47 protein-coding genes and 3 pseudogenes (2 of these 50 running past the window's edge) are annotated in these 57,671 nt (G+C 52.9%); 24 read left to right on the top strand and 26 right to left on the bottom strand.

Annotation, left to right across the window (positions count from 1 at the left end):
* Positions 1 to 502, top strand: the 3' portion of a protein-coding gene (gene ghrB / locus AB1E22_RS08435; protein ID WP_367594924.1) for a glyoxylate/hydroxypyruvate reductase GhrB. 473 nt of this gene lie to the left of the window's left edge; only the last 502 of its 975 coding nucleotides appear in the window; the start codon falls outside the window, past its left edge; it ends in the stop codon at positions 500 to 502.
* A gap of 77 nt (positions 503 to 579) precedes the next feature.
* Here the strand turns inward: ghrB and AB1E22_RS08440 are convergent, their stop codons facing one another.
* The 6 genes and pseudogenes from AB1E22_RS08440 to AB1E22_RS08465 form a co-directional block, all read right to left on the bottom strand.
* Positions 580 to 888 (bottom strand): type II toxin-antitoxin system RelE/ParE family toxin, encoded by a 309-nt coding sequence (locus AB1E22_RS08440; RefSeq protein ID WP_367594925.1) that lies wholly within the window; start codon positions 886 to 888, stop codon positions 580 to 582.
* Complete coding sequence (locus AB1E22_RS08445) at positions 888 to 1,142, bottom strand: type II toxin-antitoxin system Phd/YefM family antitoxin (RefSeq protein ID WP_367594926.1); 255 nt, start codon at positions 1,140 to 1,142, stop codon at positions 888 to 890. The genes AB1E22_RS08440 and AB1E22_RS08445 overlap by 1 nt, the downstream gene beginning before the upstream one ends.
* Before the next feature lie 223 nt (positions 1,143 to 1,365).
* Positions 1,366 to 1,728, bottom strand: a complete 363-nt coding sequence (locus tag AB1E22_RS08450; protein ID WP_367594927.1) for a YibL family ribosome-associated protein — start codon at positions 1,726 to 1,728, stop codon at positions 1,366 to 1,368.
* Positions 1,729 to 1,812: 84 nt separating this feature from the next.
* Positions 1,813 to 2,401: pseudogene (gene mtlR, locus AB1E22_RS08455) on the bottom strand (mannitol operon repressor MtlR).
* Complete coding sequence (gene mtlD / locus AB1E22_RS08460) at positions 2,401 to 3,546, bottom strand: mannitol-1-phosphate 5-dehydrogenase (protein ID WP_367594928.1); 1,146 nt, start codon at positions 3,544 to 3,546, stop codon at positions 2,401 to 2,403. The pseudogene mtlR and the gene mtlD overlap by 1 nt, the downstream one beginning before the upstream one ends.
* A 181-nt stretch (positions 3,547 to 3,727) precedes the next feature.
* Complete coding sequence (locus AB1E22_RS08465; protein ID WP_367594929.1) at positions 3,728 to 5,647, bottom strand: PTS mannitol transporter subunit IICBA; 1,920 nt, start codon at positions 5,645 to 5,647, stop codon at positions 3,728 to 3,730.
* Between the two features lie 491 nt (positions 5,648 to 6,138).
* Here AB1E22_RS08465 and AB1E22_RS08470 point away from each other — a divergent pair, with 491 nt between their 5' ends.
* From AB1E22_RS08470 to selB, 3 genes are all read left to right on the top strand, one after another.
* Positions 6,139 to 6,747 (top strand): glutathione S-transferase, encoded by a 609-nt coding sequence (locus AB1E22_RS08470; protein WP_367594930.1) that lies wholly within the window; start codon positions 6,139 to 6,141, stop codon positions 6,745 to 6,747.
* Positions 6,748 to 6,938: 191 nt separating this feature from the next.
* Positions 6,939 to 8,327 carry an L-seryl-tRNA(Sec) selenium transferase gene (gene selA, locus AB1E22_RS08475; RefSeq protein WP_367594931.1) on the top strand — a complete coding sequence of 463 codons (1,389 nt, stop codon included), beginning with the start codon at positions 6,939 to 6,941 and terminating at the stop codon, positions 8,325 to 8,327.
* The gene (gene selB / locus AB1E22_RS08480; RefSeq protein WP_367594932.1) at positions 8,324 to 10,165 is read left to right on the top strand and encodes a selenocysteine-specific translation elongation factor; all 1,842 of its coding nucleotides are present in this window, start codon (positions 8,324 to 8,326) and stop codon (positions 10,163 to 10,165) included. The genes selA and selB overlap by 4 nt, the downstream gene beginning before the upstream one ends.
* Positions 10,166 to 10,267: 102 nt before the next feature.
* Here selB and AB1E22_RS08485 read toward each other — a convergent pair whose 3' ends face one another.
* Positions 10,268 to 11,137 (bottom strand): ROK family protein, encoded by an 870-nt coding sequence (locus AB1E22_RS08485; RefSeq protein ID WP_367594933.1) that lies wholly within the window; start codon positions 11,135 to 11,137, stop codon positions 10,268 to 10,270.
* A gap of 189 nt (positions 11,138 to 11,326) precedes the next feature.
* Between AB1E22_RS08485 and exaC the strand changes: the two genes are divergently transcribed.
* The gene (exaC, locus tag AB1E22_RS08490; RefSeq protein WP_367594934.1) at positions 11,327 to 12,865 is read left to right on the top strand and encodes an acetaldehyde dehydrogenase ExaC; all 1,539 of its coding nucleotides are present in this window, start codon (positions 11,327 to 11,329) and stop codon (positions 12,863 to 12,865) included.
* Between the two features lie 338 nt (positions 12,866 to 13,203).
* On the opposite strand, the gene AB1E22_RS08495 is transcribed toward exaC, so the two are convergent.
* The gene (locus tag AB1E22_RS08495; RefSeq protein WP_367594935.1) at positions 13,204 to 14,157 is read right to left on the bottom strand and encodes a LysR family transcriptional regulator; all 954 of its coding nucleotides are present in this window, start codon (positions 14,155 to 14,157) and stop codon (positions 13,204 to 13,206) included.
* A gap of 160 nt (positions 14,158 to 14,317) precedes the next feature.
* Between AB1E22_RS08495 and AB1E22_RS08500 the strand changes: the two genes are divergently transcribed.
* Positions 14,318 to 15,013 carry a MipA/OmpV family protein gene (locus tag AB1E22_RS08500; protein WP_367594936.1) on the top strand — a complete coding sequence of 232 codons (696 nt, stop codon included), beginning with the start codon at positions 14,318 to 14,320 and terminating at the stop codon, positions 15,011 to 15,013.
* Positions 15,014 to 15,046: 33 nt separating this feature from the next.
* Here AB1E22_RS08500 and AB1E22_RS08505 read toward each other — a convergent pair whose 3' ends face one another.
* Together AB1E22_RS08505 and AB1E22_RS08510 are read right to left on the bottom strand one after the other, a co-directional pair.
* Positions 15,047 to 17,014: a glycoside hydrolase family 127 protein gene (locus AB1E22_RS08505; protein WP_367594937.1), complete on the bottom strand. Its 1,968-nt coding sequence runs from the start codon at positions 17,012 to 17,014 to the stop codon at positions 15,047 to 15,049.
* A 9-nt stretch (positions 17,015 to 17,023) separates the two neighbouring features.
* Entirely contained in the window at positions 17,024 to 18,427 is a 1,404-nt protein-coding gene (locus tag AB1E22_RS08510) for an MFS transporter (RefSeq protein ID WP_367594938.1), read from the bottom strand.
* A 238-nt stretch (positions 18,428 to 18,665) separates the two neighbouring features.
* On the opposite strand from AB1E22_RS08510, the gene AB1E22_RS08515 reads away from it, so the two are divergent.
* Positions 18,666 to 19,490: a helix-turn-helix domain-containing protein gene (locus AB1E22_RS08515; RefSeq protein WP_367594939.1), complete on the top strand. Its 825-nt coding sequence runs from the start codon at positions 18,666 to 18,668 to the stop codon at positions 19,488 to 19,490.
* Between the two features lie 56 nt (positions 19,491 to 19,546).
* On the opposite strand, the gene yajD is transcribed toward AB1E22_RS08515, so the two are convergent.
* From yajD to hypA, 7 genes are all read right to left on the bottom strand, one after another.
* A complete protein-coding gene (gene yajD, locus AB1E22_RS08520; protein WP_367594940.1) occupies positions 19,547 to 19,894 on the bottom strand; it encodes an HNH nuclease YajD in 348 nt (115 codons plus the stop codon).
* A gap of 38 nt (positions 19,895 to 19,932) precedes the next feature.
* Positions 19,933 to 22,017: a formate hydrogenlyase transcriptional activator FlhA gene (flhA, locus tag AB1E22_RS08525; RefSeq protein ID WP_367594941.1), complete on the bottom strand. Its 2,085-nt coding sequence runs from the start codon at positions 22,015 to 22,017 to the stop codon at positions 19,933 to 19,935.
* Positions 22,018 to 22,272: 255 nt separating this feature from the next.
* Positions 22,273 to 23,283: a hydrogenase expression/formation protein HypE gene (gene hypE / locus AB1E22_RS08530; protein ID WP_367594942.1), complete on the bottom strand. Its 1,011-nt coding sequence runs from the start codon at positions 23,281 to 23,283 to the stop codon at positions 22,273 to 22,275.
* An 87-nt stretch (positions 23,284 to 23,370) separates the two neighbouring features.
* Positions 23,371 to 24,492: a hydrogenase formation protein HypD gene (gene hypD / locus AB1E22_RS08535; RefSeq protein WP_367594943.1), complete on the bottom strand. Its 1,122-nt coding sequence runs from the start codon at positions 24,490 to 24,492 to the stop codon at positions 23,371 to 23,373.
* Complete coding sequence (locus tag AB1E22_RS08540; protein ID WP_367597347.1) at positions 24,492 to 24,752, bottom strand: HypC/HybG/HupF family hydrogenase formation chaperone; 261 nt, start codon at positions 24,750 to 24,752, stop codon at positions 24,492 to 24,494. Before AB1E22_RS08540 ends, hypD begins: the two co-directional genes overlap by 1 nt.
* Positions 24,743 to 25,606: a hydrogenase nickel incorporation protein HypB gene (hypB, locus tag AB1E22_RS08545; protein ID WP_367594944.1), complete on the bottom strand. Its 864-nt coding sequence runs from the start codon at positions 25,604 to 25,606 to the stop codon at positions 24,743 to 24,745. The genes AB1E22_RS08540 and hypB overlap by 10 nt, the downstream gene beginning before the upstream one ends.
* Positions 25,599 to 25,958, bottom strand: a complete 360-nt coding sequence (gene hypA / locus AB1E22_RS08550; RefSeq protein WP_367594945.1) for a hydrogenase maturation nickel metallochaperone HypA — start codon at positions 25,956 to 25,958, stop codon at positions 25,599 to 25,601. Before hypA ends, hypB begins: the two co-directional genes overlap by 8 nt.
* Before the next feature lie 321 nt (positions 25,959 to 26,279).
* Between hypA and hycA the strand changes: the two genes are divergently transcribed.
* The 14 genes and pseudogenes from hycA (at position 26,280) to gbpA (ending at position 42,390) form a co-directional block, all read left to right on the top strand.
* Positions 26,280 to 26,735 (top strand): formate hydrogenlyase regulator HycA, encoded by a 456-nt coding sequence (gene hycA, locus AB1E22_RS08555; protein ID WP_367594946.1) that lies wholly within the window; start codon positions 26,280 to 26,282, stop codon positions 26,733 to 26,735.
* 84 nt (positions 26,736 to 26,819) lie between these two features.
* The gene (locus AB1E22_RS08560) at positions 26,820 to 27,425 is read left to right on the top strand and encodes a 4Fe-4S dicluster domain-containing protein (protein ID WP_367594947.1); all 606 of its coding nucleotides are present in this window, start codon (positions 26,820 to 26,822) and stop codon (positions 27,423 to 27,425) included.
* Positions 27,422 to 29,230 carry a formate hydrogenlyase subunit 3 gene (gene hycC / locus AB1E22_RS08565; RefSeq protein ID WP_367594948.1) on the top strand — a complete coding sequence of 603 codons (1,809 nt, stop codon included), beginning with the start codon at positions 27,422 to 27,424 and terminating at the stop codon, positions 29,228 to 29,230. Before AB1E22_RS08560 ends, hycC begins: the two co-directional genes overlap by 4 nt.
* A gap of 10 nt (positions 29,231 to 29,240) precedes the next feature.
* Positions 29,241 to 30,167, top strand: coding sequence for a respiratory chain complex I subunit 1 family protein (locus AB1E22_RS08570; protein ID WP_367594949.1), 927 nt, complete (start codon positions 29,241 to 29,243; stop codon positions 30,165 to 30,167).
* A gap of 17 nt (positions 30,168 to 30,184) precedes the next feature.
* Positions 30,185 to 31,894, top strand: coding sequence for a hydrogenase large subunit (locus AB1E22_RS08575; RefSeq protein ID WP_367594950.1), 1,710 nt, complete (start codon positions 30,185 to 30,187; stop codon positions 31,892 to 31,894).
* 132 nt (positions 31,895 to 32,026) lie between these two features.
* The gene (locus AB1E22_RS08580; protein ID WP_367594951.1) at positions 32,027 to 32,569 is read left to right on the top strand and encodes a formate hydrogenlyase complex iron-sulfur subunit; all 543 of its coding nucleotides are present in this window, start codon (positions 32,027 to 32,029) and stop codon (positions 32,567 to 32,569) included.
* Positions 32,569 to 33,333 (top strand): NADH-quinone oxidoreductase subunit B family protein, encoded by a 765-nt coding sequence (locus tag AB1E22_RS08585; protein WP_367594952.1) that lies wholly within the window; start codon positions 32,569 to 32,571, stop codon positions 33,331 to 33,333. The genes AB1E22_RS08580 and AB1E22_RS08585 overlap by 1 nt, the downstream gene beginning before the upstream one ends.
* Positions 33,333 to 33,722: pseudogene (locus AB1E22_RS08590) on the top strand (formate hydrogenlyase maturation HycH family protein); the annotation flags it as partial. The gene AB1E22_RS08585 and the pseudogene AB1E22_RS08590, both read left to right, overlap by 1 nt.
* A gap of 144 nt (positions 33,723 to 33,866) precedes the next feature.
* Positions 33,867 to 34,334: pseudogene (hycI, locus tag AB1E22_RS08595) on the top strand (hydrogenase maturation peptidase HycI); the annotation flags it as partial.
* Positions 34,335 to 34,593: 259 nt separating this feature from the next.
* Positions 34,594 to 35,139, top strand: a complete 546-nt coding sequence (gene hydN, locus AB1E22_RS08600; protein WP_367594953.1) for an electron transport protein HydN — start codon at positions 34,594 to 34,596, stop codon at positions 35,137 to 35,139.
* A gap of 37 nt (positions 35,140 to 35,176) precedes the next feature.
* Positions 35,177 to 37,327 (top strand): formate dehydrogenase subunit alpha, encoded by a 2,151-nt coding sequence (fdhF, locus tag AB1E22_RS08605; RefSeq protein ID WP_367594954.1) that lies wholly within the window; start codon positions 35,177 to 35,179, stop codon positions 37,325 to 37,327.
* Positions 37,328 to 37,480: 153 nt separating this feature from the next.
* A complete protein-coding gene (gene hypF / locus AB1E22_RS08610; RefSeq protein ID WP_437178409.1) occupies positions 37,481 to 39,721 on the top strand; it encodes a carbamoyltransferase HypF in 2,241 nt (746 codons plus the stop codon).
* 4 nt (positions 39,722 to 39,725) lie between these two features.
* Entirely contained in the window at positions 39,726 to 40,751 is a 1,026-nt protein-coding gene (locus tag AB1E22_RS08615) for a HoxN/HupN/NixA family nickel/cobalt transporter (protein ID WP_367597348.1), read from the top strand.
* Between the two features lie 220 nt (positions 40,752 to 40,971).
* Positions 40,972 to 42,390, top strand: coding sequence for an N-acetylglucosamine-binding protein GbpA (gene gbpA, locus AB1E22_RS08620; RefSeq protein WP_367594956.1), 1,419 nt, complete (start codon positions 40,972 to 40,974; stop codon positions 42,388 to 42,390).
* Between the two features lie 142 nt (positions 42,391 to 42,532).
* Here gbpA and avtA read toward each other — a convergent pair whose 3' ends face one another.
* Together avtA and AB1E22_RS08630 are read right to left on the bottom strand one after the other, a co-directional pair.
* Positions 42,533 to 43,786 carry a valine--pyruvate transaminase gene (gene avtA / locus AB1E22_RS08625; protein ID WP_367594957.1) on the bottom strand — a complete coding sequence of 418 codons (1,254 nt, stop codon included), beginning with the start codon at positions 43,784 to 43,786 and terminating at the stop codon, positions 42,533 to 42,535.
* Positions 43,787 to 43,969: 183 nt separating this feature from the next.
* Positions 43,970 to 45,988, bottom strand: a complete 2,019-nt coding sequence (locus tag AB1E22_RS08630; RefSeq protein ID WP_367594958.1) for an alpha-amylase — start codon at positions 45,986 to 45,988, stop codon at positions 43,970 to 43,972.
* Between the two features lie 315 nt (positions 45,989 to 46,303).
* Here AB1E22_RS08630 and AB1E22_RS08635 point away from each other — a divergent pair, with 315 nt between their 5' ends.
* On the top strand, positions 46,304 to 47,167 hold the full coding sequence (locus AB1E22_RS08635; protein WP_367594959.1) for a protein bax: 864 nt from the start codon (positions 46,304 to 46,306) through the stop codon (positions 47,165 to 47,167).
* A gap of 80 nt (positions 47,168 to 47,247) precedes the next feature.
* Here the strand turns inward: AB1E22_RS08635 and xylR are convergent, their stop codons facing one another.
* The 4 genes from xylR to xylF form a co-directional block, all read right to left on the bottom strand.
* Positions 47,248 to 48,426 carry a D-xylose utilization transcriptional activator XylR gene (gene xylR, locus AB1E22_RS08640; RefSeq protein WP_367594960.1) on the bottom strand — a complete coding sequence of 393 codons (1,179 nt, stop codon included), beginning with the start codon at positions 48,424 to 48,426 and terminating at the stop codon, positions 47,248 to 47,250.
* A gap of 95 nt (positions 48,427 to 48,521) precedes the next feature.
* Entirely contained in the window at positions 48,522 to 49,703 is a 1,182-nt protein-coding gene (gene xylH / locus AB1E22_RS08645) for a xylose ABC transporter permease XylH (protein ID WP_367594961.1), read from the bottom strand.
* Positions 49,681 to 51,222: a xylose ABC transporter ATP-binding protein gene (locus AB1E22_RS08650; protein ID WP_367594962.1), complete on the bottom strand. Its 1,542-nt coding sequence runs from the start codon at positions 51,220 to 51,222 to the stop codon at positions 49,681 to 49,683. The genes xylH and AB1E22_RS08650 overlap by 23 nt, the downstream gene beginning before the upstream one ends.
* A 64-nt stretch (positions 51,223 to 51,286) precedes the next feature.
* Positions 51,287 to 52,279 carry a D-xylose ABC transporter substrate-binding protein gene (xylF, locus tag AB1E22_RS08655; protein ID WP_367597349.1) on the bottom strand — a complete coding sequence of 331 codons (993 nt, stop codon included), beginning with the start codon at positions 52,277 to 52,279 and terminating at the stop codon, positions 51,287 to 51,289.
* 377 nt (positions 52,280 to 52,656) lie between these two features.
* On the opposite strand from xylF, the gene xylA reads away from it, so the two are divergent.
* A complete protein-coding gene (gene xylA, locus AB1E22_RS08660; protein ID WP_367594963.1) occupies positions 52,657 to 53,979 on the top strand; it encodes a xylose isomerase in 1,323 nt (440 codons plus the stop codon).
* Between the two features lie 89 nt (positions 53,980 to 54,068).
* Complete coding sequence (gene xylB / locus AB1E22_RS08665) at positions 54,069 to 55,523, top strand: xylulokinase (protein WP_367594964.1); 1,455 nt, start codon at positions 54,069 to 54,071, stop codon at positions 55,521 to 55,523.
* Between the two features lie 45 nt (positions 55,524 to 55,568).
* On the opposite strand, the gene gntU is transcribed toward xylB, so the two are convergent.
* From gntU to gntR, 3 genes are all read right to left on the bottom strand, one after another.
* Entirely contained in the window at positions 55,569 to 56,909 is a 1,341-nt protein-coding gene (gene gntU / locus AB1E22_RS08670; protein ID WP_367594965.1) for a gluconate transporter, read from the bottom strand.
* Positions 56,906 to 57,439 (bottom strand): gluconokinase, encoded by a 534-nt coding sequence (gene gntK, locus AB1E22_RS08675; protein ID WP_367594966.1) that lies wholly within the window; start codon positions 57,437 to 57,439, stop codon positions 56,906 to 56,908. Before gntK ends, gntU begins: the two co-directional genes overlap by 4 nt.
* A 147-nt stretch (positions 57,440 to 57,586) precedes the next feature.
* A protein-coding gene (gene gntR, locus AB1E22_RS08680) for a gluconate operon transcriptional repressor GntR (protein WP_367594967.1) crosses the window boundary here: on the bottom strand, positions 57,587 to 57,671 show its end. 911 nt of this gene lie beyond the right edge of the window; only the last 85 of its 996 coding nucleotides appear in the window; its start codon lies off the right edge, out of view; the stop codon is at positions 57,587 to 57,589.

Below are 57,671 nucleotides of genomic sequence, written 5' to 3' on the forward strand. Positions count from 1 at the left end.
GGCGCTGGCGCAACGGGCGCATTTCGGCTTCAGCATGACGATTCTGTATAACGCTCGCCGTCATCATCAGGAAGCAGAAGAGCGTTTTAACGCCCGCTATTGCGACCTGGATACCCTGCTGGCCGAATCCGATTTCGTCTGTATTTCTCTGCCATTGACCGACGAAACGTATCATCTGATTGGCGCGGAGCAGCTTGCAAAAATGAAGTCTTCCGCCATTCTGATCAACGCCGGACGTGGTCCGGTAGTCGACGAAAAAGCGTTAATTCAGGCGCTGGTAGACGGCAAAATTCACGCTGCAGGCCTGGACGTATTCGAACAAGAACCTTTGCCGGTGGATTCCCCGCTGCTCAGCCTGCCGAATGTGGTCGCACTGCCGCATATCGGTTCCGCAACGCATGAAACGCGCTACAACATGGCCGCCTGCGCGGTGGATAATTTGATTGCTGCTCTGAGCGGGAATGTGAAAGAGAATTGCGTGAATCCGCAGGTATTGAAGTAATTTATTGCGAGTTTGCGGCGGATGGCGCTTCGCTTATCAGCCCTACGAAGATCGTTGTAGGGCTGATATCCAACAATTTATACCGTTACACGGCTCCGTAAGACTCTCGGCAATCTACTCTGATGGATGATACCAATGACGGTGATGCCATCAGTTGCAAGCTGATAGTAAATCGTGTGGCTGATGTAAGGAAAACTCCATACGCCAGGAAATAAATCAGCGGTTTCATCGGTTCCCATGCCCGGCATAGTGGCCAGATGTTGGAGGATAACTCGCATACCTGCCAGATAATCCCGAGCGACAATGGCACCAAACTGCTTCTGAGAAAATCCCTTTATTTCGCGCAAATCCTCGTGCGCATCTTCCGTCAGTTTGTAGCAAGCCATTAAAGATCCTTCATTAGCTCATCAAAAACATCTTCACCATTTTGCAATTGGCCTGCTTTAGCCTGAGCGATGGAGTGAGCCAGCTTATCTCGCAAACTCTGCAATTTTAATTCTTCGAGTTCGTTGTAGTCATCAATGGACATCACTACAACGGAGGGTTTGCCGTTTTTGGTGATGCTCACTGGCTCACGCTGGGCTTTAGCAATCATTTCCCCGAACTGGGTTTTGGCCTGGTTTGCCGTGAAACTTAACATGATCGTTTCCTCACATCGTTCAAATAGGTATAAATCGTTCGATTTGTACTTATTTTGAACCATGCAACCTGAGTGGGCAAGCTAAGACTATCGCTAATCAACAGGACAAGAAAATGGAGATGAAAAGTTCTCGAGAAGCTTCGCAAAAGAGGAATTTTAAGCAAAATAAAAGGATGAACCTGAACAGTTCATCCTTTTAATCAATGATTGAAAATGGCGAAGATTAAAAATCAGTCTTAGAAAAACCGGTCATTTCTTCAAGATCCATTTCACGGCCTAACGCCGTCATGGGATGCACAATAACCAGGCCGCGCACCGCTTTTTTCAGCTTGCCCATGTCAGCCTGTTCTTTCTTGGTGATTGGGCGTTTGTACGGCAGCGCCATCAGCTTCTGCGCTTCTTTGCTCAGCTTCTGGTTACGCACCGCTTGCAGACGCACGATCTCAATTTCCAGCTTCGCTTTCTCTTTTTCCAGCTCAGCGTACTTTTCTGCTTCGTTGATCAAATGCAGCTCGGGCATTTCGTGGCGGATGGCGTCGAGGCGATCGCTAAGACGTTTGATTTCTGCTTTTTCGATTTCTTTCATTTTTGATTAACCGTGAATAACTTTTTATTGCTGGCAAGGATACACCATTCGGCGTAAGAGGGCGAAAAGGGACTTTACCCGGAATTACTTCTGGAAGGCTTTTTTTAAGCTGATCCGAGAGATCAGCTCGGTTAAAGAGAGAACCATCGTGGAACGGACAATTTGCTGGTAACGCTGTTTTTGCATGGCAAACAGTTCAGGATCGCTACCGTCTACAAACTTTGGCGTCGGGGGCATCGCTGAAACACAATGCAGTTCACCAAACGGGCCGAGCATCTCATCGTCGGTAAAATTATATTCATTACCGTCGTAATTTAGCTCTTCGCGCATCGCCATAAGCAACTCGCAATCTTCGTACTCCGCGCGGTTAAGCACGCCAAGTCCGTAGATAAGTTTGAGACGCACGGAAAGATCCCCTAACGGGCCATCGCCATCCAGCAACGGTTCAACCGCATATTTCACCGCGTAGTCGTCTTTACGGAAGACCTGAAGCACCAGGATATTCACCGCCTCAGTGAGAAGTTCAACAGCGGCGATCAGCAGGCTTCGTACGGTTTTACCGGCATTAAGACGCTCAAGCACACGGTTTTCAAAGGCCTGGGTTTCTTCCATCTTTGCCTACATCACTAAAAGTATTGTTGGGTGCAGCGTCTACTGCACCCGCTTCTATCACTATTTGCCGTTATAGGCGTTCACCGCTTCTGCCACGACATCGCTGTTTGCATCAAGGCCAGAAATTTCCGCAAGTGTTGCCTGCGGGCCTTTTTCTGCCAACATTTTTTCCAGCTCTTGCGCCTGCGGATCTTGCTCGCTGCGGTAGTGCATCGCGGCGGCAATACCTTCGATAAGGTTCAGGTGCGGCAAACCGTATTCAATGGTGCCCAGCAGCGGTTTAATCAGACGGTCACCCGCACTTAATTTACGCAGCGGCTGGCGGCCTACGCGTTCCACATCATCTTTGAGATACGGGTTTTCGAAACGACCAAGGATTTTCTGGATGTAGGCTGCGTGCTTATCTGCATCAAAGCCATAACGCTTGATCAGCACCGCGCCGCTTTCGTCCATCGCCCCTTTCACCACGGCGCGGATTCGTTCATCCAGAATCGCATCGCGAATGGTCTGATGACCGGCCAGTTGACCAAGGTATGCGGTTATAGCATGCCCGGTATTCAGGGTGAAGAGTTTGCGCTCAACAAATGCCATCAGGTTATCAGTCAGTTCCATGCCCGCAATGTTCGGCAGCTCGCCTTTAAATTGGGTTTTATCGACAATCCATTCGCTGAAGGTTTCAACGGTCACTTCTAGCGGGTCGTTGGTTGCAGATTCGGACGGCGGAACAATACGGTCAACGGCGGAATCAACAAAACCAACGTGCTGCTCAACCCAGGCTTGATCATCTTCGGAGAGCGCCTTCATAACGTGGCCTTTGAGCTGGCTGGTGCCACGCACCATATTCTCACAGGCGATGATATTGAGCGGCTTTTCATTACCGTTTGTGCGACGCAACACTAAACCTTTCGCCACCGCAGGTGCGATACGCTCCAGCACCACTGGCCCGACGGCTGTCGTCACCAGATCAACGTCGGCAATCAACGTCACCACATCGTCACCGATGCTGCTGACGGCATTCACATTTGAAACCGTATCGATTTGCTTTTGCTCGCCAACCACGTGAACCTGGTAGCTATGGCGCTCATTTAACGCATCCAGCACGGTTTGGTTAACGTCGGCGAAGGTCAGTTGAATACCCGCGTCGGCCAGCAGTTTGCCGATAAAGCCACGTCCGATATTCCCTGCGCCAAAATGTAATGCTTTCATGTTGTTCACCTTCTTAAATTTGAATCACCCGAGAGGGCTGGGGTGAGGAGGTTTGTGGTGTTGACCTCCCTCACCCTAGCCCTCTCCCTTGAGGGAGAGGGGGAAAACAGGTGGATGGCGCTTCGCTTATCCACCCTACGTAGGGCGGGTAAGCGGGAGCGCCACCCGCCGGTCCGTAGACTTACTTCTTACCCGCCAGCAGGTCGAGAACTTCCTGAACGCTGGTCGTATTCGCCAGTCTGTCAATCACGGATTCATCATCCAGCGCGTTGGTCAGGCTGGTGATAACCTGGATGTGTTCGTTATTGCGAGCGGCAATACCGATAACCAGGCGGGCAATATCATCTGTTTCTTCACCGAAGTGAACACCGTGTGGGTACTGGCAGAACACAACGCCGGTTTTCAGCACGCGGTCTTTCGCTTCAACGGTACCGTGTGGAACCGCGATACCTTCACCCAGGTAAGTTGGGGTCAGCTTTTCACGTTCAAACATCGCGTCAACATACTCAGGCTGGACGTAGCCCCCGTTCACCAGTTGCTCACCGGCAAAGCGAATCGCTTCTTCTTTGGTGGCAGCCGTCAGGCCGAGGAACACGTTACCTGCACCCAGACGGAACAGCCCTTCTTCGCTTGGCACGAAGCTGTCTTCCAGGCTGGTCATCACCTTCACTTCTTTCTCGCTCAGGTTATGAGAAGCCACCAGACGCTCGGTCAGATTGGCGTACAAGCTGCTGTCGAGGAAGTTAGTCAGGGAGATATGCTGTGCCTGCGGAACCTGGCGCATAGCGCGCTCGGTCAGGTCACGGTGTGTAATAACCAGGTCAACGTCATCCGGTAAGCTGTTGATTGCGCAGTTAGTGACGGAGATATTTTTCAGGCCCGCGTCGCTCACTTTCTTACGCAGAACACCTGCACCCATCGCACTTGAGCCCATACCAGCATCGCAAGCAACAATGATTTTACGTACGTGGCTCAGGTCGTTAGACAGGCCCGCACCCACCGCCAGCGGCGCAGTCGCCCCTTTGGATTCCGCTTTCATCTCAGCCATACGGCGAGCCGCTGCTTCGATGTCATCTTCTTCTTTAACTTTGCTGGTTTTCAGCAGAATCGCAGAGACGACGAAGGATACCGCTGTCGCCGCAACGATTGCCGCAATGTTCGCGAAGTAAGCACCTTTTGGCGTCATCGCCAGAACCGCCAGGATAGAACCCGGAGATGCCGGGGAAACCAGGCCGCCGTTCAGCACAGTCAGAGTGAACACGCCAGTCATACCGCCAAGGATAACGGCCAGAATCAGACGTGGGTTCATCAGCACATACGGGAAGTAAATTTCGTGGATACCACCCAGGAAGTGGATGATTGCCGCGCCGCCCGCAGACTGTTTAGCGTTACCGCGACCGAAGAACATATATGCCATCAGCACGCCCATACCCGGACCTGGGTTGGCTTCAATCAGGAAGAAGATTGATTTGCCCAGTTCGTGGGACTGCTGAATACCCAGCGGCGAGAAGATACCGTGGTTGATGGCGTTGTTCAGGAAGAGGATTTTCGCCGGTTCGACGAAGATAGAAGCCAGCGGCAGCATGTCATGGACAACCATGAAGTTAACGCCTGCTGCCAATACTTTGGAGAGCACTTCAACTGCCGGGCCGATACCCATAAACGCCAGAATCGCCAGGATCATACCGATGATGCCAGCGGAGAAGTTGTTCACCAGCATTTCAAAGCCGGATTTGATCTTGCCATCAACCCATGCGTCAAAATGTTTAATCGCCCAGCCGCCCAGCGGGCCTGCAATCATCGCGCCAAGGAACATTGGCATATCCGCACCGACGATAACACCCATCGTCGTGATGGCACCTACTACACCACCACGATCGCCACCGATTAAGCGACCACCGGTATAACCGATGAGCAATGGCAGCAGGTAGGTGATCATCGGGCCTACCAGTTTCGCCAACGTCTCGTTTGGCAACCATCCGGTTGGAATAAATAAAGCTGTGATAATACCCCAGGCGATAAATGCGCCAATGTTTGGCATTACCATGTTGCTCAGGAAGCGACCAAAGCTTTGCACTCTGATCTTGATATCGGATGACATACGCACACCCCTTGTTGTGTTTACGCGCTTAAAAATTAGCCCGAGGTTTATTGTTTACGTGGCGGCAGGTTGCACTGCCAGATGCTCTAAGTGAGGCGAATCTGGCACGTGATCGTGAAGCTGTCCAGTGGACGGAATTTTATGTGACACACATCACCTATTGCAGGGTAGCACTCACCACGATCAGGAGATCTTGATCACATAATTGCGGTGTAAAAAAAACACAGCGGTCATTTTTTACGCCTAAATGAAGCCTTTATGTGACTGGCGTCACAATTTCAAATCAGAGATTTGTTGCTCGATTGTGATTTTAATCACAAAAAATTTTACGTGATTTTTTCCGAGTGTGATCCAGGGCATTTCCCACCCCGAACTTGATTTTGGATTTGTCAGAAAATTACAGCGCAGCGGCACACCTTTCACCGCTCATTTTTGATACGTTCGGCCTTTTAAACCATACTCATATTTTGTCGATTAAAATGGACGATGTAATGAAACTTATCGGTAATTACACCAGCCCGTATGTGCGCAAAATTTCCGTAATACTGCTGGAAAAAGGCATCACATTTGAGTTCGTAAACGACAACCCGTGGATCCCGGAAAGCACCACGCCGCACTTCAACCCACTGGGCAAAGTCCCGGCGCTCGTGACCGATGATGGCCAATACTGGTTCGATTCACCGATCATTGCGGAATACCTCGAATTATTGGATATCGCTCCGGCGCTGATTCCACGCGACCCGCTGGGCTCTCTGCAAATGCGCCAGATGGAAGCCTTGGCCGATGGCATTATGGACGCGGCCCTGGTTTCAGTACGCGAACGCCAACGCCCGATAGAGCAGCAATCCGAAACAGAACTCCTCCGCCAACGGGAAAAAATCACTCGTGGGCTGACCTTGCTTGAGCAGTACGCCGCAGATAAAAAACTGGATGCCGAAAACCTCAGCGTAGCGACCATCGCCGTAGCCTGCGCCGTGGGGTATATCAACTTCCGCCGGGTCTCTCCTGGCTGGTGCGTTGACCGCCCACATCTGGTGAAACTGGTTGAGAAACTTTTCGAACGGGAAAGTTTTGCTCGCACCGAACCGCCAACAGCATGATCTCCCGGCAAGACGGTATCTCCCCTTGTCAGCTCCTCCACCTGGCAAGGGGGAGGCTGGGTTGGGGTCAATGAGTTCGACTCAACATCACCAGCACTTATGCTCAAAGATGTGACGATGAGAAAGCGCCATGACAGGGGGCTAACTCCCCCTGTAAACTACCGCTAAATTTCACCACTCTGCGGCTTGCCATGACTACCCATCGCAACTTGTACAGCCAGCTTCCTGCCATCGACAAACTGTTACGCGACGCTTCATTCAGCACTTTGCTACGCGACTTCGGCCACACTCAGGTGGTTAGTACCCTACGAGAAATGCTGGAAACGGCGCGGGAACAGATTCGTCAGCAAGACACGCTTCCCGCCTGGAATGATGATTGGGCGGCACAGGCGCAGTTAACACTCGAATCAGACCAGCGCAGCGCGCTTCAGCCGGTATTTAACCTGACGGGCACCGTGCTGCATACCAATCTGGGGCGCGCATTGCAGGCAGAGGCTGCCATTGACGCCGTAACCCAGGCGATGCGCTGCCCGATTACGCTGGAATATGATTTACAGGGGGCGGAGCGCGGGCATCGTGACAAAGCCCTGGCTGATTTGCTCTGCGAGCTGACCGGCGCGGAAGATGCCTGCATCGTCAATAACAATGCAGCCGCGGTTTTGTTGATGTTAGCCGCCTGCGGCTGCGGTGAAGAGGTGGTGGTTTCGCGTGGTGAGCTAGTCGAAATCGGCGGCGCGTTCCGTATCCCGGATGTTATGCGCCAGGCAGGCTGCCAGTTAGTTGAAGTCGGTACCACCAACCGCACCCACTTGAAAGATTATCGTCAGGCTGCGGGTGAAAACACGGGGCTATTGATGAAAGTCCACACCAGCAATTATCAGGTTGCGGGCTTTACAAAAGCCGTCGATGAAGCCGAACTGGTGGCGCTTGGCAATGAGCTGAACATTCCTGTCGTGACCGACCTTGGCAGCGGCTCGCTGGTCGATCTCACCCAATGGGGATTGCCAGAAGAACCTATGCCGCAACAGTTGATTGCGGCGGGTGTGAGCCTGGTGAGCTTCTCCGGAGATAAACTCCTCGGCGGGCCGCAGGCAGGCATCATCGTCGGCAAAAAAGAGCTAATCGCCCGCATTCAAAGCCATCCGCTCAAACGCGCCCTGCGTGCCGATAAAATGACGCTCGCCGCGCTGGAAGCTACTCTGCGCTTATATCAACACCCTGAAACGCTGGTTGAAAGGTTGCCGACGTTGCGTTTATTAACCCGAAATGCCAGTGAAATCACAGAGCTTGCGCGGCGTTTACTACCTGCGATGCAGGAGAAATACGGCGAGCAATTTACCGTGTCCGTCGAACCCTGCTTATCACAAATTGGTAGCGGCTCGCTGCCCGTGGACAGGCTGCCGAGCGCCGCGCTAACGTTCACGCCAAAAGATGGGCGCGGAACAACGCTTAGCGCCCTCGCACAAAGCTGGCGCGAGATCTCTAAACCGATAATTGGCCGCATCAATGACGGGCGTTTATGGCTGGATTTACGCTGCCTTGAAGATGAAGCCGGATTTATGGAGAGTTTGCACTCGTGATTATTGCTACCGCCGGGCACGTTGACCACGGCAAAACCACCCTGCTGCAAGCCTTAACCGGCGTGAATGCCGACCGTCTGCCGGAAGAGAAAAAACGCGGCATGACTATCGACCTCGGCTACGCCTACTGGCCGCAGCCCGATGGACGCATTCCCGGTTTTATTGACGTTCCGGGGCATGAAAAATTCCTCGCCAATATGCTGGCGGGCGTTGGCGGTATCGACCACGCGCTGTTAGTGGTCGCCTGCGATGACGGCGTGATGGCGCAAACGCGCGAGCATCTCGCTATTTTGCAATTAACCGGAAAACCATCGCTCACCGTCGCACTAACCAAAGCTGACCGAGTGAGTGACGAGCGAATTAGCGAAGTCCGCGAAGCGGTGCTGGAAACGCTTAAAGAGTTTGGCTGGCAAGACGCAGTTTTGTTTGTCACCGCAGCCACCAACGGTACAGGCATCGACGAACTTCGTGAGCACTTACTTACGCTGCCAGAACGCGCCCATCCGCGTCAGCACCGCTTTCGTCTCGCCATCGACCGCGCTTTCACCGTGAAAGGTGCAGGCCTGGTGGTAACGGGAACCGCACTTAGCGGCGAAGTCAAAATTGGCGATACGCTTTGGTTAACCGGTGCTGACAAGCCGATGCGCATACGCGGTCTACACGCTCAGGATAATAAAACGGAGTGCGCATTTGCCGGGCAGCGCATTGCGCTCAATATCAGCGGCGATGCGGAAAAAATGGATATTAAACGCGGCGACTGGTTATTAGCCGAAAAGCCGCTTGAGCCGGTAGAACGCGTGATTGTTCAGTTGCAAAGCCACGCGCCGCTGCAACAGTGGCAGCCGCTTCATATTCACCATGCCGCAAGCCACGTTACCGGGCGCATCTCCCTGCTGGAGGACGACCTCGCTGAACTGGTTCTGGATACTCCGCTGTGGCTTGCAGACAACGACCGCCTGGTATTACGCGATATCAGCGCTCGCGTCACGCTTGCGGGCGCAAGGGCGATCCTGCTCCACGCCCCGCGTCGTGGAAAACGCCAACCTGCGTTTCTGGCATGGCTACAACAGCTTAAACACGCCGAAAACGACCAACAGGCGCTCAATACTCATTTGCAGCGCAGCGCCGTTACGCTGACCGACTTCGCCTGGGCGCGGCAGTTGACACCCCAGGGATTGCAGGAACTGCTTACCCGCGATTATCTGCGGGCGGGTAACAGCCTGCTCAGCGAGGAAATGGCTGCCCGCTGGAAACAGAAACTGCTCGATATACTCGAGCGTTATCACCAGCAACATGATGACCAGCCCGGCCCCGGACGCGAGCGTCTGCGCCGCATGGCCTTGCCTGGGGAGGACGAAGCGCTGGTTCTGGCGCTGATTGAAAAAATGCGTCAGGAAGGGCTGCTCGCGAGCCGCCAGGGCTGGTTGCATCTGCCCGATCACAAACCGGGATTCTCCGCAGAACAACTGGCAGTCTGGCAAAAAGTGGACGCGTTATTTGGGGATGAACCGTGGTGGGTGCGCGACCTGGCGCGGGAAACACAGCAAGATGAACAAGCTATGCGCCAGTTGCTGCGTTTTGCCGCCCAGCTTGGGCTGGTAACGGCGATCCTGAAAGATCGTTATTACCGAAACGATCGGATTCAGGCGTTTGCCGATTTGATCCGCGACCTGGATCAAACCCAGGGCGCGACCAGCGCGGCGGATTTCCGCGATCAGCTCGGCGTTGGCCGTAAGCTGGCAGTACAGATACTGGAGTATTTTGACCGCATCGGCTTTACGCGCCGCCGTGGCAATGACCATTTGTTGCGGGATAAGGCTTTGTTTCAGAGGGAGTAGTGTTTAACAAAGCGGTGGGTGGCGCTGAGCTTACCCACCCTACAACTGCGGTTCTCCATGTCGGATAAGCGTCAGCGCCATCCGACACTTGCCCGGCATCAATCACTTCTGTTTCGCCAGCCAGACAGCCCCCAGCATCCCGGCCTTGTTGCCGAGCTTGCATGGGCGAATCGGTACCTTCAGCACGTCCCAAAATTTAAACCCTTCGAGATGACGTTCAAGCATCGGGTACAACATCGGCTGGGTACTGACCCCGCCGCCGAGCAAAATAGCCTGCGGGTCAAATAGCGACACCACGCTATAAATGCCACGCGCCAAATATTTCACCCAATTATCGATAACTCCCTGAATGTGCAGATCCGTTTCGGCACGGGCAAAAATATCCTGGCCACGCACTTTTTCATCCGCCGGGATATTCATTTCACGGCGACACGCATCCATTAGCCCTTTGGCCGAAGCTAACTGGTGCATATCTTCGCCATATTTCCCCACCGGCAGCACGCCAAACTCACCCGCGCGGAAGTGCGAACCGCGCATCAGTTCGCGGTTTACAATAATCCCCCCGCCGATCCCCGTACCAATCGTCACGCAAACCAGCGAATCATATTCATTGCCTGCCCCGAGCCACATTTCACCGAGTGCCGCACAGTTGGCATCATTTTCAACGGTGATAGGGAGGTCTGTCAGTGCGCCAAAAATCTCCAGCAGATTGCAGCCATCGAGAAACGTTAGCGCCCCTGCTTTAGGGACATTCCCGGTATGAGGGTTGATGTAACCGGGAAAACTGATAGCAATTCCGGCAATTTCATTATGCTGCCGATAGCCCGCCACCACACTCTGCCAGGCATCCAGAAATAGCTGCTTATCATAGTGAGTGTCATACTCTTCGGCGATCAGCACCTCCCCCTCTTCAGTAAATAAACCATGCTTCACATGGGTACCGCCTACATCAAAACCAATAAACAGGCGCATGAGCAATCCTTGTAACGAAACGGGAAAAGGTAAACTTTAAGTATGTATCAAAACGAATGAGCTGCTGGCTGATTACTCCGAATCATTCGATTATTAATCCGTGACCTGTGTCGTAAAGCCTTCAAACATTGGCGAAGAAATCACCGCTGGCGACTACGCTTGAGAGTGCAAACCGACAAGGAGAACCTCATGACAAATAATCCTCCCGATACCCGAATTATCCCCGGCGAATATGGTTTCCCGCTCAAATTAAAACCGCGATACGATAATTTCATTGGTGGCCAATGGGTGCCGCCGGTTGACGGCAAATACTACGAAAATCTTACCCCTGTAACCGGCCAGCCGCTGTGCGAGATCGCAAGTTCCAGCAAAGGCGATATCGATTTAGCACTGGATGCGGCACACGAAGCAAAAGCAGGCTGGGGCGGCATGTCCGTGCAGGAACGCGCCAACATCTTGCTGAAAATTGCCGACCGCATGGAGCAGAATATTGAATTACTGGCGGCGGCAGAAACCTGGGACAACGGCAAACCCATTCGCGAAACCAGCGGCGCTGATGTCCCATTGGCTATCGACCATTTCCGTTATTTTGCCTCCTGTATCCGCGCACAAGAAGGGGGGATCAGCGAAGTTGACGGCGAAACCGTGGCCTATCACTTCCATGAACCGCTCGGGGTTGTCGCGCAGATTATCCCATGGAACTTCCCGCTGCTGATGGCGAGCTGGAAAATGGCTCCGGCGCTTGCGGCAGGAAACTGCATTGTCCTGAAACCCGCACGCCTTACGCCGCTGTCCGTCTTGCTGCTGATGGAACTGGTAGGTGACCTGCTGCCACCGGGCGTGATTAACGTGGTCAACGGCGCGGGCGGCGAAATCGGTGAATATCTGGCGACATCAAAACGCATCGCCAAGGTTGCCTTCACCGGTTCAACAGAAGTCGGCCAGCAAATTATGCAGTACGCCACGCAGAATATTATTCCGGTGACGCTGGAGCTGGGCGGTAAATCGCCAAACATCTTCTTTGCCGATGTGATGGACGAAGAGGACGCCTTCTTCGATAAAGCGCTGGAAGGTTTTGCCCTGTTCGCTTTCAACCAGGGCGAAGTCTGCACCTGCCCGAGCCGCGCGCTGGTGCAGGAATCCATCTACGAACGCTTTATGGAACGCGCAATTCGCCGCGTGGAATCGATCCGCAGTGGCAACCCGCTGGACGTAAACACGCAAATGGGCGCTCAGGTGTCGCAGGGGCAGATGGAAACTATCCTCAATTACATTGATATTGGTAAAAAAGAGGGGGCAGATGTATTAACCGGCGGGCGTCGTAAAGCGCTGGAAGGTGATTTGAAAGCCGGTTATTACCTGGAACCCACCATTCTGTTTGGCAAAAACAACATGCGCGTTTTCCAGGAGGAGATCTTCGGCCCGGTGCTGGCGGTGACAACGTTTAAAACCATGGAAGAAGCGTTGGAGCTGGCAAACGACACCGAGTACGGCCTGGGCGCGGGCGTCTGGAGCCGCAACGGCAATGTGGCCTACAAAATGGGACGTGGCATTCAGGCGGGACGCGTATGGACCAACTGCTACCACGCTTACCCGGCACACGCCGCGTTCGGCGGATATAAACAGTCCGGTATCGGCCGCGAAACCCATAAAATGATGCTGGAACATTACCAGCAGACCAAGTGCCTGCTGGTGAGTTATTCCGATAAACCGTTGGGGCTTTTTTAAGGGTTGTTAGTCGGAGAATAACGTCGGGTGGCGCATGCGCTTACCCGGCCTACTTTCACCCGAATATCCGGTCACACGCTGCGCTTACCCGACCTACAAATGCATCGACATGTAGGTCGGATAAGCGCAGCGCCATCCGACGTTTAAATCCGACACGCCTCGCAAATAGAGTTAAACATATATACCCAAAATAGTTCGAGTTGCAGGCAGGCGGCGCCGCAGTGAATACCCGGAAACTTACTCCAGTAAGTGACTGGGGTGAGTGAGGAAAGCCAACGCACATGCAATTTGAAGTATAACGGGCATAGCTCCTTATCCGTAAGGAGCTATATGAGTACTCACCCCGCGGTCACATATTCATTAATAATCTCTACCATCTGGTCGAGAATATATTGCACACGGTAAGGCTGATAGTCTCTCTTTTTAAAAATAACAATTAATTCAAGTGGCCACTCTTCATTATTTTTAAAGCACGGCACGAGTTTTCCTGTATCTAAATCGTGTTTAATACTCGGTTTTGGTGCAAAAACAATCCCTAACCCATGCCTGGCTAATTCAATTCCGGCATGGGTATTATCACAAATATATTTCCCGGTAACGCTATACTCTTTTACGCTGCCAATATCTTGTTGCGTGAATTTCCAGATATTAGTTTCATTAATTAACATCGACTGCATAAGAATACAGGAGTGCCCCGCCAGTTCTTCTGGGCTAGCAATGGGATTATTGGCTAAATAAGCGGGGCTTGCGTAAGCGCTGACGGAAAAAGAGGTCAATGAACAAGCAACCAGCGACTCATCTTTTGGCCTGGCATAGGTCAACATAATATCCGCGTCTGCGGGAAAGGTTAACCCATCATAAAATTCATTACGTTCAAGATTATAGGTACGCAAGGCGATATGAATATCCCCTGTGTCTTTAAATTCAGAGAGCACTTTCTGAGACAGAAAACTCACTATGCCAGTGGGCGCATAGATTGTGACCTTGCCACATTTTTCTTGTTTATAATCAGAAATAAATGTCGCGAGGTCTTCTGTCTGTTTAAGGTAATCATTCACCTTCACCAGCAACGATTCCCCAAACAGCGTAAGCGATATGCGCCGCGTACTGCGTTCGAAGACTTTCAGCCCAATGCGTGATTCGAAATCCGTGAGGGCTTTGCTGATATTCGCCTGAGCGGTACCCAGAATTGCCGTTGCCTGGCTCAGGCTCCCGCAGGAAGCGACCACCGAGATAATCCTTAGCTCATTCAATTTAAATCGAATGTTACTCATATAATCTGCATCCCTCACCCTTCGAACCCTATAAATATTTATATAGTACTATATAAATATAACTATTGTGTAACGCACCGCTGCGTCCATAGAATACTCGCCAATTTATCAGTTTGGCAAACGGAATAACTTCATGACGCTCAGGGCATCGCTTCTGCTAATACTTGCTGCAATCTCAATGAATAATGCAAGGGCTAACATTTTATCTATCGGTGCCGGTAGTCTTTATCACCTTTCACCTTATGCAGAATATAAAGATGATGTTATAGCCATTCCTTTTGCACATTATGAGAGCGATAAAATATACGTCAGAGAAACCTCTATCGGTTATATTTTTGCTAAAGATGAAAGCAATGAAATAAGCGCTATAGTTTCCTACCTGCCGTATGAATTTAAACCTGAAGACAGCGATAATAAAGCATTAAAAAATCTGGATAAGCGTGATACCACCGCACTGGCAGGTTTGGCCTTTTATCATCATGAAAAATGGGGAACGCTAAAAGCCAGTTTCTCGGGTGATATTCTTGATAAGAGCAACGGCTTTATCGGTGAACTCTCTTATTTGCGCGTCATCACTATGGGAGCCCTGAGTATTATTCCTTCTGCGGGTGTCACCTGGTATGACGATAAACTCACACAATATTATTTTGGCGTTTCCGATAAAGAAACCCATCGCAGCGGGCTATCCCGCTATCAGCCTGGGGATAGCTGGAATCCATTTGTCGGCCTCAGCGTGAGCTATAAAATTACCCCACAGCTCACTCTCCTCACCAGCGGGCGCTACACCCAGTTGGATAACCAGATTGCAAACAGCCCGATGGCGGATAAAGACCATGATGCCAGCCTGATGGGCGGCGTTTCCTGGACCTTCTAAATTGAAAACGGCCCTTCGCAGAGGGCCGTTACCTTATTCGCCGTTAACCCAAATCCGCATTTCCCCTTCCCCACGGTTGGCCCAACTAAACCAGGGAATAAAGGTCAGCTTCTGCATTTCGGCTTTTACCGGCGATTTATCGTAGTGATATAGCGCCTGGTGCCCGGCTTGCTCGCTTGCCATTCGCAGCCCGTCCGCCTGAATCAGCACCTTATGAGCAAAAATACCTTTGCCTTTAATCAGGCTAAATGCGCTCTCTTTTGGCAGCCGCAGGTTATGCAGGCTCACGCCGTTATCCGCTTCTTCCAGGCAATAAACCAGCGGCCCGCGCTGCACCGCCACTTTCCCGGCAACGTGGCGCAATAGCGGATTACCATAAACGCGACGAACCGGCATCGGCAGCGTCAGGCTAATGCGGTCCCCCTCCTGCCATTCGCGATTAAGATGCAGATAACCTTTGCGCGTCTCTCCCGCGCAGGCCACGCCATTGAGCAGCACTTGCGGATTATCACACCAGTCCGGTAAGCGTAGCGCGAGAGTGTGTTGCACCGTTTGCGGGGAAGTGACCGTGATATCTACCTGCTCGTCCCAAGGATAATTACCGCTGATTTTCAGGCGCAGTAATTTTTCGCCAACCGGCACTTCCATCTCATTACCCACATACAAATGCACATACAGCGCGCTCGGTTGCGGCGTGTAGATGTAATGCCCGAGCGAAGTCAGCACGCGTGCGATATTCGGCGGGCAGCAGGCGCAACCAAACCAGCGCTGGCGAACCGGTTTCACATGGTCATAAATATGGTTAAACGCCAGTGTTTTCGGGTGCACTTCCAGCGGATTCACATAGAAGAAGTGTTTGCCATCGAGCGCCATTCCGCCCAGCACCGTGTTATAAAGCGCACGCTCCATCACGTCAGCAAAGCGGCTGTCAGCCTCCATTTGCAGCATGCGGCGGGCGTACATCATCAGGCCGATGGAGGCGCAGCTTTCGGCGTACACCGTGTCGTTCGGCAGATCGTAATCCGAGCTAAACGCCTCGCCGCTGCTCTGCGAGCCAATCCCGCCGGTGATGTACATCTGGCGCTGGACCATGTTGTCCCACAGGCGCAGGCAGGTCTGGCGTTTTTCTTCATCTTTATGCAGCCGCGCAAGGTGCGCCACGCCCGCCATGAGATAGACAAAACGAACCGCATGGCCAATCGCCGTTTGCTGCAATGCCAGCGGTTCATGTGCCTGGCTGTAGGCTTTATCTTTCACCATCCACGCCGGGCCGTGAGTGTTCCAGTGCGAGGTACGCCCCCGTTTTTCATATTCAATGTCGTAGAAATGCGGCGCAGCTCCCCGTTCTTCAACAAAGTAATTCACCAGATCCAGATAGCGGCGGTTGTCTGTCACTTCATACAAACGCATCAGCGCCAGTTCAATTTCCGGGTGCCCAGGGTAGCCGTGGAGCTGGTTAACGCCTGTGCCAAACACGCCGTCAATATGGTCAGCCAGGCGGCAAACCACATCCAACAGGCGGCGCTTGCCGGTTGCCTGGAAGAACGCCACACCCGCTTCAATCATGTGTCCGGCGCAATAGAGCTCATGGCATTCGGCAAGATTAGTCCAGCGCTGCGTCGGCTCTTTGACGGTGAAATAAGTATTGAGGTAACCGTCTTCACACTGCGCCGCTTCGACCAGCTCAATCACTTCATCAGCGGTTCTTTCCAGTTCCGCATCCGGTTTCTGACACAGCGACCACGCCACCGCTTCCAGCCACTTCGCCACGTCACTGTCCTGGAACACCATGCCGTAGAACTCGCCGTCTTTGCGCCCTGCGGCAATCTCAAAGTTTTCGATGGCGTGGCTCGGGTCGGCCTCTGAAATACGGTCGTTTAAGGCATCCCATTGATAAGGGATCACCACATCGCGCACCAGGCGTTGGTACTGGCCTAAAAACGCATCGGTCACTTTCAGTTTGTGCAGGTCAACTTCCTGTAAAACATCGGGCTGATTCATAACAACTCCTCAGGCGGTCTGGACATGGCGCTGACGTAAGTCAGTGGAGATCTGCGCCATCATGGGGTTACTCAGGCGGCAACGGCGAATCGCCAGAGCCAGTAATAGGTGGAATGCGGCAGGCAGCAAGGTTTCCAGCGCGGTAATACCGGAGAGCGACGCTGCCGTTTGGTGCTCAGGGCCAGGCTGATAGGCCACGAAGATAAACACCAGGCTGATGATTCCGGCGCTGGCCGCCCAGGCCAATTTGATAAAGAACAGGTTGAAGGCGAAATTCATGCCAGATGAGCGCACGCCGGTTTTCCATTCACCGTAATCATCGGCGAACGCCATGATGGAAAAGTGCAGCGGCAGGGTGAATCCAAGAATAATGCCGTTCGCCAGAATCACCAGCAGCCACAAGGTCTGGAACGCCGCACCGGTCGGCAATAGCCACATCCCCGCGGCGAGCACAGCCAGCACCAGATTGGTGTAGTAATAGAGTTTTACGGTATCGAAACGCTTAGCCAGCGGGTTGACAATCACTGCACCAAGAATCGAGGCAAAAGTGACCATGGTAAAGAACAGCGAGGCAAACCCGGCGCTGCCCTGCAGCACATAGGTGATGAAATACATGTAGCCGCCGCCTCTGAGGTTAAACACGTTAATCAGCAGGAACGACATCACCAGGCTCAGTAATAGCTGGTCGTTTTTGCGCAAGCCTGCCAGGTGTTCGCGCAGGGTAAATTTTCCCATCAGCGCCAACGGCACACGCTCGCGAACCCAGAAGAAACAGCACAGGAACATCACGACCGCCACCGCGCACAGCACGCCGACGCCCATCTGGTAGCCTTTTGCCGCGTTACCCTGGCCGATGATTTCGACAAGCCACGGCAGGCCAACCGAAACTAAAAAACCCGCTACGCCACACAGAACAAACCGCCAGGACTGGCAGGAAATCACCTCGTCGTGACGCGTGGTCATGGTGTTAATCAGCGCGCAATACGGCACGTTGATGGCGGTATAACTCATGGAAAGTAAAAGATAAGTGCCAAACGCCCAAAGGATTTTCATATTGGCGCTGAGGTCAGGCACGGTGAACGTCAGCACGCCTATGATGCCAATCGGCACGGCAATCCATAGCTGCCACGGGCGAAAACGCCCAAAACGGCTTTGGGTGCGGTCAGCAAGGATCCCCATCAGCGGGTCAGAAATGGCGTCAATCACACGAAGAGCGATAAACAATGTGCCGACGATCGCGGGAGTTAAACCAAAAACATCGGTATAGAAAAAGGTCAGGAAGTTCATGATTAAGCAGGTTATTACCGTCCCGCCTGCATCACCCAGTCCGTAGCCTATTTTCTCGCGGATAGAGAGTCTGTCATTTAAAGCTGAAGTTACAATATCAGTATTATTTATAGGGGTAGAGGTCATGATTTACGCCTCGATTTATCGGGTTAGAAACCTGGATTTATTATTTTTGTGTCCGTAAGACCCGAATAATTTTGCATCCAAACTAAAAACCCACAAGGCGATAAAAAAGTATAAAAAGGTGACGATTCCGACCTAAAGATAAAACTGTGAAGGAGATCGCCAAACGCCAATAGCGATCCCACTGACCAATGGATTTTATCTACACTACGTCAGTAACATGGATGGAGGTAAATTATAATTGTTTGATTTAAAAATATCTTTACCCATAAAAGTACAAAATGGCGGCTTGTTTATTTCACGAGGCGTGGGCAGCCATCCGCAACGCGAGCTGGATTCGTGGGAATTGATTTTCGTAGAAAAAGGGACACTTACGATCCGGGAAAATGACACGCTATTTTGCGTAAAGGCGGGAGAAAGTTTATTACTTTGGCCACACAGAAAACATGTTGGAGCGGGAACCTTCCCGGCAGATTTAAAATTCTACTGGCTCCACTTTGAACTCAATTCATTATGCGATAAAAAACCGGATATTCCGGCTTCGTTAATTTCATTACCGCAGCATGGAAAAGTCTTGAATCCCCAGCAGGTTATTTCTTTATTTCGTCAGTTTTTAAGTGAACAAGAAACGCTGATTCGCAGCAGCGCGCTGGAATTAATTTTATTGCTTATTATGCAGCAGCTTTCAATGGCGGCGAACGACAATCCGCAGGCCGATAACAGCGGCGTTGCGCTGGCATACAAAGCGCAGCAATTAATCCGCACGCAATTTCACCTGCCGGTTTCCACCTCAACACTTGCCAGCCAGTTACACTGCAATGCAGATTATCTGGGCCGCGTATACCGCCAGACATTCCAGTTAACGGTCACCGAGGCGATTCACCGCCAGCGCGTAATGAGTGCGGAAAAAATGCTGATAGGCGATTCTTGCTCGCTAAGTGAAGTCGCCGAACGCTGTGGATTTCAGGATGTGGGGTATTTCAGGAAGGTGTTTCGCAAAGCGATGGGATTAACGCCCGCGGCATGGAAGCGGCGCTATTGTAAGGTGCATATCAATTCGGATTGAAGGGGTAGCGCTAATCGCTTACCCCCGCCCTACAAGCTCGTTGAGTTTTGGCTCAGTTACTTCTTCTTATTCAGCATCGACTTTAAATCCGCGAACGGATTATACGTTGCCTCGCCAACATCTTTTTGCGCATCTTCACCGGCAACGACTGTCGAGCCGTACTGTTCAGCCTCGGTGTATTTCGAGTGCTCGTGATCGTGGCAGTACAGGCACAACAGCTCCCAGTTGCTGCCGTCTTCCGGGTTGTTGGTGTGGTCGTGGTCCATGTGGTGGACAGTCAATTCACGCAGATTCGAATAGACGAATTCGCGGGAACAGCGCCCACACACCCACGGGAACAGCTTCAGCGCTTTTTCACGGTAGCCGCTTTCCAGCCGCGTGTAGTTTTTCGGGATAAGAGCCATGGTTGATACCTGGTAGAAAATAGAGGGTTATAGTTAGTTTATATCCCCTCTTTATCAATCCCCAAACGCTTCATGCGCGAAAGCAACGTCGTGCGCTTTAAGCCCAGGCGTTGTGCCGCGCCTCGCGGGCCCGCAACCACGCCGTTCGTCTCTTTTAAGACACGCAAAATGCGCTGCGCCTCATCTTCCCCTTCACGGATTTCCACGCTTGCGACCATTGGCTGCACTTTTGCTTCAGGCTGGCTGTAGTCCATTTCAGGCAAAGAAAGATGCAACACATTGCCGCGCGTGAGCAGCACGGCTCGTTCAATGACGTTTTCCAGCTCCCGCACGTTGCCCGGCCAGTCCATACGGCTGAGTGCACGCAGGGTTTCGGCAGGAATACTGTCGATATTGCGGTTCATCCGATGGGCGATTTTGAAGGTGAAGGATTTCACCAGCAGCGGAATATCTTCCGGGCGTTCGCGCAGCGGTGGCAGCATGATGGGGAACACGTTCAGGCGATAATAGAGGTCGCTTCGAAATTCACGCTCATTCACCATCTCTTTGAGATTACGGTTAGTCGCGGCAATCAGGCGCACATCAACCTGCTGCACTTTGTTACTGCCGAGGCGTTCAAACTCCTGCTCTTGCAGCACGCGCAGTAATTTAGGCTGCAGCTCAAGCGGCATATCCCCCACTTCATCGAGGAATAGCGAGCTTTTATCCGCCAGTTCGAAACGCCCGATGCGCTGGGTGTTCGCGCCGGTAAATGCGCCGCGCTCGTGGCCAAAGAGATCGCTTTCCAGCAATCCGGCAGGCATCGCCGCGCAGTTAATTTTCACCATCCGGCGGCTGTTGCGCTCGCTCAGGTTGTGAATAGCGCGGGCAATCAGCTCTTTACCGGTGCCGGTTTCGCCGAGGATTAGCACAGTACTGTCGCTTTTCGCCACCATTTCGACCTGTTTGAGCACATTCGACATCACGTCGCTGCGGCCAATAATCTCGCCAAAATCGCTGGCAACATTATTGATTTGCTCGGTCAAATAGAGGTTTTCATCCACCAGATTTTCTTTCAGGCGATGAATTTCCTGGTATGCCAGCGCGTTATCCACCGCAATGGAAATACGCTCGGCAATCTGGCGCAGCAGCTTGAGGTTTTGCGGCGTAAAGACGCCCGCCTCGCATTGCGCCAACTTCAGCACGCCGAGCATGTTATTGCCGAATGTCAGCGGCAGCAAGCACAGCGTCTGAATTTGGTTGCCCCACATTTCAAACAGCATACGTTCGTACGGCGCGAGTTGGTCGCCATGATGTAAATTTAACAGCAACATTTCACCGCTTTTCAGCACGCGTTCAGAAAGCGTGCCCGCCAGCGCCACATCGCTTTGGTCGTTAATCGGCGACTGCTCTTTCACAAAATGGGTGGAATAAACGGTGAGCCGGTCTTTGCGGTTGCCGCGCAATACGATGCTTATCGAGTCGATAGAAAAATAGTGGTGAATTTCGCTGGCGATTTCACTGATCAGTTCATCGAGATCGAGCTTTGAAAGTACCGCGTTTGTGACCGCCACCAGGATACGGAAATCGTCACGTTCCCGGCACAGTTGTTGATAATCGAGATTGGTATCAAGGCGAGTCTGAATTTGTTCTGCCGCCAGACCGACGATTTGCGCCAGGGTGTGCAGACGGTTGAGTTCTTTGTCCGTCCACGGCATATCGCCATTACGAATAAATTCACAGCCACCAAAAATTTTGCCTTCTGCTGCCAGAGGCAGTAGGCAGTAACGGCCAAAAGGGGCATACAGTTCAAGACTGGTCACCTGCGGCCAGGTATCATTGAACTCTTCCTGGGTACAAATGAGCGCTTCCGGGCGGGAAAGCACACGCCGCACCGGGCCATTTGCCAGCACCATTTCATCTTCGTAATGCAGGTCCTTGCCATGTTTATCCATGCCATAAAAGGCCACGCGCTGATGCAGCGGATGATAAAGCAGAATATTCACTCGTTCTGCCAGCGCACCTTGTTTTGCCATTTGTGTCAGGCAGTTAGCAAGCGCCGGTAGATCGGGCTGCTGCAACAGGGTGCGTGTAATATCAAATAAACCCTGCTGCCCGAGATCGCTCATCGGTGTGTATGGCATTTTGCTAATCCAAAATAGAGACCCGGCGAGTTACCAGGCAAGGAATATATGGGACGGATGACAAGCTTTTTTGTCGGTCGGATGAGCGCTGCGACATCCGACGGCATCACGTCAAGAACGGCATAAATAGTAGATATAACTGACGCTAATCCTCCCTCCAAGGCCCGTTTATCGGGCTCTGTCAGCAATCTGGTATTCATCATATAAATAGCGTCAAAGTGTAGCGCTGAGCGTGCGAAACGTTCCTGCCTCAGGTCAACAAATGCGTGGCAGTGGCTCAGAGTGAGGCAAATCCAGCGTGCGTTTCACGCCATAAAGCCCGGCTACACGGACCCCTTTACGCTCGACAACTTCACCAATAATGGCTGCATTTTGTCCGAGCGGGTGAGCTTGTAAAGCGTCGATTACGTTTTGTGCGGCGTTCCTCGCAACGGCGATAACTAACTTGCCTTCATTGGCAAAATTAAGCGCATCGAGGCCGAGCAATTCACACACGCCACGCACCGCCGGGTTCAACGGCAGTTGGCTTTCGCAGACTTCCATCCCGCAGCCGCACGTCGCTGCAAACTCATGCAGAACAGCATTCACGCCGCCGCGCGTCGCATCACGCAGGGCTTTAACGCCTGAAATGTTCAGCAATGGCGCGATCAACGGGGCCAGCACCGCACAGTCACTCACCAGCGCACCTTCCAGCCCCAGCGATTCGCGCAGGTTAAGGATAGTCGCTCCGTGGTCACCCAGCGTCCCGCTGACAATTAGCACGTCGCCAGTGCTAATCTGCTGCGCGCCCCAGTTCAGGCCCGCAGGAATCGCGCCGATACCCGCCGTATTGATAAACAGTTTATCTGCCGCGCCTTTTTGCACGACTTTGGTATCACCCGTTACCACCGCGATCCCCGCCGCTTTCGCCGTCGCCGCCATGCTGGTGACAACGCGCTCCAATGTTTCAAGCGGCAAGCCTTCTTCAAGTATAAATCCGCAAGATAACCAGCGCGGCGTCGCACCGCTGACGGCTACGTCATTCGCCGTGCCACAAACGGCTAATTTACCGATGTCACCGCCGGGGAAAAACAGCGGGTCGATAACGTAGCTGTCCGTTGAAAATGCTAAACGGTCGCCGCTGGCAGTGAGTTCAGCCAGAGGTAATCGCGCCTGGTCTTCTTGTTCGGCAAGCCAGGGATTATCAAATGCCTGCATAAACAAGTCAGCTACCAACTTTTGCATTGCCTGGCCGCCGCTGCCGTGGGCTAGTTCGATCGTTTTCATATTATTTCACCTGTGTCGGGTGGCACTTCGTTTACCCGACCTACGCATGAATCTTAGGGGGATAAGCGTTAGCGCCATCCACCATTTTTAGGCTTCGCATTCCTGGCCGCGATATTGATACCACGCCGCGCATGCGCCTTCGGATGACACCATCAGCGCGCCAAAAGCATTTTGCGGATTGCAGGTTTTGCCAAACATCGGGCACTGATGCGGTTTACAACGCCCGGTGAGCACATCGCCGCAGCGAGCGAGCGGGTCGTCATAAACTTGCTGTGGGGCAGGTTTGAAGTGATCTTCCGCATCGAACTGGCGGAACGCGTCCGTCAGTTGAACGCCGGAATCGCTAATGGTACCCAGGCCGCGCCATTCGGCGTCGCCGCGCACAGTAAACACTTCAGCAATCGCCTGCTGCGCAAGATTATTGCCCGCATCGGGTACCACGCGTTTGTACTGGTTTTCCACCGCGCTGTGCTGCTGGATTTTTTGTTCCACCAGCATCACCACGCCCTGCAATAGATCCAGCGGTTCAAAGCCCGCAACCACCAGCGGGCGTTGGTATTGAGTGGCAATAAAATCATATTCGGCAGTGCCAATCACCATGCTGACGTGACCCGGTGCCAGGAAAGCATCAATGCCGTTATCCGGCTGTTCCAGCAAACTGCGCAGCGTGGGAATTAGCGTAATGTGCTGGCAGAAAAAGTAGAAATTATTAGTGCCCTGCGCTTTCGCCTGTTTGAGCGTGATTGCGGTGGTCGGCATAGTGGTTTCAAAGCCAAGGCCGAAAAACACCACTTTGCGATCCGGATTTTGGGTCGCAAGCGCCAGCGCATCCATCGGCGAATACACCACACGCACATCTGCGCCACGCGCTTTGGCCTGCATCAGCGAGCCATTTTTCCCCGGCACGCGCATCGCATCGCCAAAGGTGCAAAAAATCACTTCGGGATGGCTGGCGATTTCAATACAGGCGTCAATGCGCCCCATCGGCAAGACGCACACCGGGCAGCCTGGGCCATGGATAAACTCAATGTTTTCCGGCAGCAGTTGGTCGAGGCCAAACTTAAAGATGGCATGAGTATGGCCGCCGCAAACTTCCATAATGCGCAGCGGGCGTTGGGTGGTGTAACCCAGCAGAGGGGCGCGCTCGCGCAGCACATCAATCAACTGCATGACTTTTTCCGGTGCGCGGTATTCGTCAACAAAACGCATTAGCCACGCTCCTCGCCGAACAGCAGGCCGCCGACATCAGGTTCCACTTCAAACATATTTTGCAGCGCGTCCAGCGTGTCGCGGGCTTCCGCTTCATCAATAATACTCATCGCAAAACCGACGTGAACCAGCACCCATTGGCCGATTTGCGCATCACCCACCAGCATGAGGTTTACATCACGCTGAATGCCGCACACATCTACTTTTGCGCTGCCGTCCGGCAGTTTCTCTACAATTTGACCGGGAATGCCTATGCACATCGTTGCGTCTCCAGCCAGTTCAGCCATTTATCCATGCCTTCGCCACTGGTGGCGGAAACCAGAATGATTTCAATGTTCGGGTTCACCTGACGGGCGTAATCGAGGCACTTTTCAACGTCGAACTGCAAATAAGGCAGCAGGTCGATTTTGTTGAGCAACATGAGTGAAGCGGCGGCGAACATATGCGGATATTTCAGCGGCTTGTCTTCGCCTTCGGTGACGGACAGCACCGCCACTTTATGGCGTTCACCGAGATCAAAGCTCGCCGGGCAAACCAGGTTGCCGACGTTTTCGATAAACAAAATGCCGTTGCGCTCAAGCGGCAGTCGCTGCATAGCGTCGCGGATCATCTGCGCATCGAGATGGCAGCCTTTACCGGTGTTCACCTGAATCGCAGGCGTGCCGGTGGCGCGAATACGGGCGGCGTCGTTCACGGTTTGCTGATCGCCTTCTATTACCGCGCAGGGCACACGCCCGTGCAGGCATTTCAGGCTTTCCGTCAGTAGCGTCGTTTTACCGGAGCCAGGGCTTGAGACGAGATTCAGCACCAGTTGCTGCTGCTTCGCAAACTGCTCACGGTTATAGACGGCCAACTGGTTGTTTTTATCCAGCACGTTGAGTTCGATTTCCAGCATACGACGCTGGGTCATGCCCGGCGCATGTGTCCCTGCGGCACCGTGACCATAATGCAGATCGCCCTGTTCATCGGCGGTTGGCGCGAATTTCACGCCGGTGATTTGCATTGTTGAACGCGCGGCTGGCGCGAAAGGTGCGCTACGAAAACCGGAATGGGGGTTGCGTTCGTCGCCTTCTATATACAAGTTGCCTTCAGCACAACCACAAGTACTACACATGATTTGTCTCCTCCACTTCCAGACGCTTAATCTGCACGCCATCGTCTGCCACTACGCGTAAATTGCTGCCTTCACAAAGCGGGCAGCGCCGCACCAGGGAAGATAAAAGCTGAACATGCTGTTGGCAGTCATGGCACCAGCATTCTGCTTCTTGCTGATGAATGTGAAGCTCGCAGCCTTCGGCGAGGGTGTCGCGGCACACTAATTCGAAACAGAACTCCAGCGCGCTTTGCTCAACGCATGAGAAAGCGCCCACTTCCAGCCATACGCCGGTAACGCGTGTCGCGCCATGTTGACGGGCTTGAGTTTCGATGAGTTCCAGTGCGCGTTGGCAGAGGGTGATTTCGTGCATATTGCCTCCGGGGTATCTGGCAGAGGTAATGCAAGGATGATGCCAAAATCACCCTGACCCCACCCCAGCCCTCCCCTTCCTAGGGGAGGGAGCAGTTAGCGCCTCCCCCTGGAAAGGGGGAGGTTGGGTGGGGGTCAATTAAACCGGACCAAAACCTTTGGTTTCGACTTATGTCACCGCGCGTCAAAGATGTCGAAATGACATGTCAATCCTGTGGCTATTCGCTCACTAATTAGAACAAAACCAACAATTTCAATTAAATACAACTTTGGCACGAAACGTGCTCTGTAGCTGCATCAGCAAAAACAGAGTGATTTAATAATGAACATTTGGGAATTGAGCGAAAAAGCCGAATACATTGCCGACAAGCACCAGCGCTTGCTCTCGCAGTGGCAACACTACTGCAATACCCTCATTCAGGGCATTACCCTTTCTAAGGCAAAACTGCATCACGCCGTGGGCTGCAATCCCGATGACTCCCTGCGCTTCTTCTTATTCGATCATTTCGTCATCCACGTGACGCTGGCTGAAGGCTTCAATAGCCACACCATCGAATACTACGTAGAGAAGCGTAACGGCGAAGATAGAGTCTTGATTGCACAAGCAATGCTTGATGACGAAGGCCGCGTAGACAACAGCATCAGCAACCGTAGCCGCGAAAACGTTCTTGAGCATTATCTCGAAAAAATTCGCCCGGTTTACGAAAACCTGTACAGCGCCGTTCACACCGATACCCCGGTATCGATGGGTCAACTGCAGCAAAACACCCAGGCCTGACACTATGTTGGGTGTCGAAAACTGTCGAAATGGCAGTCGTCGGCACAATTTCGTCAAAAATGATGACATGCCCAAGGAACAATTGTGAATCGCTTTATAATCGCCGACTCCAAACTCTGCATGGGTTGCCATACCTGTGAGGCGGCCTGCTCTGAAACGCACCGTCTACACGGCTTGCAATCGATGCCACGCCTGAAAGTGATGCGTGATGCTAATGATTCCGCGCCGCAAATGTGCCACCACTGTGAAGATGCGCCTTGCGCGGGTGTTTGCCCTGCCAACGCCATCACGCGTGTTGATGGTGCGGTGCAGCTTAATGAAAGCCTGTGCGTAAGTTGCAAACTGTGTGGCATCGCCTGCCCATTTGGTTCTATTGAATTCTCCGGCAGCCGCCCGATTCATATTCCTGCCAATGCTAACAGCCCGAAAGCCCCCGCGGCACCTCCCGCACCTGCACGCGTCAGCTCGCTGATCGACTGGGTACCGGGCGTTCGCGCCATCGCCGTGAAATGCGATCTATGCAGCTTTGATGAAAACGGCCCGGCGTGCGTGCGCACCTGCCCAACCAAAGCGCTGCGTGTGGTTGATAACAATGACATTGCTAAATCAAGCCGTCGCAAACGTGAGCTGACCCTGAGCGCAACGCTTGGCGATCTCACGATGTTTACCCAGCCTGAGGTGAAAAAATGAGTGCTTTTATCCTGATTCATTGGGCGCTGATGGGTTTTGTGCTGAGTGCAGTCCTGGCGGGCGTCACGGCATTTAATAAGCTGCTTAGCGGTTTTATTGCCGGGCTTGGCGGCGCAATCAGCTCGGTGCTGGTTCTGATTGCCGGTTTCGATGCGCTGACCGGTTTTGGCGGTATGGCACAAGTCTGGCACCTGCATTTACAGCTCAACGCGTTTAACGGCGTGTGGCTGATAACCCTGGGCCTGCCTGGCCTGTTTATCTCTCTGTTTAATATCGACTGGCATCGCCATGAAGGCGTAAAAGCCAATGGCCTGCTGGTAAACCTGGTGATGGCGGCAGCGGTGGCTGCGCTGGTGGCTGATAACCTCGGCATGCTCGTTGTGCTGGCGGAGATCGTCGCCCTGAGCGGCTACTTCCTGACAGGCTGCCAGAAATCCGGGCAACTGTGGTTCGCGCTGGGCCGTCTTGGCACCGTGCTGCTCGCCGTGGCGTGCTGGTTATTGTGGAAACAGTACGGCTCTCTGAGCTATGCCGAATTACACCTGCTGACTAACGGCGCGCCGATTAGCTCTGTCGTCTGGCTGCTGGGTTTGGTGGGTTTCGGTTTGCTGGCGGGCATTATTCCTCTGCACGGCTGGGTTCCGCAGGCACATGCCAACGCATCGGCTCCGGCTGCGGCGCTGTTCTCCGCTGTGGTGCTGAAAATTGGCCTGTACGGCATCATGAGTTTCTCCCTGATCAGCAACGCAATGCCGCTATGGTGGGGCGTTCTGGTGGTGATTCTGGGGATGATCACGGCGTTTATCGGCGGCCTTTACGCGCTGATGGAGCACAACATCAACCGCCTGCTCGCCTACCACTCTCTGGAAAACATCGGCATTATTCTGCTCGGTCTGGGCTGCGGCCTGATGGGGCTTGCGCTGAATGAACCTACTCTGATTGCGCTCGGTATGATTGGCGGCCTGTACCACCTGTTCAACCATAGCGTGTTCAAAACTACGCTGTTCCTTGGCGCGGGCGCGGTATGGTTCCGCACCGGTCATCGCGACATCGAAAAACTGGGCGGAATTGGCAAGCGTATGCCGCTGATCTCTATCGCCATGCTGGTCGGGTTAATGGCCATGGCCGCCCTGCCGCCGCTGAACGGTTTTGCAGGCGAATGGGTGATTTACCAGTCGTTCTTCCATCTCGGCACTTTGCCGCTGTTTATCGCCCGCTTCCTGGGGCCACTGCTGGCCGTGGGCCTGGCGATTACCGGTGCGCTGGCGGTGATGTGTATGGCGAAGGTTTATGGCGTCACATTCCTCGGTGCGCCTCGCACACCGGAAGCTGAAAACGCCACGTCCGCGCCATTCCTGATGAGCCTGTCTGTGGCAGCCCTTGCCGCATGCTGTGTCATTGCGGGTGTCGCCGCGCCGTGGCTCATTCCGCTTTTGCACAACGCGATTCCTATGCCGCTGCAAACCGCCAACACCACCGTTTCACAACCGATGATCACCCTGCTGCTGATTGCCAGCCCGCTGCTGCCATTCATTCTGATGGTGATTTTCCGTGGCGATCGCCTGCCAAACCGCACGCGCGGCACGGCCTGGGTCTGCGGTTACGACCACGAACAAGCGATGGTGATTACTGCGGGTGGTTTTGCTCAACCAGTAAAAGCGGCCTTCGCGCCACTGCTGAAACTGCGCAAAACCCTGAACCCGGTGAAATGGGTGCCTGGCTGGCAGTGTGATTGCCTGGCCGGGACGTTCCGTCGCCTGGCGATGATTGAACTGGCCGTGTTGCTGGTTGCGGTTTGCGCTTGAGGAGCCTGAGATGAATACCGTTTTCTTATCCCTGATTCAGGCGCTGGTGCTGTTCGCCGTTGCGCCGTTGTTATCCGGCATTACCCGCGTCACTCGCGCCCGCATGCACAATCGCCGCGGGCCTGGCGTGATGCAGGAATATCGCGATCTGTTCAAATTACTGAGCCGCCAGAGCGTGGCACCTGCCGCCTCCGGCTGGGTGTTCCGCCTGATGCCGTTTGTGATGGTTGGCGTAATGCTAACGATTGCCACCGCACTACCGGTAGTGACGCTCTGGTCACCGCTGCCGCAGCTTGGGGATTTAATCACCCTGATTTATCTGTTCGCCATCGCCCGTTTCTTCTTCGCGATTGCAGGCCTGGATACCGGCAGCCCGTTTACGGCTATCGGCGCAAGCCGTGAAGCCATGCTCGGTGTGTTAGTTGAGCCGATTTTGATTCTCGGCCTGTGGGTTGCCGCACAGGTGGCGGGCAGCACACACATCAGCAATATCGCTTCCACGATTTACCACTGGCCAACGGCACAGAGCTTAACGCTAATTCTGGCACTCGCCGCCTGCGCTTTCGCCACGTTTATCGAGATGGGCAAACTGCCCTTCGACCTCGCAGAAGCCGAGCAAGAGCTGCAGGAAGGCCCGCTGACCGAATACAGCGGCGCGGGTTTTGCGGTGCTGAAATGGGGGATTTCCCTCAAGCAACTGGTGGTGCTGCAAATGTTCGTTGGCGTGTTCCTGCCGTGGGGCCAGATGAGTGAATTTAGCTGGGGCGGCTTAGGTTTAGCGCTGGTTCTGGCGGCAGTGAAACTGGTGCTCGGCGTGCTGATCATCGCACTGTTTGAGAACAGCATGGCGCGCTTGCGGATGCTGGAAACCTCAACGGTAACCTGGGCCGGTTTTGGCTTTGCCTTTTTAGCCTTCGTCTCCTTGCTGGCGGCGTGATTTAAGAGAATTTATCTATGTCTGAAGAAAAGATTGGTCAACATTATATCGCCGCGCTGCATAAGCAATTCCCGCATGCGGTTATCGACGAAGCCTGGCAGACCAAAGACCAAATCACCGTCAATGTGAAGCTCAACATGCTGCCAGAAGTGGTGGAGTGGCTTTACTACCAGCAAGGTGGCTGGTTATCCGTATTGTTCGGGAACGATGAGCGCCAACTGTGCGGCAGCTACGCCGTTTACTACGTGCTTTCCATGGAGAGCGGCGTGAAATGCTGGATCACCGTGCGCGTAGAAGTGGACGCTGATAAACCAGAATTCCCGTCCGTGACACCGCGCGTGCCAGCCGCCGTTTGGGGCGAGCGTGAAGTGCGTGATATGTACGGCCTGCAACCTGTTGGCCTGCCGGATGAACGCCGTTTAGTACTGCCCGATGACTGGCCAGACGATCTCTATCCGCTGCGTAAAGACAGCATGGATTATCGCCAGCGTCCGGCCCCTACCAGCGACCAGGAAACGTATCAGTTCATCAACGAACTGGGCAGCAAGAAAAACAATGTGGTGCCGATTGGCCCACTGCACGTCACTTCTGACGAACCGGGCCACTTCCGCCTGTTCGTCGATGGCGAAAACATTATCGACGCCGATTACCGCCTGTTCTACGTCCACCGTGGCATGGAAAAACTGGCGGAAACCCGCATGGGCTATAACGAAGTTACCTTCCTGTCTGACCGCGTGTGTGGCATCTGTGGTTTCGCCCACAGCACCGCCTACACCACATCGGTTGAGAATGCGATGGGCATCGTGGTGCCGGAACGCGCCCAGATGATCCGCGCCATTTTGCTGGAAGTGGAACGTCTGCACAGCCACCTGCTGAACCTCGGCCTGGCCTGCCACTTTGTTGGCTTCGACTCAGGCTTCATGCAGTTCTTCCGCGTGCGTGAGATGTCCATGAAAATGGCGGAAATCCTCACCGGCGCGCGTAAAACTTACGGCCTGAACCTGATCGGCGGGATTCGTCGCGATCTGCTCAAAGACGACATGATCCAGACCCGCCAGCTTGCCCAGCAGATGCGCCGCGAAGTGAAAGATCTGGTCGATATTCTGATGAGCACGCCAAACATCGAGCAGCGTACCGTCGGCATTGGCCGCCTCGACCCACAAATCGCCCGCGATTTCAGTAACGTTGGCCCGATGGTTCGCGCCAGCGGTCACGCCCGCGACACCCGCGCCGATCACCCGTTTGTCGGTTACGGCCTGCTGCCAATGGAAGTGCATAGCGAAACCGGCTGCGACGTGCTGTCACGCCTGAAAGTGCGTATCAACGAAGTCTATACCGCGCTGAATATGATTGATTTTGGTCTGGATAACTTGCCTGGCGGCCCGCTGGCCGTTGACGGATTTACCTATATTCCAAACCGCTTCGCGCTTGGTTTCTCTGAAGCTCCGCGCGGGGATGATATTCACTGGTCAATGACCGGCGATAACCAGAAGTTGTACCGCTGGCGCTGCCGTGCGGCGACCTACGCCAACTGGCCAACGCTGCGTTACATGCTGCGCGGTAACACCGTTTCTGATGCGCCGCTGATCATCGGCAGCCTCGACCCTTGCTACTCCTGCACCGACCGCATGACGGTGGTTGATGTGCGCAAGCGCAAGACCAAAGTGGTGCCGTACAAAGAGCTTGAGCGTTACAGCATTGAACGCACTAATTCGCCGCTGAAATGATTTTGATGCCTTCCCGCCGGCTTATGTCGGGTGGCGCAGGGCTTACCCGACCTACCACTTTTGCGCGTAGGTCGGATAAGCGAAGCACCATCCGACGCGAAAACGGCCGGGAGACAAAGCAAAGGAACGACCATGTTTAATTTCATCAAAAAAGCCATTAAAGGCGGCGTGGCCACCGAGTCGTACCCGCTCCAACCGATTGCCGTGGACCCCAATTTCCGTGGCAAACCGGAACACAATCCGCAGCAGTGTATCGGCTGCGCCGCGTGCGTTAACGCCTGCCCGTCCAACGCATTAAGCGTGGAAACCGACCTGGTGGCCGGGCAACTGGCGTGGACCTTCAATCTGGGGCGCTGCATTTTCTGCGCACGCTGCGAAGAAGTCTGCCCAACGGCGGCCATCAAGCTTTCTCAGGAATATGAGCTGGCCGTCTGGAACAAAGCAGATTTCCTGCAACAGGCGCGTTTTGACCTGTGCAACTGCCGCCAGTGCAAACGGCCTTTTGCGGTGCAAAAAGAGATTGATTACGCCATTGCTCTGCTTGAGCACAACGGCGACAAACTTGCCGAAGCGCACCGCACGACTTTTGAAACCTGCCCGGAATGCAAGCGCCAGCAAAGCCTGGTCTCTTCCGACCGAATCGACCTTAGCCGCCAGATAAGAGAGGCCAGCTAATGAGTAATTTACTCGGCCCACGTGACGATAAAGGCATGCCCGTGCCAATGACGGTGGATGAATCCATCGCCGCCATGAAAACGTCGCTGCTGAAAAAAATTAAACGCTCTGCATATGTTTATCGCGTTGACTGCGGAGGCTGTAACGGCTGCGAAATTGAAATTTTCGCCACCCTTTCGCCACTTTTCGATGCAGAACGCTTCGGGATTAAAGTGGTTCCATCGCCACGCCATGCGGATATTTTACTGTTCACGGGCGCAGTGACGCGAGCCATGCGCTCCCCTGCGCTGCGTGCCTGGGAATCCGCGCCGGACCCTAAAATCTGCATCTCTTACGGCGCGTGCGGTAACAGCGGCGGCATCTTCCACGACCTGTATTGCGTCTGGGGCGGCACCGACAAAATCGTTCCTGTCGATGTCTATATTCCTGGCTGCCCGCCAACGCCTGCGGCAACGCTGTACGGTTTTGCCATGGCGCTGGGGCTGCTGGAGCAAAAAATCCACGCCCGCGAAGCCAGTGAATTGGACGCGCAACCGGCGCAAATTCTGCATCCGGATATGGTTCAACCGCTGCGTGTGCGAATCGATCGCGAAGCGCGTCGTCTGGCAGGCTACCGCTATGGCCGTCAAATTGCTGACAGCTATATGGAAAACCTCACCGCCGGTGGCGGCAGCGTTCAGCAGTGGCTGGCCCACGAGAACGATCCACGTCTGACGGAAATTGTCGGCAACCTTGAAGCACTGGTGAAGCAGGAGCGCGTGTAATGAGCGAGTCGGTGGTGTTTTGCCAGCTTAGCCGTAAGTTTGTCGATGAAAACGACAACACACCGAGTGATGCACAGCAGGTGGTCTATTACAGCCTGGCAATCGGCCATCATCTCGGCGTTATCGACTGCCTGAAAGAGAACCTGGTTTGTTCCTTTGAGCCTTACAAAGCGTGGATTGCCACGCTTGAAGAAGGCAGCGAAGCGCGACGCAAAATGGAAGGGGTGCCGCGTTACGGTGAAATTGTTATCGATCAAAGCCATGTAGTTTTGCTGGCAAAAGCGTTTGATGCCGCAAAACCAACGCAAACCGAGCAGCAGCAAAAGTGGAGTCAGGAATTGCTCGACATGCTGCAAGCGATTCAACAAGAACCCGCCATCTATTTGATGGTGCGCAGGCGCTATGACCTCGACCAAAATAATTCGAGTTGCAGTCAGGCGGCAACTGAGCAAGTCCCCGAGAGCATAGATAACTCTGCGACCGGGGCGAGCGAAAGCAGCCAACGCGACTGCGGCTCGAAGAATGAAGGTCGTAACGTTTTACTTTGTGTCGGCAACAGCATGATGGGCGACGATGGCGCAGGCCCATTGCTGGCCGAAAAGTGCCTGGCCGCCCCACAAGGCGACTGGGTGGTTATCGACGGCGGCACCGCACCTGAAAATGACGTGGTGGCCATTCGTGAATTGCGCCCGGAACGTTTGCTGCTGGTCGATGCTACGGACATGGGTCTTAACCCCGGCGAAATCCGCATTATTGACCCGGATGACATCGCCGAAATGTTTATGATGACCACCCACAATATGCCGCTTAACTATCTGATCGATCAGTTGAAGGATGATATTGGCGAAGTGATTTTCCTCGGCATTCAGCCTGATATCGTCGGGTTTTACTACCCAATGACCGATGCCGTGAAAGCGGCGGTTGAGACGGTGTATCAGCGTCTGGCTGGCTGGGAAGGCAACGGCGGTTTTGCGGAGCTGGAAGCGCCTGAGTTTGAGTGATGTTCATCGGATGACGCTGCGCTTATCCGACCTACGAATATAAGCATCAGGTAGGTCGGATAAGGCGCCAGCCGCCAGCCGACCTAATTCCCTCCCCCTTTGTCATCTGCCCAAATGACATCGTCAAATGTGTCGATGTCACTGTCATCCCGCCCCGGATCAATACCTAAGCCCTTGAATCACGCTACTTTGAAAGTTGGCACACTTTATGTATGTCTATGGTCGACGTATAAATAAAACACTCTTTCAGGAGTTCATGATGAACCGCTTCATCATTGCTGATTCCAGCAAATGTATTGGCTGTCGCACTTGCGAAGTGGCCTGTGTCGTGTCCCACCAGGAAGCGCAGGATTGTGCGGCATTAACCCCACAGACCTTTCTTCCGCGTATTCATGTGATTAAAGGCGTCAATGTTTCCACCGCGACGATGTGCCGCCAGTGCGAAGACGCACCTTGCGCCAACGTCTGCCCGAACGGGGCGATTAGCCGCGAGCATGGTTTTGTGAACGTGATGCAAGAACGTTGCATCGGCTGCAAAACCTGCGTGGTTGCCTGCCCGTATGGCGCAATGGAAGTGGTTGTTCGTCCGGTTGTTCGCAACAGCGGCGCGGGTCTTAATGTGATTGCAGAAAAAGCAGAAGCCAATAAATGCGACCTCTGCCACACCCGCGCAGAAGGCCCTGCCTGCATGGAAGCCTGCCCAACCAACGCCATTATCTGCGTTGATCGCAATAAACTTGAGCAAATGAGTGCCGAAAAACGCCGCCGCGCGGCGTTCGATGCCACTTCATCCCTGATTTTCTAATTTAACTGCATTTCAACTTTTAACAGGTCTGTTACTGATGAAAAAAATTACCAGCGTCTGCCCTTACTGTGGCGCAGGCTGCAAACTGAAATTGGTTGTTGAGAAGAACAAAATTATCCGCGCCGAAGCGGCTGATGGCGTGACAAACCAGAACGAACTCTGCCTGAAAGGTTATTACGGCTGGGATTTCCTCAACGATACCAAGCTGCTCACACCGCGTCTGACGCAGCCGATGATTCGTTACGAAAAAGGCGGCAAACTCCAGCCGGTAAGCTGGGAGGAAGCGATCAGCTATACCGCCAAACGCCTGAAAGCGATTAAAGAGCAGCACGGCCCGCGTTCAATTATGACCACGGGTTCGTCACGCGGAACCGGTAACGAAACTAACTATGTGATGCAGAAGTTTGCACGCGGCGTTCTGAACACCAACAACGTTGACTGCTGCGCGCGCGTTTGCCACGGGCCATCGGTTGCCGGTTTGCAGGTGACCCTGGGTAATGGCGCGATGAGTAACTCCATCGGCGATATAGAAAACTCAAAATGCCTGTTGGTGTTTGGCTATAACTGCGCCGATTCGCACCCGATCGTGGCGCGTCGTGTGATTAAAGCCAAAGAAAATGGCGCGAAAATCATTGTTTGCGATCCACGCCGCATCGAAACCGCTCGCATTGCCGACCAGCATCTGCAACTGAAAAACGGCTGCAATATGGCGCTGGTTAACGCCTTCGGTTATGTGCTGCTCGAAGAGAATCTTTACGATAAAGAGTACGTTGCGAAATTCACTGAAGGGCTGGACGCTTACCGCGAAGTCGTCAAAGGCTATGCGCCGGAAGATGTTGAACATCTGACCGGCGTCCCGGCACAACAGGTTCGCCAGGCGATGCGCACCTTTGCCGCAGCCCCTTCCGCCACCATTATGTGGGGCATGGGTGTCACACAATTTGGTCAGGCGGTGGATGTCGTCAAAGGGCTTTCAAGCCTTGCGTTGTTGACCGGAAACCTGGGCCGTGAACACGTCGGCGTTGGCCCGGTGCGTGGGCAGAACAACGTACAGGGCGCGTGTGATATGGGCGTACTGCCAAACCAGTTCCCTGGCTATCAAGATGTGGTAGACCCGGAAGTGCGCGCGAAATTCGCCAAAGCCTGGGGCATTAACGTCGATGATATGGACGATAAAGTGGGCGTGCGTATTACCGAAGTCCCGCATATGGCTATCCACGGCGAGATGAAAGCCTACTACATCATGGGCGAAGATCCGTTGCAGACCGAAGCTGACCTGGGCCTGGTGCGCAAAGGTTTCGAGGCGCTCGATTTTGTGGTGGTGCAAGACATCTTCATGACCAAAACCGCTGAAGTGGCCGATGTGATTTTACCTGCCACCTCCTGGGGCGAACACGGCGGCGTGTTTACCTGCGCTGACCGCGGTTTCCAGCGCTTTGAAAAAGCCATCGAACCGAAATACAACGTCAAACGTGACTGGGAAATTATCAGCCTGATCGCCACCGAGATGGGCTACCCAATGCACTACGACAACAACCAGCAAATCTGGGACGAACTGCGCGAGCTTTGCCCGCTGTTCTACGGCGTGACCTACGAGAAAATGGGCGATATGGGCCATGTGCAGTGGCCGTGCCCGACGCTTGATCACCCCGGTACACCTTATCTCTACAAAGACAGTAAGTTCGATACGCCAACCGGCAAAGGTCAGTTGTTTGCCGCGCAGTGGCGTGCACCTGCTGAAACACCGGATGCCGAATATCCGCTGGTGCTGTGCACCGTGCGCGAAGTGGGCCACTACTCTTGCCGCTCAATGACCGGCAACTGTGCGGCGCTGCAAACTCTGGCAGATGAACCGGGTTTTGTGCAGATGAACCCGGCAGATGCGGAACAGCTCGGCATTAAAGATAAGCAGCTGGTGTGGGTCAGTTCACGTCGCGGCAAAGTGATCAGCCGTGCAGAAGTGAACGAGCGCATCAACCTGGGTTCGGTGTACATGACGTATCAATGGTGGATTGGGGCGTGTAACGAGCTGACACAAGACAACCTCGACCCGATTTCCAAAACGCCGGAAACCAAATATTGCGCGGTTAATGTGAGCGGTATTGCCGACCAGGCGTGGGCGGAAAATTATGCGCAGACGACTTATAGCGATATGAAGGCGAGATTGCGTGAGGCGGTAGAAGTTTAAAACCAGACCCCCTCCCAGCCTCCCCCTTGCCAGGGGGAGGAGCTAAAGACGGTAAGCCCCCTCACTTGCCAGGGGGAGGAGTTAATTGCTCCCTCCCCTGGCAAGGGGAGGGTTGGGGTGGGGTCAACGTGTTCCACACTTAATGCAGGATAAATTGTGAAATTTAACGGCGTGATACTGCGCATTCGCGGCAAAGTTCAGGGCGTAGGCTTCCGGCCTTTCGTCTGGCAACTGGCACAACAACTCAACCTTACCGGCGACGTATGCAACGACGGCGCGGGGGTGGTGGTGCGCCTGACTTCAAATGCCGATGCGTTTATCCGCCTGCTTCACGCGAACTGCCCGCCGTTGGCACGCATAGACAGCATTGAACACGCAACAATCCTCTGGGATACACTCCCTCAAGATTTCTCCATTCGCCATAGCGCCAGCAGCACGATGGACACGCAAATCGTCCCCGACGCCGCAACCTGCCCGGACTGCCTGCGTGAATTGAACGATCCTGACGATCGCCGCTATCGCTATCCGTTTATCAATTGCACCCACTGCGGCCCACGCTTCACGATCATCAATGCGATGCCGTATGACCGGCCAAACACGGTGATGTCGGCCTTTCCGCTCTGCCCGGCCTGTGAAAAAGAGTATCGCAACCCGATGGACCGGCGTTTTCACGCACAGCCTGTCGCTTGCCCGGAATGCGGGCCGCAAATTACCTGGCAATGTGGCGAGCAGATTCTTGAGCGTGAAGAGGCTTTGCAGGCGGCGGTCGCTGCGTTAAAAGCTGGAAAAACCGTCGCAATAAAAGGGCTGGGCGGGTTCCATCTGGCGGTGGATGCACGTAACGATGCCGCTGTTTCCCGTTTACGTGAACGCAAGCATCGCCCGACCAAACCGCTGGCGGTAATGCTGCCAGACTCAAACGCTTTACCTGAAGATGTAACGGCACAACTCCACACGCCAGCGGCACCGATTGTGCTTATGGCTAAGTCAGCTTTGACGGAATTAAGTCCGTTTATTGCGCCTGGTTTGAACGAAGTCGGCGTGATGCTTCCCGCCAACCCATTACAGCATCTTTTAATGCAGGATTTTGGTGGGCCGTTGGTCATGACCTCCGGAAATTTAAATGGCAAACCGCCTGCGATCGCCAATCAACAAGCGCTCGATGAACTGGCCGGCATTGCCGACGGGTGGCTGCTGCATAACCGCGATATTATTCAGCGCATGGATGACTCGGTGGTACGCGCCAGTGGCGAAGTGCTACGCCGCGCCAGAGGATTTGTACCTGATGCCCTGCCCCTGCCTCCGGGTTTTGATGCGCTACCGCCGATTTTCGCCGTGGGTGCCGACCTGAAAAATACCTTCTGTTTGCTACGCGGAAACCAGGCTGTCCTCAGCCAGCATCTGGGGGATCTCGCTGAAGAGGGCGTTGAAGAGCAGTGGCAAAAAGCACGAGCGCTGATGTGCGAAGCCTACGATTTTAAACCGCAGTTAGTTGCGGTGGATGCACACCCCGGTTACCACAGTACGCGCCTCGGGCGCGAAATGAATTTCCCCGTGAGTGAAGTTTTGCACCACCACGCCCATGCGGTGGCATGCCTTGCTGAACACGGCTGGCCGCTTGACGGCGGCGATGTGATTGCGCTGACGCTGGATGGCATCGGCTATGGCGAGAACGACCAGCTTTGGGGCGGCGAATGCCTGCGGGTGAACTATCGGGATTGCGAACATCTCGGCGGTTTACCTGCGGTGGCGCTACCGGGTGGCGATCTCGCCGCTCGCCAGCCATGGCGTAATTTGCTTGCCCATTGCGAGGCGTTTGTTCCTGCCTGGCAACAGCATCCTGAAACTGCGGTAGTGCAGACACAAAACTGGCAACTGCTGGCGACGGCTATTGCGCGTGGAATTAACGCCCCCATTGCCTCCTCCGCAGGCCGTTTATTTGATGCCGCCGCAGCAGCGCTAGGCTGCATCCCGCTGCAACAAAGCTATGAAGGGGAAGCGGCCTGTTGTTTTGAAGCGCTGGCGTCACAAAGTGGCGAGCGCTCACACCCTGTCTCGCTACCGGTCATCGCAGGCAAACTGGATTTAGCCACGTTCTGGCAGCAATGGTTAAACTGGCATGAAAGCGCCCCTGCCCGCGCCTGGGCATTTCATGATGCGCTGGCTAAGGGCTTCGCCGATTTGGCCCGGATATATGCGCGTAAGTTTGCGCTTAATACCATCGTGTTCAGCGGTGGCGTATTGCATAACCAACTGATGCGCGAGCGATTCTCGCATCACCTCGCAGATTTCACTCTGCTCTTCCCGACACGGTTACCTGCCGGTGACGGTGCCCTTGCATTGGGCCAGGCTCTTGTTGCCGCCGCCCGCTCCACCCTTCCTTCACAAGGATAAAATGATGTTATTGCGTGTTCTTCGTGACAATCCACGCGCCGCTGTGTTGCTAGCGGCTTTAGTCGCAGCCAATCTTGCCGCGTGGGCATGGGCGCTGGTTTCATTTCACCACAGCACCGCGCTGATGGCGGCGAGTCTGCTGGCCTGGTGTTACGGCCTGCGCCACGCGGTGGATGCCGACCACATTGCAGCGATTGATAACGTGACGCGCAAAATGATGCAGCAGGGGAAACGCCCGTTTGGAATTGGCGCGTGGTTCTCCCTCGGCCATTCCAGCATTGTGGTGCTGGCTTCGGTGGCAATCGCTGCGACAGCCGCCGCTTTTCAAAGTGATATGGATTGGTTCCATGACGTTGGCGGCGTAATCGGCACCGCCGTTTCAGCCTGTTTCCTGCTGGCCATGGCGCTGGTTAACCTGATTATTTTACGTGGCGTATGGCGCAACTTCCGCCAGCTAAAACGCGGCGAATCGCTTTCTGCCGAGGCGACCGATTTCAACGGCGGCGGCGTGATGAGCTGGTTATTCCGCTCCACATTTCGGCTTATCGGCAAAAGCTGGCATATGTATTTGGTCGGTTTTTTATTTGGTTTAGGTTTTGATACCGCAACAGAAATTGGCGTGTTGGGCATTTCTGCCGCCAGCGCATCCAGTGGAATGTCGATTTGGTCGATTCTGGTGTTCCCGGCGCTGTTTGCCAGCGGCATGGCGCTGATTGACACCCTCGACAACGTGATTATGGTTGGCGCGTACGGTTGGGCGTTCAGCAAGCCACAGCGCAAACTCTATTACAACATGACGATTACCGGCACATCCGTTGTGGTGGCGTTGTTTATTGGCGGAATGGAAGCGTTAGGTTTGCTGGCGGATAAATTCGACTTGCATAGCGGCCTGTGGAAATGGGTCGATGCGCTCAATGAAAATCTGGGCAACGCGGGCTTTATCGTGGTTGGGCTGTTTATCGCCTGCTGGGGTATTTCGATGCTGAACTATCGCCTGAAAGGTTATGACACCTTACCCGTTATTCACTGATCGAGGGGCAAGATATATTCTTGCCCAAAACCTCTTAATATATACCAATTATTAAAATTGGATTTTATTAGCCCTTAAATATCACCACACCCCACTCCCGCACAAACATAATAGATTGCTCACTCTCTCAATATTGATTAGATTGTGCAGCCGGAATTTCGGCTTCGATTCGTCTTATTTAAATTAATCATTTATATTATATATAATATTGAGGGCATACATGAAATTACGTAATTGCGTTATTTCTTCTATTATATTGGTTTCACCAATATATTCATGGGCACACGGTTATATTTCATCCCCGGAAAGCCGTGTTTATAGCTGCAACTTAAACCATAATTCCGGCTGTGGCTCCGCACAATATGAACCGCAGAGCCTGGAAGCAACGAGCGGATTTCCGACCAGCGGTCCCGCTGACGGCAGCCTCGCCAGCGCCGGGCACAGCAACTTCTCGAACATGGACGAGCAGACCGCTGGCCGTTGGGCAAAACAGCCAATGAGCGCGGGCCAGCATAACTTTGTCTGGACGCATACCGCCCCGCATCGCACCACAAACTGGCGCTACTACATCACCAAACAGGACTGGTCCCCTAACCAGCCGCTCTCCCGCGCAGCCTTTGAAAGCAAGCCGTTCTGCCAGTACGAAGGCAATGGCCAGGCACCGAACGCCACGGTCACACATAGCTGTAACGTCCCTTCCCGTACCGGCTATCAGGTCATTTATGGCGTATGGGAAATCGCAGATACTTCTAACAGCTTCTATCAGGTCATTGACGTCGATTTCGGCGGTGGTAGCGATGTGGTGGTGGATCAGTGGAGTAAACAAGTTGGTCAGATTCAGCCACGCGAAGATCTGAACACCGGTGATAAAGTGATTGCCCGTTTATTCAACAATACGACTGAACTTACCTCTCAAAATATTACCTGGACGGTGCCAAACGCAACGCAGGGAAAAGCCAGCAACTGGGGTTATAATTTCGCCAGCCAAATTAATAATACGAATAATACTTTACGCGCGGGCGTGAAAGATGGTGCGGGAAATATTTCTCCAGCTTATGGAGATAACAATATTTATACCGCTGCAAATAGTAATTTAAGCCGGGTTGAAATTGAGATTCAGCAGCAGGCACCGGTTAATGTGAATAGCTTCACGCTGTCTAACCTCAATCCGAATTATGACGCAGCTCGTAAAACGCTTAATCTGAAATATGATGTGGCGGTGAAGGGATCGTTAGATTTGACGATGAGCGTTTTTGGATCAGATAACAGCCAGAAAGCACAGCAGAAGGCCTCAGTAACAAACAAAACCGTGACCTATACGCTTCCTGTAAGCAATGTCTCGCCGGGGAATTACACGCTGGTAGTCGTAGCAAAAGACGCGGCCGGCACACTGTCACAGCAAAGCCAGGCATTTAGCCTCACTGACAGCGCCGCAAGCGGTGAATATGACTACGTGTTCCCGCAGGGCCTGGCTAACTACAAAGCCGGTACCCGCGTTTTGCAACCTAAGGATAAAAAGGTTTATCAGTGCCGTCCGCTGCCATATGCAGGCTACTGCAAGCAGTGGTCGAAAAGCGCATTTGGCTATGAGCCTGGCTATGGTTTCGCATGGGAACAGGCCTGGACCCTGGCTAAGTAATTTTAAAGCGGGAGGATTCTCCCGCTTGAGATGATTTGGTTAGGTTAGTTTGTGGCGGGTGGCGCTTCACTTACCCGCCCTACTTCTTACTTCTTACTTCTTACTTCTTACTTCTTACTTCTTACTTCTTACTTCTTACTTCTTACTGCGCTTCAGCCCACGCGCGTTCAATCTCTTCGGCAAGAATCTTCACACCCGCTTCGATTTTTTCCGGCTCCGGCACGTAGTTCATACGCATGCACTGGTGCGTGTGCGGCCACGGTTTATCAAGGCCCGGGAAGAAGTAGTCGCCAGGCACCATCAATACGCCACGTTTTTTCAGGCGCTGGTAGAGCAATTCCGTTGAGATCGGTAAGTCTTTGAACCATAGCCAGAGGAAAATTGCCCCTTCCGGTTTATGGATCAAGCAGCGTTCTGGCGATAAATAGCGGCGAATAATCGCAATTGTGTCCTGAACACGCTGGTAATAGAACGGTTTGATAACCGTTTCAGACAGGCGCAGCAAATCATTACGTTTAATCATTTCGCAGGCCATTGCCGGGCCAATACCACCCGGTGCCAGGCTGATTATCCCGTTCATATTGCTGATTGCCGAGATGATTTTTTCATTGGCGATGATGATACCGCAGCGGCTGCCCGGTAAACCCAGCTTCGACAGACTCATGCAAAGAATGATATTCGGATTCCACAGCGGGCGCGCTTCGCTGAAAATAATGCCCGGGAACGGGACGCCATAAGCGTTATCAATCACCAGCGGAATGCCATGCTGATGTGCCAGCGCGTCGAGCTTAATCAGCTCTTCATCGGTGATGACGTTGCCTGTCGGGTTGGTTGGGCGCGACACGCAAATCATCCCGGTATCCGGGCCAATGTGCAGATGCTCAAAATCTACGTGGTACTTGAACTGGCCTTCCGGCAGCAATTCGATATTCGGTCGCGTTGAGACAAACAGATCTTCTTCAAGGCCAGAATCGGCATAGCCGATGTATTCCGGGGCCAGTGGGAAAAGTACCTTTTTAGTACTGCCATCCGCGTAACGCCCCGCGAACAGGTTAAACAAGTAGAAAAACGCGCTCTGACTGCCGTTTGTCAGTGCAATATTCTGTGGTGCAATATCCCAACCTAATTCGGTGCGCAGCATATCCGCCAGCGCGTCCAGTAGCTCACTTTTCCCCTGCGGGCCGTCGTAATTGCAGAGTGCGTCGGCCATTTTCCCGTTTGCCAGCATGTCGGCCAGGAGATCCTGGAAGTAGTCATTCATCGCTGGAATTTGCGCAGGATTACCGCCGCCGAGCATGATCGCTCCAGGCGTGCGTAGACCGTCGTTGAGGTCCTCCATCAGGCGGGTAATGCCTGCATGGCGGGTAAATTTGTCGCCGAAAAGTGAAAACGTCATAACGTAGATCTGTCTTTGACTATCAAAAGAGGCTAACCATAACGCCGGAGAAGACGCGGTGCAAACGCATTAAGGATAGTCTCTGATGGGTATTGTGCTGCAGATTTTTGGTTAGACAGTGAATTGTATTGATGGAAGCTACTCTCACCCTGAGGGTGAGAGTATCCAGCGCTAAACCACTATCTACTGCTCTCCCGCCCACACCACCATTACTTTGTCATCACCCGACACACGGCTAAATCCGTAGCCCTGCTTCATACTGAGCGTGTTCTGCTGACCCGCGCCTATTGCCGGATGGCGAGCGCGGAATTGGCTAATTTTCTGCCAGTGGGAAAGCGTTGCTACGTTTTGCCCCCAGTTCATATCCGAACGGGTTCCCTGGAGCGGGTCAGAACCGGTTGGGCCAAACGGGCGTTCCGTCTCATCTCCATAGAAAATCTGTACCGCACCTGGTGCCAACAGTAATAGCTCCGCCGCACGCTGGCCCCCTTCACGGAACAGGCGGGTATCATGGGAAGATAGGTAGCTAAGAACGTTGAAATCCTGCAATTTGGTCGCCATTTGCTGCCAGGTGAGATCCATATTCGCCAGGCAATCCACCGCTTTAGCCGCTTGTTCCTGATAATCAAAATTGATCATCGCATCAAAGCCACTGGCGTAATAATCACTTTTCATCACACCGTGCCCCCAGGATTCACCGGTCATCCAGAACGGCGTATCATCCAGCTTCTTGTCTGGATTGGCTTTTTTCCATTCGGCCAGGGCGCTCACAGACTGCTCTTTGAGCTGCTGCCAGCTCGCTTTCTCCACATGTTTTGCGGTATCAACCCTAAATCCATCGATGCCATAATCGCGCACCCATTGGCTTAGCCAATGGGTCAGGTAATCTCGCACGGTGTAGTCTGCAACCTCTTTGGCGTGGGTGTCAGGTTTATGGCGATAAAAAATTGGCAATCCCGCCGATTGGGTGGATTCCGTTTTTAAATCCGGCAGGAAGGCCAGCGACATCGTTAGATCATCAAAACCTGGATTGTCGTAATTGCCAATGTCGGTGCGAATCCAGTTTTTACCCCACCAGTTTTGCCACGCGGTTTGATCGCTGAAATTGATATAATCATTAAAGCTATGCCAGCTTTGACCTGGGCCTGGTTTCCAGTCCGTCCAGCGCTTGCCAAGCGTTTTAGTGAGTTCATCCCCTTTGAGATACAACGCGCCAAATTGGTATTCCTGCATATCCGCAAGCGTGGCGTAACCGGCGTGGTTCATTACGATGTCGAACAAAATGCGGATGCCGCGTTTGTGGGCTTCATCCACAAGCCGGCGCAATTCGTCCTCGGTGCCCATATTGGCGTCGAGTTTCGTCCAGTCCATGGTGTAGTAGCCGTGATAGGCGTAATGCGGGAAATCCCCTTTCGTGCCGCCTCCGACCCAGCCGTGAATTTGTTCCAGCGGGGAGCTAATCCATAAAGCATTCACGCCCAACTGTTGCAGGTAGTCCAGCTTTTGGGTTAAACCCGCGAGGTCACCGCCGTGAAAAGTAGCGATCTCTTGCATACCGTCTTTGTGGCGACCATAACTGTTGTCGTTTTGCGGGTTACCGTTTTCGAAGCGGTCCGTCAGCACAAAATAGACCGTGGCGTTGTGCCAGCTAAACGGAGCTGTCTGTTGGGTGCTGGTCGACTCCAGCAATAACAGGCCGTTGCTGTTCGCCGCAGGCATCAGGGTAATGTTGCCCTGCGTGACCGTAGCCGTCGCACCGCTGTAGAAATCACGCACCTCGCTTCCTTCAGGGAAGGTTTTACTGACATCTACGGTTAACGGTTTGCCATCCCATTTCGGGCATTGCCGGGTCACATCCACCGGCGCCGCTTGCGCCTCGCTGTTCACGCTCAGGCTAAGGGTAGGAGTGCCGCTGCGTGTATCAATTTGCACCCGATACTCACCTTCACGGAATAAACGCCAGACAGGCGCGTCTCCTTCGCAGGGTTTTAACGAAAGCACCTGATTTAATTTGATAGCCTCTGCCGGCTGCCAGCAGGTTTTATCTAATTTGAGACTTAGCGGAAGCGTGCCTTTCGCAAGTTTTGCGTCACTAATAAATAAGCCTGGATTTTGCTCTTTAAACGCTGGCAAACCGGGAGCCGTCCAGGTGGCGTGTGCAAGACCTGGAAGCAGAAGAAATAGCAGAGGGATTGTTTTCATAGGGGTTTACCCGCGATTATGTTTTATACAGTGTGGCACTGTTTTAAATAGTGGAGTTCATCCCCGAAACGGGATAGATGGGGAGGAGATATCAGGGTGAGTGACGGCGTTATCAATTCGATAAATTATGCGATAACCATCGCATAATACGACACTTTTTATCGTCATAAGAAGATCGTACGTGACTTAGTTTCAGAATCGGATTATTTCTTTTGGTGCTCTTGAGGTCTATTTTTGGTACTATCTGCGTTTACTTTATTCGAAACCTTTGACAAATAAGGCACAGGAAACGTAACGATCCGACCAGGAGATCCAATGATATCAACCCCAATCCGACGATTTGGGGCTGCGATACTTATGTTACTGACCTTCAGTTTTTCAACTGGGGTATTAGCAAGTAAACATGAGCCAAAATCGCATAAAGCCCATTTAGTGACGAAAAAAAGCACTGCTCCAAAAAGCATTGCAGCGAAAAGTAAGACGACACACAGTAAGAAACTGGCAAAGAGTAAAAAAGAGTATTCTCGCAATAGTGAAATTGCATCGCTCCCTGATTTGCGAAAATACCCTTCCGGAACACCTAGAAAAAAAGCGTTTCTCCGGACAGTCATGCCATATATTACTAGTCAAAATGCAGCGATCACTGCTGACCGTAACTGGCTGGTTTCTAAGCAATATGAGAAACGCTGGTCACCGTCAGAGCGTACACGCCTGAAAGATATTACCAAGCGCTATAAAATTGCGTGGAACGGTAATACGAAGCGCGTGCCGTGGAACACGCTGATGGAAAAAGTCGACATCATTCCTACCAACATGGTAGCAACGATGGCCGCAGCCGAAAGTGGCTGGGGTACGTCTAAACTCGCGCGTAGTAATAACAACTTGTTTGGTATGAAATGCAGCAAGCGCCATTGCAACAGCGAGCCAGGCAAAGTAAAAGGCTATTCGCATTATGATTCTGTTAAAGAAGGCGTTAACGCTTACGTAACAAATCTTAATACACATCCAGCCTACAATTCTTTCCGTAAATCACGCGCTCAATTGCGTAAAGCGGATCAAGAAGTGACTGCCAGCAATATGATTCATAAGCTGAAAGGGTATTCCACAAAAGGTAATAGCTATAACAACTACCTATTTGCGATGTATCAATCCAATCAGCGTTTTATGGCACCGAACTAATTAACTAAAATAAGATGTTAATAATAAGTAATAATTTACGCCTTCAATCTGAAGGCGTTTTTTTTATCAAGAATTAGCATTTAAACCAGAATTTCGCTGTGCCGCTCGCGGTGCTCTTTCGGCGTTGCGTCATACTCTTTCTTAAAGACGGAATAGAAATATTGCAGCGAAGGGTAACCGCACATCTGCGATATTTCATTAATCGACAAAGACGTAGACACCAGCAGGCTACGCGCTTTTTCGAGTTTTTCGGCATGAATCATCGCGTGAATCGTCTCACCAACTTCCTCTTTAAAACGCTTCTCCAGATTGGACCGCGAAATCCCGACGGCATCCAATACCTGCTCAACTTTAATGCCTTTGCAGGCATGATTACGGATGTAGTGCATGGCCTGAATCACCGCCGGATCATGCAAAGAACGGTAGTCCGTTGAACGACGCTCCACTACGCGCACCGGTGGCACCAGAACACGCTGCAATGCCAGCGGCTCGTTGTCCATCAAACGATGCAGTAATTTAGCGGCCTGATACCCCATCTGCCTTGTCCCCTGCGCCACCGATGAGAGCGCCACGCGCGATAAATAACGCGTTAGCTCCTCGTTATCGATGCCAATCACACAAAGTTTTTCGGGGACGGGAATATGCAGATGCTCGCAAACCTGCAGCAAATGGCGTGCGCGTGCATCCGTCACGGCAATAATGCCGGTTTGCGGAGGTAATGTTTGCACCCAGTCTGCCAGGCGATTTTGCGCGTGTTGCCAGTTTTCAGGTGCCGTTTCTATGCCCTGATAAACCACGCCGCGGTATTTTTCTTTTGCCACCAGTTGGTTAAAAGCGTATTCCCGCTCCATCGCCCAGCGCTTGCCGCTGGAGTTCGGTAAACCGTAGAAGGCGAAACGCTGAACACCCTTTTCTTTGAGGTGTAAAAAGGCGCTTTCCACCAGCGCGTGGTTGTCGGTCGCGATGTAATGCACCGGTGGATAGTGTTCAGGCAAGTGATAGGAGCCCCCGACACCAACAATCGGGACATCAGCCCCATCTAACAACCGTTGGATTTCGGCGTCATCAAAATCGGCAATGACGCCATCGCCCAGCCACTCTTTGATGTTATCGATACGGGCGCGAAAATCCTCTTCAATAAAAATATCCCACTCAGATTGAGATGCCTGCAAATATTCGCCAACCCCTTCCACCACCTGGCGGTCGTAGGCTTTATTGGCATTGAATAACAACGTAATGCGGTGACGTTTCTCAAACATACTTTTTTCCCTGATAACAAACCCGTATGTGCAATATCACAAGTGCAACAATGCCGTGGGAACCTTCCCCCGGCATTGTGATCGCTTGCACACTCTTACGTTCTGCGTTTCGTGGCCGAATCCATCCACACCGCCAGCAACAAGATTGCGCCTTTGACGATGTACTGCCAGAACGTCGGCACATCCATCATGCTCATGCCGTTATCCAGTGACGCCATGATAAATGCGCCCATTACCGCTCCGGCAACGCTTCCTACGCCTCCCGCAAGGCTGGTACCGCCAATCACGCATGCGGCAATAGCATCAAGTTCAGCAATGTTCCCGGCTGATGGAGAGCCCGCCCCCAGACGCGAGCTGAGAATCAGCCCGGCAATGGCAACCATCAGTCCATTGATGGCGAACACCGCAAGCTTAGTGCGCTCGACGTTAATCCCAGAAAGCCGGGCCGCTTCGATATTGCCGCCAATGGCATAAATGCGCCGCCCAAACGCGGTGCGGGTCGCCATAAACATTCCGGCCAGCAGCAGAAGTGTGAGGATTAGCACCGGCGTGGGGACACCGCGATAATCATTGAGCAGCCAGATGGCCCCTAACACGATGATGGCAGTGATTGCCTGACGCCCAACCACACCCGTCGATGCAGGCGTTGCCAGCCCTAATGCCTGGCGGCGAGTCCGCATCCGCCATTGCCAGGCTACAAAAATGACTAACGCTAATGCGCCAATACCAAAACCTATACCGTCAGGCAGGTAACTTTGCCCAATTTGAGACATCGCAGCGCTGGTAGGTGAAACGGTCGTGCCATTGGTAATCCCAATCAGCACGCCGCGAAACGCCAGCATCCCGGCAAGCGTGACGATAAATGACGGCACTTTACGATATGCCACCCACCAACCATTCCACGCCCCCAAAATCAGGCCGAGGAGTAACGTTACAACGATAGTCAGCGGCAAAGGCCACCCTAGCCAGACGTCAAAAATTGCTGCCACGCCGCCCAGCAGGCCCATCATTGAGCCCACAGAAAGGTCAATTTCTGCCGAGATAATGACAAACACCATGCCTACCGCCAGAATCCCGGTGATCGCCGTTTGGCGTAGCAGGTTAGAAACATTTCGGGCGCTGAGATAAGCGCCATCGGTGGTCCAGGTGAAAAACAGCATGATCACAACGATCGCGGCGATCATGACAAAAACCTGAAGGTTAAGCGCCCGCAAGCTCGCAAAAGGTGACGCCGGGGGTGCCGTGAGTTTCATTTCAGACGGATTGCTTTTCGACATGCTTTTCACTCCTCAGTGCGGCTTCCATTACCTGCTCCTGGGTCAGATTATGGTTTACCAGGTCAGCTTTGATTCGCCCTTCGTGCATCACCAAAACTCTGTCGCTCAGGCCGAGCACTTCCGGCAGTTCAGAAGAGATAACAATCACCGCGATCCCCTGCTGAACCAGTTGATTAATCAGTTTGTAGATTTCGTATTTCGCCCCGATATCAATCCCGCGAGTGGGTTCATCGAGAATCAGAATGCGCGGGTTGAGCAGCAGGCAGCGCGCCAGAATCGCTTTTTGCTGATTGCCTCCGCTCAGGCGGCCAATCGCCAGATCGGGTGAAGAGGTTTTTACTTTCAGTCGCCCAATTGATTGCAGGATGCAGTTAAGTTCTGCGGCATCATCAAGATGGGATAACGCGCCAGAAAATTGGCTTAGTGCGGCAAGCGTGATGTTTTGCCCAACCGCCATCACCGGCACGATGCCATCTTTTTTACGATCTTCAGGCACCATCGCAATACCGTGGGCAATGGCTTGTTGGCAATTACCGAGCACGACGGGCTGGTTATCAATGAAAATATGGCCTTCAGATTTACCCGGCCAGACGCCAAACAAACATTGCACCGCTTCAGTACGCCCGGCCCCCACCAAACCCGCAATCCCCAAGATTTCGCCTTTATGCAGTGAAAACGAAATATCGTTCACCCGTTTGATATGCCGGTTAACCGGATGCCAGGCGGTGAGATGCTCCACGCGCAGGATTTCATCCCCGATGTGGTGAGGTTCATTGGGGTAAAGCGCCGTGAGCTCACGCCCGACCATCATAGTGATGATGTCTTCCTCACTCATTAGCGCCGCATCACGTGTGCCAATCGGCTTGCCGTCGCGGATAACGCAGATGGAGTCAGAAATGGCTTTCACTTCATTGAGCTTGTGGGAGATATAAATGCAGGCGATACCGTGCGCTTGCAGGTCGCGAATGATCCCCAGAAGCACCGCCGTTTCTTGCTCGGTTAGTGAAGCGGTAGGTTCATCAAGAATCAGCAAGCGCACCTGTTTATTCAGCGCTTTGGCAATTTCAACCAGCTGCTGCTGGCCCAATCCGAGGGAGCCCACGCGCGTATCCGGAGAAATATTTAAACTCACCTGCGCCAGGAGTTTCTGGCAACGCAGCGTCATGCTGTCGTAATCCAGTACCCCATGACGTGATATTTCAGCGCCGAGGAAAATATTCTCCAGCACCGTCAAATGCTTAACCAGTGCCAGCTCCTGGTGGATAATCGCAATACCTTTGCGTTCAGTATCACGGATATGGCTGGCCTGAAGTTTTTCACCGGCAAACCAAATTTCACCTTCGTAGCTACCAAAGGGGTAAATGCCGCACAGCACTTTCATCAGCGTGGATTTTCCTGAGCCGTTTTCACCGCAAAGCGACATCACTTCACCAGCATTAACGGACACGCTGACGCTATCCACGGCCTTCACGACACCAAAGGCTTTGGTGATATTTTTCATTTCCAGTAAACAAGGCATAGCCCCTCCTTTACCTCTTTTAAGGGTATCGCCCGTGCAAAGCATGCCGCACGGGCGCAGCGGGTTACAGCTCGTTCTTTTTGTGGAAACCGTCTGCCACAACGGTGGTATCAATATTGGATTTATCCACTTCGATTGGCGTCAGAAGGCGGGAAGGGACATCCTTAACACCGTTATTCAGTTTGGCGTCGGAGGCAGGTTGTTTGCCCTCGCCCAATTCCACCGCAATTTCAGCAGCGGTATTCGCAAGTTTGGTAATGGGTTTGTATACCGTCATAGTTTGGGTACCGGCGATGATGCGCTTAACCCCTGCTAAGTCCGCATCCTGCCCGGAAATTGCCACTTTACCCGCTAACCCTTGGGCACTGAGCGCCTGAATTGCACCGCCCGCTGTTGCATCGTTTGATGCCACAACCGCATCAATTTTGTTGTTATTGGCCGTCAGCGCATTCTCCATAATTTTCAGCGCATTTTCTGGCAGCCAACCGTCAGCCCATTGATCGCCGACGACTTTTATTTTCCCACTCTCAATATAAGGTTTTAATACTTTCATCTGGCCTTCACGGAATAGCTTGGCATTATTATCTACAGGCGAGCCGCCCATTAAGAAATAATTACCAGAAGGCACTTTATTAACAATGCTTTGGGCTTGTAACTCGCCGACTTTTTCATTATCAAAAGAGATATAATAATCAATGTCGGCATTATTAATCATGCGATCGTACGCTAATACTTTTATCCCTTCTCTTTTTGCTTCGGCAATCACATTACTTAATACCTGGCCGTTGTAAGGAATAATGACCAGGACATCAACACCACGGTTAATCATGTTTTCGATTTGCGACATCTGCGTCTCTTCATTGCCGTTGGCAGACTGAACAAACACCTTCGCCCCTAGCGATTCGGCTTTTTTAACAAAAATATCGCGGTCTTTCTGCCAGCGTTCAAGACGTAAATCATCTATCGCCATACCGATTTTAACTTCTTTAGCGATACCGCTGATGCTGGTTAGAACGAGTGAGGCACACAACGTTAGCAAGAGGTTCTTAATCTTCATTTTCATCTTTTTATACCTGTGTAGGGTGGGATAAATCGGATTAAAAATTATTAACAGCTATCGACCGGAGGGAATTGTTGTCTGTGAATAGTGATTCAGCAATTACAGATATTTATCTTCTTATTACGTTTTTTTGTTTAATTGTTAATTTATGATGGCGATCGTATTTTAAATTAACAAAGTCATGTGTTGCGGTATTTATTGGAATAACACTCGAGATATTAGCTTGCTTATTTTCACCATTTTTTGCGAGACAGCGCACATTTGAGCATTCTCTTAATCGCAGTGTGAAATAACGTAATTGAGCAACGTCCAAGGAAAATAGAGGATGGTTACAGAATCGCTTACTTGCCGTTCCCCTGATTACGGAGTCAATTATGCAAGCCTATTTCGACCAACTTGATCGTGTACGTTTTGAAGGCCCTAAAACCACTAACCCACTGGCATTCCGCCATTACAATCCTGATGAAATCGTTCTTGGCAAACGCATGGAAGAGCACCTGCGCTTTGCGGCATGTTACTGGCATAACTTCTGCTGGAACGGTGCGGATATGTTCGGCGTTGGCTCGTTTGAACGTCCGTGGCAGCAGCCCGGTGACGCGCTTGCGTTGGCAAAAGGCAAAGCCGATGTGGCCTTTGAGTTTTTCCACAAACTCAACGTGCCGTATTACTGTTTCCACGATGTAGACGTTTCTCCGGAAGGGGCATCGCTCAAAGAGTATTTGAATAACTTCGCGCACATGACCGATGTGCTGGCGCAAAAACAGCAAGAAACCGGTGTGAAACTGCTGTGGGGTACGGCTAACTGCTTTACCAATCCACGTTACGGCGCGGGTGCGTCCACCAACCCTGATCCGGAAGTGTTCTCCTGGGCGGCTACGCAAGTCGCCACGGCGATGAATGCTACACACAAGCTGGGTGGGGAAAACTATGTCTTATGGGGTGGGCGTGAAGGTTACGAATCCCTGCTGAATACCGATCTGCGCCAGGAACGCGAGCAAATTGGCCGCTTCATGCAGATGGTCGTTGAGCATAAACACAAAATCGGTTTCCGCGGCACGCTGCTTATCGAACCGAAACCGCAAGAGCCAACGAAACATCAGTACGATTATGATGTTGCCACCGTCTACGGCTTCCTGAAACAGTTTGGTCTGGAAAAAGAGATCAAAGTAAATATTGAAGCCAACCACGCAACGCTTGCCGGTCACTCGTTCCATCACGAAATCGCCAGCGCCATTGCGCTGGGCATCTTCGGCTCTGTTGACGCCAACCGCGGCGATCCGCAGTTGGGTTGGGACACCGATCAGTTCCCGAACAGCGTGGAAGAGAACGCGTTAGTGATGTACGAAATCCTTAAAGCAGGCGGCTTCACCACCGGTGGCCTGAACTTTGACGCCAAAGTTCGTCGCCAAAGCACCGATAAGTACGATCTGTTCTATGGTCATATTGGTGCGATGGACGTGATGGCGCTGTCGCTGAAAATCGCCGCGCGTATGATTGAAGACGGTGAACTGGATAAGCGTGTCGCGAAGCGTTATGCCGGTTGGAACAGTGAGATTGGCCAGCAAATTCTGAAAGGGCAAATGTCGCTCGCACAAGTTGCACAGTATGCTGAACAGCATAACCTGGCACCGCAGCATCAAAGCGGGCATCAGGAACTGCTGGAAAACCTGGTAAATCATTACCTGTTTGATAAATAAAAACTCCTGATGGAGCCAAAGGGTGGATGGCGCATGCGCTTTTCCACCCGACTATTTCGAAACCAAACCTTCTGCAAGGAACGGCCACTATGTACATCGGAATCGATCTCGGAACATCAGGTGTGAAGGTCATTTTGCTCGGAGAGCAAGGCGAGGTGCTCGCTTCACGGACTGAAACGCTGAATGTGTCACGCCCGCACCCGTTATGGTCTGAGCAAGATCCAGAAGACTGGTGGCAAGCGACGGACAGGGCAATGAAAGCGCTCGGTGAACAGCATTCCCTGCAGGGCGTAAAAGCGCTGGGGATAGCCGGGCAAATGCACGGGGCTACACTGCTTGATAGCCAGCAGAAAGTATTGCGCCCGGCTATTTTATGGAACGACGGCCGCTGCGGAGAAGAGTGCGCCTTGCTTGAAGCCAACGTGCCGGAATCACGTGAGATTACTGGCAACCTGATGATGCCTGGTTTTACCGCGCCAAAACTACTCTGGGTTCAACGTCAAGAACCTGAAGTTTTCGCGCAAATCGATAAAGTGCTGTTACCGAAAGATTACCTGCGTCTGCGTATGACCGGTATTTTCGCAAGCGATATGTCCGATGCCGCAGGTACCCTGTGGCTGGATGTCGCGAAGCGAGACTGGAGCGACAAAATGCTCGACGCCTGCAAGCTAAGCCGCCAACAAATGCCGGATTTATACGAAGGTAGCGAAATTACCGGTATGCTCAAAGCAGACGTTGCCAGGCCGTGGAATATGCCCGCCGTGCCCGTCGTTGCAGGCGGTGGTGATAACGCCGCTGGAGCCGTGGGGGTGGGCATGATGGATGTCGGCCAGGCGATGTTATCGCTCGGAACATCAGGCGTTTACTTCGCGGTTAGCGATGGTTTTCGAAGTAAACCAGAAAGTGCCGTGCACAGTTTTTGCCACGCCTTACCCAACCGCTGGCATTTAATGTCCGTCATGCTGAGCGCCGCCTCCTGTCTTGACTGTGCCGCAAAACTGACCGGCATGGAAAGCGTACCAAAATTATTAGCCGCAGCCGAAAATGCCAACGAAGAAGCCGGAGATATCTGGTTCCTGCCGTATCTTTCGGGCGAGCGCACCCCCCACAATAACCCCCAGGCAAAAGGCGTTTTCTTTGGCTTAACCCATCAGCATGGGCCCGCCGAACTCGCTCGTGCGGTGCTGGAAGGCGTGGGTTATGCATTAGCGGATGGGATGGATGTGGTGCATTCCTGCGGTGTGACACCACAAAGCGTGACGCTAATCGGTGGCGGAGCGCGTAGCCCGTACTGGCGGCAAATGCTGGCAGATATAAGCGGGCAGACGCTGGATTATCGCACCGGGGGCGACGTGGGCCCGGCGCTTGGTGCTGCTCGTCTGGCCCAAATCGCAATGTCTCCGGAAAAACCGTTGCAAGCGCTGCTTCCGCAGTTGCCGCTTGAACAACGCCATCAACCCGATATGACCCGTCACGAAGTCTACACATCTCGCCGCAAAGTGTTTAACCAGATTTATCAGCAGTTGTTGCCGTTGATGTCGTGAGTTTTGACAGTTCGCTCTGGCAAATGACCAGAGCGAACGTCCCTTCTAGGATAAGAGCGAAAAGGCGATCATGCCGACCACGGCACCCGTAGTGCCGAGAATCGTTTCCATCATGGTCCAAGTTTTTAGGGTTTGCGCTTCGGTCGCACCGGTAAACTTACCAAATAGCCAGAAACCAGCGTCGTTTACATGGCTAACGACAATGGAGCCACCCGCAATACAAATCGACAGGGCGGCCATTTGCGCACCGCTATAATTCAGCTGTTCGATAACCGGCATGACCAGGCCAACCGCAGTCAGGCAGGCAACCGTTGCAGACCCCTGAATAATACGAACCGCTGCCGCTAACACGAAGCAGGTTAAGGCGATAGGTAACCCCAGGCCGGTCAGTGCTTCACCCAACGCAGGGCCAACGCCTGAATCGACCAGCACCTGCTTGAACACGCCACCTGCGCCAATGACCAGCAGAATAATGCCCGCCGGTTGCAGCGCATGGCCGCAGATTTCCATCACCTTCTCTTTCGCCATTCCCTGACGGTACGCAAGGCCATAAATAGCCACCAGGCAAGCCACCAGAATCGCGGTGAAAGGATGGCCGATAAATTCAAGCCATTCGTACAGCGTGGAGCCTTCCGTCACGAAACGCGCAGCGATGGTTTTCATCCCAACCAGCACCAGCGGCAGCAGGATCAGCGCCAGGCTGAATCCAAACGATGGCAGTTTGCCCTCGCCTAAATGGGGCTCGCTAATGTCTTCCGGAATATGCAGCTCAACGTATTTGCTGATGAAATTACCGAACAGCGGCCCGGCAATAATCATGCTTGGGATCGCAGCGCAAATACCCAGAAGAATCATCCAGCCGAAATCAGCATGCATTTGGGAAGCGAGGAGCATCGGCGCAGGCCCCGGCAACAAAAACGCAGCGGCGGCGGCAACACCAGCAAACAAGGGAATTACCAACTTAACGAGGTTGGTGCCCGTGTGGCGGGCCATAGAAAACGCCACGCTAATCAACAGGACAATGGCAACTTCAAAGAAGAGCGGCAGAGCACAAATTAAACCCGCCACGCCAATCGCATAATGCGCCCGATTATGCCCGAAGGACTTGAGCATTTTGACGGCGATTTGGTCTACGGCACCCGTTTCGTGAAGGATTTTGCCAAACATCGCACCGAGTGCGACGACGATAGCCAGAAAGCCAAGCGTTCCACCCATGCCTTTTTCCATGGTTGCCGCGATTTTATCGAGCGGCATTCCAGAAAATATCCCGGCACCAATTGAAACCACCATCAATGCCACGAAGGCATGCATTCGCGCCTTCATGACTAAAAATAACAGCAGTAAAACCGAGCCCACCGCTGTTAAAACAAGCGTTAATGTACTCACTGCTCACGGCCTTTATTAATCACATCAATCGTGCTTGCAACAACACCTTCAAGCGGTTGATCGATATTTACCACCAGCACATCCGGTTCATCAGATTTTGGCTCTTCCAGCGTTTCGAACTGCGTCACCAGCATCTGCGTTTTGAAGAAGTGCCCTTTGCGTGCTTTCAGGCGGCTTTCAATTACTTCAAAGTCGCCTTTCATGTAGATGAAAGAGAGATTCGGATTGCCGTCGCGCAGTTGGTCGCGGTAAACCTTTTTCAGCGCCGAGCAAACAATCAGGGAAACTTTGTTAGTACGCTGCATGGCGAAAGCCGCGTCGTTTAAAGCTTGCAGCCAGGGTTTACGGTCGTCATCGTTGAGAGGCTCGCCGGATGCCATTTTCATGATATTGCTGCGGGGATGCAGAAAATCACCGTCGAGGAATGCGGCTTTAAGCTGATGAGCAACTTCGCCTGCAACAGCAGATTTACCGCTGCCAGAGACGCCCATCAGGACGTAGATATGGTGGTCATGGTTGGTAGTGCTCATAGCGTAGCTCCGACTGGCCCAACAATATTATTAAGAATTGTTACGGGTAACTGTTATCGGTAACATTGTCAGTAGAGTCTATGGAATAAGCAATAACCATTAATCTAAAAAGTGAGTAAGTGTGAACTGCATCAAAAAACAGCCGCGTTAAATGGAACCACCCGGCGACAATGTAAAACCTAAGTCGAGCATTTGCGGAGTGACGGTTTCACCGCGGATCCTCGCCAGTAAA

The organism is Buttiauxella gaviniae, assembly GCF_040786275.1.
Lineage (GTDB): Bacteria > Pseudomonadota > Gammaproteobacteria > Enterobacterales > Enterobacteriaceae > Buttiauxella > Buttiauxella gaviniae_A.

Bases quoted from the DNA above. Each gene is read 5' to 3' on its own strand.
- xylR (WP_367594960.1), bottom strand. From the start codon at position 48,426: ATGTTTGAGAAACGTCACCGCATTACGTTGTTATTCAATGCCAATAAA.
- AB1E22_RS08635 (WP_367594959.1), top strand. From the start codon at position 46,304: ATGATATCAACCCCAATCCGACGATTTGGGGCTGCGATACTTATGTTA.
- hypB (WP_367594944.1), bottom strand. From the start codon at position 25,606: ATGTGTAGTACTTGTGGTTGTGCTGAAGGCAACTTGTATATAGAAGGC.
- AB1E22_RS08470 (WP_367594930.1), top strand. From the start codon at position 6,139: ATGAAACTTATCGGTAATTACACCAGCCCGTATGTGCGCAAAATTTCC.
- hypA (WP_367594945.1), bottom strand. From the start codon at position 25,958: ATGCACGAAATCACCCTCTGCCAACGCGCACTGGAACTCATCGAAACT.
- hycC (WP_367594948.1), top strand. From the start codon at position 27,422: ATGAGTGCTTTTATCCTGATTCATTGGGCGCTGATGGGTTTTGTGCTG.
- selA (WP_367594931.1), top strand. From the start codon at position 6,939: ATGACTACCCATCGCAACTTGTACAGCCAGCTTCCTGCCATCGACAAA.
- xylF (WP_367597349.1), bottom strand. From the start codon at position 52,279: ATGAAGATTAAGAACCTCTTGCTAACGTTGTGTGCCTCACTCGTTCTA.
- AB1E22_RS08500 (WP_367594936.1), top strand. From the start codon at position 14,318: ATGAATAATGCAAGGGCTAACATTTTATCTATCGGTGCCGGTAGTCTT.
- AB1E22_RS08570 (WP_367594949.1), top strand. From the start codon at position 29,241: ATGAATACCGTTTTCTTATCCCTGATTCAGGCGCTGGTGCTGTTCGCC.
- AB1E22_RS08585 (WP_367594952.1), top strand. From the start codon at position 32,569: ATGAGTAATTTACTCGGCCCACGTGACGATAAAGGCATGCCCGTGCCA.
- hypD (WP_367594943.1), bottom strand. From the start codon at position 24,492: ATGCGTTTTGTTGACGAATACCGCGCACCGGAAAAAGTCATGCAGTTG.
- exaC (WP_367594934.1), top strand. From the start codon at position 11,327: ATGACAAATAATCCTCCCGATACCCGAATTATCCCCGGCGAATATGGT.
- flhA (WP_367594941.1), bottom strand. From the start codon at position 22,017: ATGCCATACACACCGATGAGCGATCTCGGGCAGCAGGGTTTATTTGAT.
- hycA (WP_367594946.1), top strand. From the start codon at position 26,280: ATGAACATTTGGGAATTGAGCGAAAAAGCCGAATACATTGCCGACAAG.
- AB1E22_RS08440 (WP_367594925.1), bottom strand. From the start codon at position 888: ATGGCTTGCTACAAACTGACGGAAGATGCGCACGAGGATTTGCGCGAA.
- mtlD (WP_367594928.1), bottom strand. From the start codon at position 3,546: ATGAAAGCATTACATTTTGGCGCAGGGAATATCGGACGTGGCTTTATC.
- AB1E22_RS08580 (WP_367594951.1), top strand. From the start codon at position 32,027: ATGTTTAATTTCATCAAAAAAGCCATTAAAGGCGGCGTGGCCACCGAG.
- xylA (WP_367594963.1), top strand. From the start codon at position 52,657: ATGCAAGCCTATTTCGACCAACTTGATCGTGTACGTTTTGAAGGCCCT.
- AB1E22_RS08450 (WP_367594927.1), bottom strand. From the start codon at position 1,728: ATGAAAGAAATCGAAAAAGCAGAAATCAAACGTCTTAGCGATCGCCTC.
- yajD (WP_367594940.1), bottom strand. From the start codon at position 19,894: ATGGCTCTTATCCCGAAAAACTACACGCGGCTGGAAAGCGGCTACCGT.
- avtA (WP_367594957.1), bottom strand. From the start codon at position 43,786: ATGACGTTTTCACTTTTCGGCGACAAATTTACCCGCCATGCAGGCATT.
- hypE (WP_367594942.1), bottom strand. From the start codon at position 23,283: ATGAAAACGATCGAACTAGCCCACGGCAGCGGCGGCCAGGCAATGCAA.
- AB1E22_RS08650 (WP_367594962.1), bottom strand. From the start codon at position 51,222: ATGCCTTGTTTACTGGAAATGAAAAATATCACCAAAGCCTTTGGTGTC.
- gbpA (WP_367594956.1), top strand. From the start codon at position 40,972: ATGAAATTACGTAATTGCGTTATTTCTTCTATTATATTGGTTTCACCA.
- AB1E22_RS08505 (WP_367594937.1), bottom strand. From the start codon at position 17,014: ATGAATCAGCCCGATGTTTTACAGGAAGTTGACCTGCACAAACTGAAA.
- AB1E22_RS08575 (WP_367594950.1), top strand. From the start codon at position 30,185: ATGTCTGAAGAAAAGATTGGTCAACATTATATCGCCGCGCTGCATAAG.
- hydN (WP_367594953.1), top strand. From the start codon at position 34,594: ATGAACCGCTTCATCATTGCTGATTCCAGCAAATGTATTGGCTGTCGC.
- xylB (WP_367594964.1), top strand. From the start codon at position 54,069: ATGTACATCGGAATCGATCTCGGAACATCAGGTGTGAAGGTCATTTTG.
- AB1E22_RS08465 (WP_367594929.1), bottom strand. From the start codon at position 5,647: ATGTCATCCGATATCAAGATCAGAGTGCAAAGCTTTGGTCGCTTCCTG.
- AB1E22_RS08615 (WP_367597348.1), top strand. From the start codon at position 39,726: ATGTTATTGCGTGTTCTTCGTGACAATCCACGCGCCGCTGTGTTGCTA.
- fdhF (WP_367594954.1), top strand. From the start codon at position 35,177: ATGAAAAAAATTACCAGCGTCTGCCCTTACTGTGGCGCAGGCTGCAAA.
- AB1E22_RS08630 (WP_367594958.1), bottom strand. From the start codon at position 45,988: ATGAAAACAATCCCTCTGCTATTTCTTCTGCTTCCAGGTCTTGCACAC.
- AB1E22_RS08540 (WP_367597347.1), bottom strand. From the start codon at position 24,752: ATGTGCATAGGCATTCCCGGTCAAATTGTAGAGAAACTGCCGGACGGC.
- AB1E22_RS08485 (WP_367594933.1), bottom strand. From the start codon at position 11,137: ATGCGCCTGTTTATTGGTTTTGATGTAGGCGGTACCCATGTGAAGCAT.
- xylH (WP_367594961.1), bottom strand. From the start codon at position 49,703: ATGTCGAAAAGCAATCCGTCTGAAATGAAACTCACGGCACCCCCGGCG.
- AB1E22_RS08445 (WP_367594926.1), bottom strand. From the start codon at position 1,142: ATGTTAAGTTTCACGGCAAACCAGGCCAAAACCCAGTTCGGGGAAATG.
- gntK (WP_367594966.1), bottom strand. From the start codon at position 57,439: ATGAGCACTACCAACCATGACCACCATATCTACGTCCTGATGGGCGTC.
- AB1E22_RS08510 (WP_367594938.1), bottom strand. From the start codon at position 18,427: ATGACCTCTACCCCTATAAATAATACTGATATTGTAACTTCAGCTTTA.